Annotated in this window: 37 protein-coding genes and 2 pseudogenes; 27 read left to right on the forward strand and 12 right to left on the reverse strand. The window is 71.8% G+C overall.

Annotated elements, in window-relative coordinates; all coding sequences use genetic code 11:
- Positions 1–545: IS3 family transposase (locus tag DRV96_RS13595; RefSeq protein ID WP_119292035.1), on the forward strand; the 545-nt coding region annotated here is incomplete at its 5' end.
- A gap of 242 nt (positions 546–787) precedes the next feature.
- Here DRV96_RS13595 and DRV96_RS13600 read toward each other — a convergent pair.
- The 3 genes and pseudogenes from DRV96_RS13600 to DRV96_RS13610 form a co-directional block, all read right to left on the reverse strand.
- A pseudogene (locus DRV96_RS13600) lies at positions 788–982 on the reverse strand (transposase); the annotation flags it as partial.
- A gap of 145 nt (positions 983–1,127) precedes the next feature.
- Complete coding sequence (locus DRV96_RS13605) at positions 1,128–2,273, reverse strand: mandelate racemase/muconate lactonizing enzyme family protein (protein ID WP_119292038.1); 1,146 nt, start codon at positions 2,271–2,273, stop codon at positions 1,128–1,130.
- A gap of 40 nt (positions 2,274–2,313) precedes the next feature.
- On the reverse strand, positions 2,314–3,531 hold the full coding sequence (locus DRV96_RS13610) for an FAD-dependent oxidoreductase (protein WP_235823404.1): 1,218 nt from the start codon (positions 3,529–3,531) through the stop codon (positions 2,314–2,316).
- A 329-nt stretch (positions 3,532–3,860) separates the two neighbouring features.
- Here DRV96_RS13610 and DRV96_RS13615 point away from each other — a divergent pair, with 329 nt between their 5' ends.
- Genes DRV96_RS13615 through DRV96_RS13625 form a run of 3 tightly spaced genes read left to right on the forward strand, consistent with a single transcriptional unit; the run spans position 3,861 to position 6,740 of the window.
- Positions 3,861–4,589 carry a GntR family transcriptional regulator gene (locus DRV96_RS13615; protein WP_162911059.1) on the forward strand — a complete coding sequence of 243 codons (729 nt, stop codon included), beginning with the start codon at positions 3,861–3,863 and terminating at the stop codon, positions 4,587–4,589.
- A gap of 11 nt (positions 4,590–4,600) precedes the next feature.
- Complete coding sequence (locus DRV96_RS13620; protein WP_119292042.1) at positions 4,601–5,581, forward strand: Bug family tripartite tricarboxylate transporter substrate binding protein; 981 nt, start codon at positions 4,601–4,603, stop codon at positions 5,579–5,581.
- A gap of 34 nt (positions 5,582–5,615) precedes the next feature.
- Positions 5,616–6,740: a mandelate racemase/muconate lactonizing enzyme family protein gene (locus tag DRV96_RS13625; RefSeq protein WP_119292098.1), complete on the forward strand. Its 1,125-nt coding sequence runs from the start codon at positions 5,616–5,618 to the stop codon at positions 6,738–6,740.
- A gap of 65 nt (positions 6,741–6,805) precedes the next feature.
- Here DRV96_RS13625 and DRV96_RS18125 read toward each other — a convergent pair whose 3' ends face one another.
- Entirely contained in the window at positions 6,806–7,021 is a 216-nt protein-coding gene (locus DRV96_RS18125; RefSeq protein ID WP_162911060.1) for a hypothetical protein, read from the reverse strand.
- On the opposite strand from DRV96_RS18125, the pseudogene DRV96_RS13630 reads away from it, so the two are divergent.
- From DRV96_RS13630 to DRV96_RS13640, 3 genes and pseudogenes are all read left to right on the forward strand, one after another.
- Positions 7,020–7,205, forward strand: a pseudogene (locus DRV96_RS13630) (IS110 family transposase); the annotation flags it as partial. The gene DRV96_RS18125 and the pseudogene DRV96_RS13630 sit on opposite strands and share 2 nt — an antisense overlap.
- A 245-nt stretch (positions 7,206–7,450) precedes the next feature.
- Positions 7,451–7,777, forward strand: coding sequence for a hypothetical protein (locus tag DRV96_RS13635; protein WP_119292044.1), 327 nt, complete (start codon positions 7,451–7,453; stop codon positions 7,775–7,777).
- Between the two features lie 90 nt (positions 7,778–7,867).
- Positions 7,868–8,257: a 4a-hydroxytetrahydrobiopterin dehydratase gene (locus DRV96_RS13640; RefSeq protein ID WP_119292046.1), complete on the forward strand. Its 390-nt coding sequence runs from the start codon at positions 7,868–7,870 to the stop codon at positions 8,255–8,257.
- Here the strand turns inward: DRV96_RS13640 and DRV96_RS13645 are convergent.
- Together DRV96_RS13645 and DRV96_RS13650 are read right to left on the reverse strand one after the other, a co-directional pair.
- Complete coding sequence (locus tag DRV96_RS13645; protein WP_119292048.1) at positions 8,244–8,744, reverse strand: disulfide bond formation protein B; 501 nt, start codon at positions 8,742–8,744, stop codon at positions 8,244–8,246. The genes DRV96_RS13640 and DRV96_RS13645 overlap by 14 nt on opposite strands.
- Positions 8,741–9,199, reverse strand: a complete 459-nt coding sequence (locus DRV96_RS13650) for a RidA family protein (protein WP_119292050.1) — start codon at positions 9,197–9,199, stop codon at positions 8,741–8,743. The genes DRV96_RS13645 and DRV96_RS13650 overlap by 4 nt, the downstream gene beginning before the upstream one ends.
- Positions 9,200–9,383: 184 nt before the next feature.
- On the opposite strand from DRV96_RS13650, the gene DRV96_RS13655 reads away from it, so the two are divergent.
- The 6 genes from DRV96_RS13655 to DRV96_RS13680 all read left to right on the forward strand — a co-directional run bounded on the left by DRV96_RS13655 (position 9,384) and on the right by DRV96_RS13680 (position 21,606).
- Positions 9,384–11,780 (forward strand): DNA internalization-related competence protein ComEC/Rec2, encoded by a 2,397-nt coding sequence (locus DRV96_RS13655; RefSeq protein WP_119292052.1) that lies wholly within the window; start codon positions 9,384–9,386, stop codon positions 11,778–11,780.
- 117 nt (positions 11,781–11,897) lie between these two features.
- Complete coding sequence (locus DRV96_RS13660) at positions 11,898–15,446, forward strand: transglutaminase family protein (protein ID WP_119292054.1); 3,549 nt, start codon at positions 11,898–11,900, stop codon at positions 15,444–15,446.
- 116 nt (positions 15,447–15,562) lie between these two features.
- Positions 15,563–18,172: a circularly permuted type 2 ATP-grasp protein gene (locus DRV96_RS13665; protein WP_119292056.1), complete on the forward strand. Its 2,610-nt coding sequence runs from the start codon at positions 15,563–15,565 to the stop codon at positions 18,170–18,172.
- 16 nt (positions 18,173–18,188) lie between these two features.
- Entirely contained in the window at positions 18,189–19,178 is a 990-nt protein-coding gene (locus tag DRV96_RS13670) for a transglutaminase family protein (RefSeq protein WP_419187056.1), read from the forward strand.
- Positions 19,179–19,205: 27 nt separating this feature from the next.
- Positions 19,206–20,642: a circularly permuted type 2 ATP-grasp protein gene (locus tag DRV96_RS13675; RefSeq protein ID WP_119292058.1), complete on the forward strand. Its 1,437-nt coding sequence runs from the start codon at positions 19,206–19,208 to the stop codon at positions 20,640–20,642.
- Position 20,643: 1 nt separating this feature from the next.
- Positions 20,644–21,606, forward strand: coding sequence for an alpha-E domain-containing protein (locus DRV96_RS13680; RefSeq protein ID WP_119292060.1), 963 nt, complete (start codon positions 20,644–20,646; stop codon positions 21,604–21,606).
- A 25-nt stretch (positions 21,607–21,631) separates the two neighbouring features.
- Here the strand turns inward: DRV96_RS13680 and DRV96_RS13685 are convergent, their stop codons facing one another.
- From DRV96_RS13685 to DRV96_RS13695, 3 genes are all read right to left on the reverse strand, one after another.
- Positions 21,632–23,884, reverse strand: coding sequence for a sensor histidine kinase (locus tag DRV96_RS13685; protein ID WP_119292062.1), 2,253 nt, complete (start codon positions 23,882–23,884; stop codon positions 21,632–21,634).
- 12 nt (positions 23,885–23,896) lie between these two features.
- On the reverse strand, positions 23,897–24,631 hold the full coding sequence (locus DRV96_RS13690; protein ID WP_119292065.1) for a LuxR C-terminal-related transcriptional regulator: 735 nt from the start codon (positions 24,629–24,631) through the stop codon (positions 23,897–23,899).
- Between the two features lie 143 nt (positions 24,632–24,774).
- Positions 24,775–25,752, reverse strand: coding sequence for an NADPH:quinone oxidoreductase family protein (locus DRV96_RS13695; RefSeq protein ID WP_119292067.1), 978 nt, complete (start codon positions 25,750–25,752; stop codon positions 24,775–24,777).
- A gap of 95 nt (positions 25,753–25,847) precedes the next feature.
- On the opposite strand from DRV96_RS13695, the gene surE reads away from it, so the two are divergent.
- From surE to rlmD, 5 genes are read left to right on the forward strand one after another with little or no spacing between them, the layout of a single operon-like run.
- Positions 25,848–26,597: a 5'/3'-nucleotidase SurE gene (gene surE, locus DRV96_RS13700; protein WP_119292069.1), complete on the forward strand. Its 750-nt coding sequence runs from the start codon at positions 25,848–25,850 to the stop codon at positions 26,595–26,597.
- On the forward strand, positions 26,594–27,394 hold the full coding sequence (locus DRV96_RS13705; protein WP_210757050.1) for a protein-L-isoaspartate(D-aspartate) O-methyltransferase: 801 nt from the start codon (positions 26,594–26,596) through the stop codon (positions 27,392–27,394). The genes surE and DRV96_RS13705 overlap by 4 nt, the downstream gene beginning before the upstream one ends.
- Before the next feature lie 32 nt (positions 27,395–27,426).
- Positions 27,427–28,359, forward strand: a complete 933-nt coding sequence (locus tag DRV96_RS13710; RefSeq protein ID WP_210757051.1) for a peptidoglycan DD-metalloendopeptidase family protein — start codon at positions 27,427–27,429, stop codon at positions 28,357–28,359.
- Between the two features lie 37 nt (positions 28,360–28,396).
- Positions 28,397–28,660: a DUF3253 domain-containing protein gene (locus DRV96_RS13715; RefSeq protein WP_119292072.1), complete on the forward strand. Its 264-nt coding sequence runs from the start codon at positions 28,397–28,399 to the stop codon at positions 28,658–28,660.
- Positions 28,657–30,018 carry a 23S rRNA (uracil(1939)-C(5))-methyltransferase RlmD gene (gene rlmD, locus DRV96_RS13720; RefSeq protein WP_119292074.1) on the forward strand — a complete coding sequence of 454 codons (1,362 nt, stop codon included), beginning with the start codon at positions 28,657–28,659 and terminating at the stop codon, positions 30,016–30,018. Before DRV96_RS13715 ends, rlmD begins: the two co-directional genes overlap by 4 nt.
- 48 nt (positions 30,019–30,066) lie before the next feature.
- Here rlmD and DRV96_RS13725 read toward each other — a convergent pair whose 3' ends face one another.
- Positions 30,067–30,771 carry a Bax inhibitor-1/YccA family protein gene (locus DRV96_RS13725; protein ID WP_119292076.1) on the reverse strand — a complete coding sequence of 235 codons (705 nt, stop codon included), beginning with the start codon at positions 30,769–30,771 and terminating at the stop codon, positions 30,067–30,069.
- A gap of 209 nt (positions 30,772–30,980) precedes the next feature.
- Here DRV96_RS13725 and DRV96_RS13730 point away from each other — a divergent pair, with 209 nt between their 5' ends.
- The 5 genes from DRV96_RS13730 to DRV96_RS13750 all read left to right on the forward strand — a co-directional run bounded on the left by DRV96_RS13730 (position 30,981) and on the right by DRV96_RS13750 (position 37,017).
- Positions 30,981–31,385 carry a GlcG/HbpS family heme-binding protein gene (locus tag DRV96_RS13730; protein ID WP_119292078.1) on the forward strand — a complete coding sequence of 135 codons (405 nt, stop codon included), beginning with the start codon at positions 30,981–30,983 and terminating at the stop codon, positions 31,383–31,385.
- Positions 31,386–31,559: 174 nt separating this feature from the next.
- On the forward strand, positions 31,560–32,711 hold the full coding sequence (gene carA / locus DRV96_RS13735) for a glutamine-hydrolyzing carbamoyl-phosphate synthase small subunit (protein ID WP_119292080.1): 1,152 nt from the start codon (positions 31,560–31,562) through the stop codon (positions 32,709–32,711).
- A gap of 1 nt (position 32,712) precedes the next feature.
- A complete protein-coding gene (carB, locus tag DRV96_RS13740; RefSeq protein ID WP_119292082.1) occupies positions 32,713–35,982 on the forward strand; it encodes a carbamoyl-phosphate synthase large subunit in 3,270 nt (1,089 codons plus the stop codon).
- Positions 35,983–36,086: 104 nt separating this feature from the next.
- On the forward strand, positions 36,087–36,563 hold the full coding sequence (greA, locus tag DRV96_RS13745; RefSeq protein ID WP_119292084.1) for a transcription elongation factor GreA: 477 nt from the start codon (positions 36,087–36,089) through the stop codon (positions 36,561–36,563).
- A gap of 13 nt (positions 36,564–36,576) precedes the next feature.
- Positions 36,577–37,017 carry a DUF4149 domain-containing protein gene (locus DRV96_RS13750; protein ID WP_119292086.1) on the forward strand — a complete coding sequence of 147 codons (441 nt, stop codon included), beginning with the start codon at positions 36,577–36,579 and terminating at the stop codon, positions 37,015–37,017.
- A 73-nt stretch (positions 37,018–37,090) separates the two neighbouring features.
- Here the strand turns inward: DRV96_RS13750 and DRV96_RS13755 are convergent, their stop codons facing one another.
- Complete coding sequence (locus tag DRV96_RS13755) at positions 37,091–37,564, reverse strand: YhbY family RNA-binding protein (protein WP_119292088.1); 474 nt, start codon at positions 37,562–37,564, stop codon at positions 37,091–37,093.
- 20 nt (positions 37,565–37,584) lie between these two features.
- Here DRV96_RS13755 and DRV96_RS13760 point away from each other — a divergent pair, with 20 nt between their 5' ends.
- The 4 genes from DRV96_RS13760 (at position 37,585) to glmM (ending at position 42,680) form a co-directional block, all read left to right on the forward strand.
- A complete protein-coding gene (locus DRV96_RS13760) occupies positions 37,585–38,283 on the forward strand; it encodes an RlmE family RNA methyltransferase (RefSeq protein WP_119292090.1) in 699 nt (232 codons plus the stop codon).
- A 145-nt stretch (positions 38,284–38,428) separates the two neighbouring features.
- Complete coding sequence (gene ftsH, locus DRV96_RS13765) at positions 38,429–40,333, forward strand: ATP-dependent zinc metalloprotease FtsH (RefSeq protein WP_119292092.1); 1,905 nt, start codon at positions 38,429–38,431, stop codon at positions 40,331–40,333.
- Positions 40,334–40,406: 73 nt separating this feature from the next.
- Positions 40,407–41,276 (forward strand): dihydropteroate synthase, encoded by an 870-nt coding sequence (folP, locus tag DRV96_RS13770; protein WP_119292094.1) that lies wholly within the window; start codon positions 40,407–40,409, stop codon positions 41,274–41,276.
- Between the two features lie 57 nt (positions 41,277–41,333).
- Positions 41,334–42,680 carry a phosphoglucosamine mutase gene (glmM, locus tag DRV96_RS13775; protein ID WP_119292096.1) on the forward strand — a complete coding sequence of 449 codons (1,347 nt, stop codon included), beginning with the start codon at positions 41,334–41,336 and terminating at the stop codon, positions 42,678–42,680.
- Positions 42,681–42,786: 106 nt separating this feature from the next.
- On the opposite strand, the gene DRV96_RS13780 is transcribed toward glmM, so the two are convergent.
- A partial coding sequence (locus DRV96_RS13780; protein ID WP_210757052.1) for a transposase occupies positions 42,787–43,394 on the reverse strand: 608 nt, incomplete at its 5' end.

The raw sequence follows: 43,394 nt of genomic DNA on the forward strand, positions 1-43,394 counted from the left end.
AGCTGTGGGTGGCGGACTTCACCTACGTCTCGACCTGGCAGGGCTTCGTGTACGTGGCCTTCATCATCGACGTGTTCGCGCGCTACATCGTGGGCTGGCGGGTCAGCAGTTCGATGCAGACCGACTTTGTGCTCGATGCGCTGGAGCAGGCGCTGTACGCGCGCCAGCCCTGGCGTCACGGCGGGCTGACCCACCACAGCGACCGCGGCTCGCAGTACGTCTCGATCCGCTACAGCGAGCGGCTGGCCGAGGCCGGCATCGAGCCTTCTGTAGGCAGCACCGGCGACAGCTACGACAACGCGTTGGCCGAGACCATCAACGGGCTGTACAAGGCCGAGATCATCCACCGACGCGGGCCGCGGAAGACGCGCGAGGCGGTCGAGCTGGCCACGCTGGAGTGGGTGTCGTGGTTCAACAACCAGCGGCTGCTGGAGCCCATCGGCTACATCCCGCCGGCCGAGGCCGAGGCGAACTACTGGCGCCAGCAGGCGCAGGCCTCATCGACAACGACGGCTGCCAAAGAGGTAGCCCTGCAGGAGGGTTGAACCATGAGTACATGGCCCAACCGGGAGGCCTCCGGCGGCCCCTGCGGGGGGCTGGAAGACAGAGAATCCAAAAGCCCAAGCAGCCAACTTGACCGTCAGACCAGCCGGGTCTGACTCAAGCCAACAGGCCTCCTCGAAACCCGGTGCGGTTCATCTCGGTGGCTCCTTCGGTTGCTTGCGAGGCAACCCGCATGCTCTCGCATGCGGGTCGAAGGAGCCGCCACCTCAGCTCACGCGTTCAACAGACTTTGGGACATCGCCGGCTTGGTACCAGGTGCCGTCAGCTTGCCGGCAGCTGACGCCTTCACCCAGTTGCGCAGCGTCTGCTCGACCAAGCCCAGCTCCTTGGCTGCCACCACGATGCCCATCGACTGGGCGTGCTTGACGGCCTGTTCCTTGAACTCGGCCGTGTACTCCTGCTTCAGTATCTTCTTCACTTCTCGTCCTTTAGGTCTCAATGTCAGCCATCGACCCTTGGAAGACGAAAAACGGCGGGCAGCTCACTCCCGCGAACCCTGCGCAAGGCTCTTGTCGCGGGCACTGAGGCGTGGCCCGGCTGCCCCCAGCTGTCCCTGGCTGCCGTCACCCGGCCGCTGGCGTGGCGTCGAAATCCAGGTCCACGCCCAGGCCGGGCCGATCGGCCAGCACCAGCTCGCCACCGACCCGCTCGAACGGCAGTGCAGCCACTTCGTCGAACAGCAGTTGGTGGACCATGTGGTACTCCACCGATTCCGCGTTCGCCGTGGCCGCGGCAACGTGGGCATTGGCCACCAGGCACACCAGCGACGACGCGGCGTGGAACGACACGCTGCGGTGGAACGCATCGGCCAGGTCGGCCACCCGCAGCGCGGCGCTGATGCCACCGCACAGGATGACGTCGGCGTGAACGACATGCACACCGGCCAGCACCAGCTCGCGGAACTGGTCCATGCCGTAAGCGAACTCGTTGCCGGCGATGGGCACCGCGCCGCGCGCGCACAGCTGACGGAGTCCCTCCAGGTCGCCCGGCAGGACGGGCGCTTCGAGGAAGTGGATGTCGAACCGCTCCAGCTGCCGCGACATCCGCAGTGCCTCGTGGGCCGTGTAGGTGTACAAGGCATCGACCATCAGACGCACGCCCGGGCCGATGGCTTCGCGCACGGCCCGCACGCGGTCAACGTCTTGGGCGATCGGCAACCCGCCGATCTTCATCTTCACCGCCGTGAAGCCCTGCCTGACGTAGCCGAGCATCTCGGCCGCGAGGTCGTCAGGCGACTTGTCCGGACCGTACAGGCCGCCACTGGCGTACACGGGCACGCGATGGCGGGCGCCGCCCAGCAGCCGGTACACGGGCAGGTTCAGGACCCGTCCGGCCAGATCCCACAGCGCGGTGTCCAGCGCGCTGATGGCCGCAAAGGCGGTTCCGCCGCGGCATGCGACCACCGTGCCCTCGACCCATTCGTGCCAGAGCTGGCGGATCGACAGCGGGCAGCGGCCGATCACGCGTGGGGCGAGGTCGCGCTCGATGATGGCAACGACGGCGTCGGTGGTGCCGCCGTCGCAGTAGGCCTCGCCGATGCCGCGAAGTCCGCTGTCCAGCAGCAGCTCGACCAGCACCACACGCTTTTCGTTCCAAAGCGTGCGTGGATTCCACGCGGGCCGCTCGCTGCGGCGGACGACGACCCGTGTGCGCACGGCGCTGACCGTGCCATGCCGGCCCTCATCTGGGAACGGTGCCACTGGCGGCATGCGCGTGTGGGTTCTGCGTTGGCTTCGGGGGCAGCGCCAATCAGCCCAGCTGCGCGCCCAGGCGGTTGAGCTGTTGCCGGATCTCCCGCCCGGACAGGGCGCGGGCGGGTGTGTTCTCCTCCAGGCTCAAGGATGCCGCGAGCCCGATGGCCTGGCCATAGGGAAAACATTGCTCCGTCAGGCGCGCCGAGGCCATGGCCTCGTGCTCGGCCGACAGGCAACGCCCGGCAACCAGCAGCCGCTCGCCGACCACCGGGACGAAGCATTCGTAGGGGATCTCGTAGAAGTCGTCGTGGGTCCACACCAGCTTGGGCCTGGCGCCCGAGTGCAGCTCGATGGGCCACGGCGATCGGGCGATGCCGCATGCGTTCTTGACGGCACCTGCAACGTCCGCATTGGTGAGCGTGGCCACGCCCCTGATCTGGCGCGACTGCCGGATGCCGACCTGAACCCCCGTGTCGTTGACCACCGCGTTCTCGCAGCCGCTCAGGTGCCGGCGTATGAACCGGGCATAGGCCTGGACCTGGCGGCGGCCCTCCTGCTCGGCCTCGGTGAGATCGCGCGCCGACAGCGGCGACCGCTCCCGGCCGTCGCGACCGACGACACGTGTCGCATTGCACAGCAACTCGCCTTGCCGCGGCGTCGGAAACAGGAAGATTTCGCGCCGCGGCAGAGGATCGGGGTGGCCGTCGTCCGCACCGATCAGGTCCGCAATGTCGGCGCCAAGGATCGAGTCGGGCCCGTGGGCGGCCAGGAAGCGCGCGACGTCGACGCCCATCATCCTGAACATCATCGTCGGGTTCTGGACCTTGCGCTCGTCCCCGAACCTCGTGTCCAGCCCCGCCATGGCAACGACATCGGCGTCGCCGCTCGCGTCGATCACGAACCGGGCACGGACATCGACCTTGCCCTGCTTGGTGTAGAGCCTTGCACCTTCCAGACACTCGCCCTGGTGCCAGACGTCGGTCACCAGCGCGTGCAGCAGCACCTCGACGCCGGCGTCGGCCAGCAGGCCGTCGGCCACCTGTCGCCACGCGAGGGGGTCGTGCACCCGAGTAAAGGTCTGGCCGTAGCGCACCGGCGGCCCCAGGCCGCCGAGGCCTTCCATTCGCTCGATGAACTCGTCGACTAAGCCGTGAACGAGCTTTTCCGGCGCGGCGTCCTCGCGCTCATGTGCCGCGTACAGGCCACAGATGGTGCCCGACAGCCCGGCCACGGCGCCGCCACCGCAGAAGCCGTAGCGCTCGACGAGCAGCACCCGGTGGCCACGACGCGCCGCCGTGACCGATGCCGCCACGCCGGCAGCGCCCCCCCGACGACCAGGATGTCGGTGTCAAGCTGCGTGATGGCTCGGTGGTCCTGGGGCAGGTTCGACGGGTTGTCGGCGGCGGAAGTCTTCACGGGAAACTCCTGATGCGGTCCTGCAACATGGCCTTGGTTCCATAACATGCTATCGTTAGAATGTTAAGCAATCCTCGAAGCCACGCCGCAATGTCCCGCCCAGCCGCCGAGTTGCCGAACGAGCACGCCGTCCCCAGGGCTGGCGGCCGCGTCCGAGCCCCCATGCGGCGGGACTCGCGCACCCCGATGACAACACCCCGTGATGCTGGGGCCCCGCTGTACCAGCAGATCCACAAGCTGCTGCTGGGCAGGTTGGAAGCAGGCCGCTGGCAGGTCGGCGACAAGCTGCCGGCCATTCCCGAGCTGGCCGAGGAATTCTCGGCTTCGGTGGTGACCATCCGTCAGTCGTTGGCGCTGCTGGAGGTCGACGGCATCGTGCGGCGCCAGAGGGGCGTCGGCACGACCGTGGTTCGCGACCTCACCCGGTTGCGCTGGGTGTCCCTGCCGGTCACGCTCAAGCAGTTGATCGAGACGCTCAAAACGGTGCAGCCCCGCGTGTTGAACCTGCGCCGTGGCGCCTCGCTGCCGGAGGTGCCGATCGGCGTGGACGAGCGCGCGTCGGCGTCGTATGTGCGCATGCGCCGGCTGCACCATGTGGGCGACAGCCCGTACTGCCTGATCGACTTGGCGCTGGACGAACGCCTCTACCGCCAGGCGGCCCGGCAGTACGAACGCTTGCCGGTGCTGTCCATCATGAGCGAGCAGGGTGCTCTCAAGGGTGTGGCCGCCCGCCAGCAGCTGACGATCCGCGTCGCCGAGGTCGACGAAGCCCGGCACCTGCGCATCGAGCCCGGCGCCGCAGTGGCAGAAGTGCGCCGCACGATCGTGGACCGCGACGGTGTGGTGACCTACGCGGCTGTCGTGCTGTACCCGTCGCGTGTCGTCAGGCTTGACATGAACCTCTTGACCGACTGAAGGAGACCCCCATGGATCGACGTCGTGCATTGAAATCCGCCGCTGCCGGTGCGGCCGCCTGTGCAGCGCCCTGGCTGGCCCGGGCGCAGTCCTGGCCCAGCAAGCCCGTCACCTGGGTCTATCCCTATGCGGCAGGTGGCGGTGCCGACCCGCTGGCGCGCGCACTGGCGGCCATCGTCGGCCCGCGGCTTGGCCAGCAGATCGTGGTCGACAACCGCACCGGCGCGGCCGGAATGATCGGCGCGACGGCCGTGGCCCGCGCACCAGCCGATGGCTACACCTTTCTCTTTTGCGTTTCGAGCGAGATTGCCATCAACCAGTGGCTGTACAAGAACATGACCTACGACCCCGAGGTCGATCTGGTTCCCGTGTGCCGGCTGACGACACTGCCTTTCGCGCTGGTGTCGTCCCTGGCCTCCAGGCTGGGCTCGGTGGCCGAGGTCGTGGCGGCCGCAAAGGCCAGCCCGGACAAGCTCACGTTCGGCCACCCCGGCAGTGGCACCCTGCAACACATTGCGGGCGAGTTGCTGCAGCGTGCGGCGGGCATCCGGTTCACCCAGGTGCCCTACAAGGGTATCGCCGCGGTCACCACCGACGTGCTGGGAGGCCACGTCGACCTCGCCCTGGTCGGGCTGTCGACAGCATTGCCGCATGTCCGAGCCGCCCGCATGCACGGGCTGGGGCTGTCGTCTGCGGCGCCTGTGCCCGGCGTGCCTGAGCTGGCCCCGCTGGCACGGCAGGATCCGTTCCGCTCATTCGACGTTCTGCAATGGTTCGGCATGATGGCGCCCAAGGGCACGCCGCCGCCGATCGTCGAGCGCATGCAGGCCGAGTTGTCTGACGCCCTGAGGCTGCCTGCGATGGCCGCGCAGCTGGCCAGCCAGGGCTTGACAAGCGCGTTCCTTCCGGCCGGCGAGTTCGGCGCGTTCATCGCAGGCGAGCGGGCGAAGTACGAGCGCGTGATCAAGGAGGCCAACATCACGACGGGCTGACGGGCACGGCGTGCACGGCTTGCCGAAGGAGACGATGCCGGTGCGCATCGACAGGCTCGAGTGCTGGGTTTTGCGGGTTCCGGTGCCGCAACCCGTGGTGACCTCCTTCGGGGTCATGGACAGCCGGCCGGCGCTTTTCCTGCGCGTCAGCGCGACGGACGGTGCGTGGGGCTGGGGGGAGGTCTTCTGCAACTTTCCCCAGGTCGGTGCCGAGCATCGCGCCCGTCTCATACACAGCGTGTTTCGGCCGCTGCTGGCTGGTCGCGACAGCGATGAGCCTGCGCAGCTGTGGGCGGCGCTTGAGCAGCAGACCCGGCGCCTCGCGCTCCAGTGCGGCGAACCCGGCCCCTTTGGCCAGATCATCAGCGCCATCGACCAGGCCCTGTGGGACATGGCGGCACGTCGCGCGGGCCAGCCGCTGTGGCGGCTGCTGGCGCGCCCCGGGGCCACAGGACGCGTCCGCGTCTACGCGAGCGGGATCGGGCCCGAGCAGGTCGGCGAATTGGCATCCTGTGCGCGCCGATGTGGGCACACGGCGTTCAAGTTCAAGGTCGGCTTCGGCCCGCAGGTGGATCAGCGGAACTTTGCCGAGATCCGCGCCACGCTGGGGATGAACGCGACCGTCATGGTGGATGCCAACCAGGCCTGGGAGCCAGACGATGCGGCGCGGCAAGTCGATGGGCTGGCACCTTTCAATCCATACTGGGTCGAAGAGCCGATAGCTGCCGATGAGCCGGCGGCCGACTGGCTGGCCCTGGCGCGACGATGCGGCGTGCCGCTGGCGGCGGGAGAGAACTTGCGTGGCCGAGCGGCTTTCCGAGACGTGCTGTCAGCCGGTTACCTGTCCTTCGTGCAACCCGACGTTGCCAAGTGGGGTGGCATCTCCATTGGCCGCGAGATCGCCGAACAGGCACAGGACCTCGGGGTCACCTTCTGCCCGCACTGGCTGGGCGGCGGCATCGGTCTTGCGGCGTCTTTGCACTTGCGCGCGGCCATGGGTGAAGGCGGCTTCGCCGAGGTCGACGTCAATCCGAATCCGCTGCGCGACGAGGTGTGCCCAGTCGATGTGAATGACGGCTGGGTCACCCTTGCGACGCAACCGGGGCTTGGTGTCGAGCCGGATCTGCGTCGGCTTGCACGCTTTCTTCAGGCACAGTGAAGCTCTGAGCATCCCAGGCCCATGCCCGCGCCCGGCGTTCGCGAAGAAACGATGGTGCTGCTGCGCTACAAGGCGAACGGCAGCGCGGAGATGACCGATACGTCATTGGTGCGAGCCTGCGGCGTTGTCGGACGCCGTGGTGCGAGCCCGTCTCTGAGCATGGTCCGCAGGTCGTCGGCGACAGTGGTGAGCGGCGAGAGCCGCATCCCGTTTAAGAGATCGAGTCGTGATCGACGCCTTGCATGGCGCTGCCGTTCATCGACGATGGTGAGGTACGGCATGGCAATGCGCAAGCGAGAAGACGAGGTGCTCCCCAACGCCGCGGGCATCGACATCGGGGCGTCCAGCCACTGGGTGGCGGTGCCGCGACAGTTGGCCGAGGCTGCCGGCTGCGATCCGGTGCGCGAGGTCGGGGCGATGACGGCGGACTTGGAAGCGCTGGCGGCTTGGCTGGTGAGTCACGGGCGCGCCTACGGTGTCGCGGTGGCGAACCTGCCCGGCGGGCGCGGCGACGGGCAGCCGATCACGACGCTGATCGACCTCGAGGCGGGCACGCAGCCGGTGCACTACTTCGCCGGTGCCGCCGACACGACGCTGCTGCTGGCCGGCAGCGGCGGCTGCGGGCTGCTCGCGCGCGCGGGCGACCTGCGCGCGCGCCAGCGCGCCAGCGCGGCGGCAAGGCGTTCCTGAGCGTCGAGGCGGGCGAGAGCGTGCTGGCGCCGGCCGTCGTCGCCCCGACGCACGACAAGGTGGCGTGCGTCGCGGCCGACGGGCGGCTGCTCGTCTTCGGCCTCGACGAGCTGAAGCTGCAGCCCAACGGCGGGCGCGGACTGACGCTGATGGACGTCGATGCGAAGACGCCGCTGCTATCGGTGACGACGCTTGGTGATGCGCTGACACTGCACGGCCGCGGCCGTGGGGATAAGGCGAAGGACGCGGTGCTGCGCGCCGCGGCCCTTGCAGCCTATGTCGGGCGGCGTGCACGCAAAGGGCGCAAGGTCGAGGGCTTCAGGCAGATCGAGCGTCTGACGGGCTGATCGCGTCGTGCGCGCGACCGTGACCGCACCGCGACGAGGGAGTCGGCTGCCGCCAGATACTCGGGTCCCCCGAGGCTACGGAGCACTGGCATGGCACAGTGGCGCAAGAAGACGCCCGACGAGGTCTACACCGCCGAGGAGATCGCCGCGCGGCTCGCCGACGAGCTGCCGACCTGGACCTACGAGGACGGCTGGATCCGGCGCAAGTACCGCACCAGCGGCTGGAAGGGCACGCTGATGGTCGTCAACGCGATCGGCCACCTCGCCGAGGCGGCCTGGCACCACCCCGACCTGACGGTGTCGTACGCGTTCGTCAACGTCAAGCTGATGAACCACGCCGCCAAGGGCGTGACCGACAAGGACTTCGAGCTCGCGCGCAAGATCGAGGAGGTCATCATGTGGCGGCCGGGTGCGCAGCCCGGCTCGGCGCTCGAGGGCACCCCCGACGACCCGCGCTTCAAGTACCTCAAGTACGACTGAGCGCCGGGGCCCGACGGTTCGGCGCCCGCAGCAGCGCGAGCGCGCCCACCGCGATCGCCGCGTACAGCGCGAGGCTGTAGAACTCGTACGGCACGCCCCACAGGTCGACGGCGGCGTCGATGCAGCTCGCGCGCGCCTGGAACACGTCGGGCAGCCAGGCGTCGAGCCGCAGCGCCGCGATGAAGCGCTCGGGGAACGTGAACGCGCACGACTCGGTTTTCGCCGCGACCCGGTTCTGGTACAGCGCGGCGGCCACGCCCGACAGCGCGAGCGCGAGCGCCAGCGTCGCTGCGACGATGCGGCCCGCCGCACCTCGCCACAGCAGCCCGAGCCCGCACGCCGCCGCGATCGCGACGAAGATCAGCCGCTGCAGCACGCACCACGGGCACGGCTGCATGTCGTAGACGTGCTGGCTGACGAGCGCGGCCGCCACGGCGCCGGTGGCGAGCAGCGCCCCGGCCGCGAACGTGCGCGTCGCGGCGCTCACCGCACCTGCGCGATCAGCTCGATCTCGACGCAGGCCCCAAGCGGCAGCTGCGCGACGCCGAACGCGCTGCGCGCGTGCGCGCCGGCGTCGCCGAAGACCTGGCCGATCAGCTCGGAGCAGCCGTTGGTCACGAGGTGCTGCTCAATGTAGGTCGGCGTGCTGTTGACGAGGCTGAGTACCTTGACGATGCGCACGACGCGTTCGAGGTCGCCGTCGACGGCGGCCGCCAGCGTGCCCAGCAGGTCGATCGCCACCGCACGCGCGGCGGCCTTGCCTTCGTCGGTCGTCATCGTCAGCCCGAGCTGGCCGACCCACGGCTTGCCGTCCTTCTTCGCGATGTGGCCCGACAGGAACACGAGGTCGCCGCTTCGCACGAACGGCACGTAGGCGGCGGCGGGCACCGCCACCGGCGGCAGCGTGATGCCCAGCGACTGCAGGCGGGCGTGGACGGACATGGCGGTGTCTCTCGACGGGCGATGCGGGGCACGCATCGTACACGCGGCACCGTGGCGCGGCGCCGCGGCGGCCGATGCCGGTCGGTCGCGGCGGCGCGGCCGAGGCGGCGGCACCCCCGAGGTGGCGCCGCTCCCCACTTCGGATGGATGGGTGGCGCGCGCACCGGCGGCCTAGCGTCGGCGCATGCGCGATCGCAGTTTCGCCGGCTTTCGGCTGCTCGGGCTGGGCGTGGCCTGGCTGGCCGGCACCGGCGCGCAGCTCGCGCGCGCCGAGGTGTGTCCTGCCGGGTGGGCGCTGCCGTTCGGCCTCGCGTGTCTGGGTGCGGCGATCCTGCTGCGACGGCACGCGGTCCCGTGCCTGCTGCTCGTGGCCGCCGCGGCGTTCGGCCTGGTCGAGGCGCGCGCCGCATGGCGCCTCGCCGAGGCGCTGCCGCCCGCGCTCGACGGGGCCGACGTCGAACTCGTCGGCACCGTCGCGAGCCTGCCGCGGCAGATCAGCGGCGGCGTGCGCTTCACGTTCGAGGTCGAGGAGGCGCGCTGGCGCGGGGAGCCGGTCGCGGTGCCGCGGCGCGTGTCGCTCGGCTGGTACCGGGGCTGGCACGACGCCGCGCTGCTGGCCGGGCCGCCGCTGGATGTGCAGGCCGGCCAGCGCTGGCGCCTGACCGCGCGGCTGCGGCCGCCGCACGGGCACCGCAACCCGCATGGCTTCGACCACGAGCTGTGGCTGTTCGAGCGCGGCATCCGCGCCAGCGGCTACGTGCGCGCGGCGGCCGGCATCGCAGCGCCGCGGCTGCTCGCGGTCGACGCGGCGCACCCGGTCGAGCGCGCGCGCCAGCGCGTGCGCGACGCGATCGCGGCGCGCGTGGCCGACCCCGGCGCGGCCGGCGTGCTCGCCGGGCTCGCGGTCGGCGACCAGAGCGCGATCGAGCGCAGCGACTGGGATCTGTTCCGTGCGTCGGGAACCGCCCATCTGGTCGCGATCAGCGGCTTGCACGTGACGATGTTCGCATGGGCGGCCGGCGGCCTGACCGGCTGGGCGTGGCGGCGCAGCGCGCTGCTGCCGCTGTGGCTGCCGGCGCCCGCCGCCGCGCGCTGGGGCGGCGTGCTGGCCGCCGCCGCGTATGCCGTGTTCGCCGGCTGGGGCGTGCCGGCGCAGCGCACCGTGTGGATGCTGGCGGCTGCTGCGGCCGTCGCGAGCCTGGGGTTGAACTGGCCGTGGCCGCTCGTGCTGCTGGCGGCGGCCGTGGCCGTCAGCGTGGCCGATCCGTGGGCCTTGCTGGAGCCGGGCTTCTGGCTGTCGTTCGTCGCCGTCGCGCTGCTGATCGGCTCCGAGCCGGCGCGCCGCGCGGCGGCCACGCAGTCCGCGCCGTCGTGGCCCGCGCGCGCGGCGCGCACCGTGCACGGTGCGCTGCGCACGCAGGCCGTCGCCACCGTCGGTCTGGCGCCGCTGACGCTGGTGCTGTTCCAGCAGGTCTCGCTCGTGGGCTTCGTCGCCAACCTGCTCGCGATTCCGCTCGTCACGCTGGTCGTCACGCCGCTCGCGCTGGCGGGCATCGTCGCACCGCCGCTGTGGGACGCCGCGGCGGCAGCCGTGGCCCTGTGGACGGCGTTGCTGGCCGCGCTGACCGCGGGGTCGTGGGCGGTGTGGACCGCGCCCGTCGCGCCGTGGTGGGTGCAGGCCGGCGGGCTGCTCGCGGCCTGGCTCGCGGTGGCGCCGCTGCCCGCGCGCGTGCGCCTGCTCGCACTGCCGCTGGCGTTGCCGCTGCTGTGGCCGGCGGTCGAACGCCCCCCGCACGGCGGCTTCGACCTGCTCGCCGCCGACGTCGGCCAGGGCAGCGCGGTGCTCGTCGTCACGCATCGGCACGCACTGCTGTACGACGCCGGGCCGCAGTACAGCCGCGACAGCGACGCGGGCCAGCGCGTACTCGTGCCGCTGCTGCACGCGCTCGGCGTGCGCCGGCTCGATGCGCTCGTGCTCAGCCACCGCGACAGCGACCACGTCGGCGGCGCCGCGGCGGTGGTCGCGGCGCTTCCGGTGGACCGCATCGACAGTTCGCTGCCGGCCGGTCACCCGCTGCGTGCGGTGCCAGTGCCGCAGCGGCGCTGCGAGGCCGGCCAGCGCTGGCAGTGGGACGGCGTCACGTTCGAGGTGCTGCATCCCCCGGCCGAGGACCACGACAGGGCGCTGCGGCCCAACGCGCTGAGCTGCGTGCTGCGCGTCGTCGACGCGGGCGGGCGCCGCGTGCTGCTGGCCGGCGACATCGAGGCGGCACAGGAGGCGGCGCTGGTGCAGCGGCACGGCGCCGCGCTGCGCAGCGACGTGCTGCTCGTGCCGCATCACGGCAGCCGCACGTCGTCGAGCGCCGACTTTCTCGATGCGGTGTCGCCGCGCGTGGCCGTCGTGCAGGCGGGCTTTGCCAACCGCTTCGGTCATCCGGCAGCCGATGTGCTCGAGCGCTACGCCGAGCGCGGCATCGACGTCGTGCGCAGCGACCGCTGCGGGGCCTGGCACTGGCCGGCCGCGGCCGCACCGACCTGCGAGCGCGAGCGCCGCCGGCGATACTGGCATCACCGCTTCTGACTCCGACGCCCGACGCGCACGTGCCGTGCACCGCGCCGGTGCGCGACGCACCGCACCGAACCGGTGCCCGTGGTCTGGAAGTTGCATGCCGCCCACGCGGACACAGGGAGAGATCGGGTGGCCATCCACGTCGCACTGAACCACGTCACGCACTACCGCTACGACCGTCTCGTCGGCCTGTCGCCGCAGATCGTGCGGCTGCGGCCGGCGCCGCACAGCCGCACGCCGATCCTCAGCTACTCGATGCGCGTCGAGCCGGCCGAGCACTTCGTCAACTGGCAGCAGGACCCGTTCGCGAACTACCTCGCGCGGCTGGTGTTCCCCGGCAAGACGACCGAGCTGAAGATCACCGTCGATCTCGTCGCCGAGATGGCGGTCTACAACCCGTTCGACTTCTTCCTCGAGCCCGACGCCGAGCACTTTCCGTTCGAGTACGAGCCCGGGCTGAAGCACGACCTGCTGCCGTACCTGGCCAAGCTGCCGCTGACGCCGCGTTTCGAGGCCTTCCTGAACACGGTGTCGCGCGAGCGGCGTCGCACGGTGGACTTCATCGTCGACCTCAACCGGCGCCTGCAGCGCGAGATCGCGTACCTGGTCCGGCTCGAGCCGGGCGTGCAGACGCCCGAGGAGACGCTCGAGAAGGCCTGCGGCTCGTGTCGCGACACCGGCTGGCTGCTCGTGCAGCTGCTGCGCCACCTCGGGCTCGCGGCGCGCTTCGTCTCGGGCTACCTGATCCAGCTCAAGCCCGACGTCAAGGCCATCGACGGGCCGAGCGGCGCCGAGGCCGACTTCACCGACCTGCACGCCTGGTGCGAGGTCTACCTGCCCGGCGCCGGCTGGATCGGGCTCGACCCGACCTCGGGGCTGCTCGCCGGCGAGGGACACATCCCGGTCGCGTGCACGCCCGAGCCGTCGAGCGCGGCGCCGATCACCGGCGCGCACGACGAGGCCGAGGTCGAGTTCAGCCACCACATGGCGATCACGCGCATCTTCGAATCGCCGCGCGTGACCAAGCCGTACACCGACGAACAGTGGCAGGCGATCCTGAACCTCGGTCACGACGTCGACGCCCACCTGCGGCAGCAGGACGTGCGGCTGACGATGGGCGGCGAGCCGACGTTCGTCTCGGTCGACGACCGCGACGGCGCCGAGTGGAACACCGACGCGCTCGGGCCCACGAAGCGCGGCGTCGCGCAGGGCCTCGTGCACAAGCTGCGCGCCAAGTACGGCGCCGGCGGCTTCCTGCACTTCGGCCAGGGCAAGTGGTACCCCGGCGAGCAGCTGCCGCGCTGGGCGCTGACGGTGGCCTGGCGCGCCGACGGCGAGCCGTGCTGGCACGACCCGAGCCTGTTCGCCGACGAGCGCGAACCGCACCACTACACCGACGCCGATGCGAAGCGCTTCATCGAGACGCTCACGCGCCGGCTCGGCCTCGACCCGACGTACGTCGTGCCCGGCTACGAGGACACCTGGTACTACCTGTGGCGCGAGCGCCGGCTGCCGGTCAACGTCGACCCGTTCGACAGCAAGCTCGACGACGAGCTCGAGCGCGCGCGGCTGCGCCGCGTGTTCGACCAGGGGCTGGCCCACGTCGTCGGCTACGTGCTGCCGCTCAAGCGCGAGTGGCAGGTCGGCACTTCCGGCCCGAAGTGGATCACCGGCCGCTGGTTCGTACGCGACGAGCGGTTGTACCTGATCCCCGGCGACTCGCCGATGGGCTACCGCCTGCCGCTCGACTCGCTGCCCTGGGTCAAGGCCAGCGAGTACCCGTTCCACCTGGAGCACGATCCGTTCGCGCCGCGCGGCGCGCTGCCGGGGGCCGCGTTGCTGCGCGCGCAGGCCGGCGGCCCCGGCTACGACGCGCACCAGGTCGGCCGCGGCTACGCCGAAGGCGGCGCGGTGGCGCTGCAGGGCCAGCCGTGGCCGGCGCTCGGCGAGGGCGTGGCGGGCGGCGAGCCAGGCGGCGGCTGGCCGGTGGCCGCCGGGCCGCACACGCCGGTGGCGCCGCACCCGCGCGGCACCGACGCGTTCCCGCAGCGCGGCGAGAGCGCATCGTGGATCGTGCGCACCGCGCTGTGCGTCGAGGTGCGCGACCCGCAGCGCATGAACGGCCCGAAGGCCGAGGCGCAGCACGGCGGCAAGAGCGGCGTGCTCTACGTCTTCATGCCGCCGCTGGCCCACCTCGAGGACTACCTCGCGCTGCTCGCCGCCGTCGAGGCCACCGCGGCCGACCTCGGCATGAAGATCGTGCTCGAGGGCTACCCGCCGCCGCGCGACCCGCGCCTGAAGATGCTGCAGGTCACGCCCGATCCGGGCGTGATCGAGGTCAACATCCACCCGGCGTCGAGCTGGGACGAGCTCGTCGACCACACCGAGTTCCTCTACGAGGCGGCGCACCAGACCAGGCTCAGCACCGAGAAGTTCATGCTCGACGGCCGCCACACCGGCACCGGCGGCGGCAACCACTTCGTGCTCGGCGGCGCGACGCCCACCGACAGCCCGTTCCTGCGCCGGCCCGACCTGCTCGCGAGCCTGCTGACCTTCTGGCACAACCACCCGAGCCTGAGCTACCTGTTCTCGGGCCTGTTCATCGGGCCGACGAGCCAGAGCCCGCGCATCGACGAGGCGCGCGACGACCAGGTCTACGAGGTCGAGATCGCGCTGCAGGAGATCGAGCGCCAGCTCGGCGTGCACGGCCAGGCCGGGGGAGGGGCCCCGGACTCGTACCCCGTCCCGCCGTGGCTGATCGACCGCACGCTGCGCAACCTGCTGATCGACGTCAGCGGCAACACGCACCGCGCCGAGTTCTGCATCGACAAGCTCTACTCGCCCGACAGCCCGAGCGGGCGGCTGGGCCTGCTCGAGCTGCGCGCGTTCGAGATGCCGCCGCACGCGCGCATGAGCCTCGTGCAGCAGCTGCTGCTGCGCGCACTCGTCGCGTGGTTCTGGCGCGAGCCGTACCGCACCGCCGGCGCGCAGCGGCTCACGCGCTGGGGCACCGGGCTGCACGACCGCTTCTTGCTGCCGACGTTCGTCAAGATGGACTTCGACGACGTGCTCGCCGAGCTCGCGCAGGCCGGCTTCGCGTTCGACGCGCAGTGGTTCGCACCGCACTTCGAGTTCCGCTTCCCGCTGATCGGCGAGGTCGCGGTGGCCGGCCTCGAGCTGGTGCTGCGCCACGCGCTCGAGCCGTGGCACGTGATGGGCGAGGAGGGCGCGATCGGCGGCACGGTGCGCTACGTCGACTCCTCGCTCGAGCGGCTCGAAGTGAAGGTCACCGGGCTGAACGACAACCGCCACGTCGTCACCGTCAACGGCCGCGCGCTGCCGCTGCAGCCCACCGGGCGCGTCGGCGAGTTCGTCTGCGGCGTGCGCTACCGCGCGTGGCAGCCGCCGTCGGCGCTGCACCCGACGATTGGCGTGCACGCGCCGCTGACCTTCGACGTCGTCGACAACTGGCTGCAGCGCTCGCTCGGCGGCTGCCGCTACCACGTCGCGCACCCGGGCGGGCGCAACTATGACACCTTCCCGGTCAACGCCTACGAGGCCGAGAGCCGGCGGCTGGCGCGGTTCTTCAGGTTCGGCCACACGCCGGGCACGATGAAGGTCGCGCCGGCGCAGCCGAGCCGGGAATTCCCGTTCACGCTCGACCTGCGGCTCGGGTAAGGTCGGTGCGATGACCCCGTCCGAGCGAGCCGACGCGTGAGCGGCCACCGTCCGTCGTGGGGGCCTTGCGGCCGCGTCCTGTCGGCGCGCCGACGCGCGCGTCGGCGTCACGCCGCATGAATGCGCTGAGTCCATCGACGTCCGAGGCCGCGCCCCCGACGGGTGGGCCGACCCTGACGGCGCTGCTGCGCGAGCCGGTTGCGGCCGATCCCGCGCGCGCGTCGCGGCACGACGAGCTGCACGATGCGCACGGCCGACCGCGCGCGAGCTGGGAGCGCTTCTTCGACTGGCTGCCGGCCGACCCGACGGCCGCGCGTGCCGAACTCGACGCCCGCGCCGCGCAGCTCGCGCGCCAGATCCGTGCCGACGGCATCACGCACAACGTCTACGGCGCCGACGCCGGCGGGCGCGGGCCGGCGCGGCCGTGGCCGCTCGAGGTGCTGCCGCTGATCGTCGAGCCCGACGACTGGGCCGTGATCGAGCGCGGCGTCGTGCAGCGCGCGCGGCTGCTCAACGCGATGATGGCCGACCTGTACGGCGCGCAGCGGCTGCTGCACGACGCGCTGCTGCCGGCGGCGCTGCTGTTCCGCCACCCAGGCTACCTGCGTCCGCTGCACGGTGTCGTGCCGCCGGGCGGGCTGTTCCTGCACATCGTCGCGTTCGACCTCGCGCGCGGGCCCGACGGGCACTGGTGGGTCGTCGCGCAGCGCTGCGAGAACCCGTCGGGGCTCGGCTACGTGCTGCACAACCGGCTGACGGTGTCGCGGCTGTTCCCCGAGGCGTTTCGCGAGCTGCGCGTGCAGCACATCGCGTCGAGCTACCGGCGGCTGCTCGACACCGTCGAGGCGCAGGCGGCGCAGGTCGCCGGCGGCGAGTCGCCGCGGCTGGCGCTGCTGACCTCGGGGCCGTACAGCGAGACGTACTTCGAGCACGCGTACCTCGCGCGTTACCTCGGCGTGCCGCTGGTCGAGGGCGGCGACCTGACGGTGCGCGACGACCGCGTCTACCTGAAGACGGTCGAGGGGCTCAAGCCGGTGCATGCGCTGCTGCGGCGGCTCGACGACCAGTGGTGCGACCCGCTCGAGCTCCGCGCCGACTCGACGCTGGGCGTGCCCGCGCTGCTGCAGGCGGTGCGCGTCGGGCGCGTCGTCGTCGCCAACGCGCTGGGCAGCGCGTGCCTCGAGACGCCGGCACTCCAAGGCTTCCTGCCGGCGATCTCGCGTGCGCTGCTCGGGGAGGAGCTCGCGATGCCGTCGCTGCCGACCTGGTGGTGCGGCGAGCCCGCGGCGTGGCAGGCGGTGCGCGGCGCGCTCGACGACAAGGTCGTGCGCCACACGTTCCCGCGCCGCCCCGGCGCGCCGGCGTCGGGGGCGCCGACGATCGAGGCGATCGAGGCCGATCCCGACGCGTGGACGGTGCAGGGCCGGCTCGCGTTCTCGTGCGCGCCGCTGTGGCGCGACGGGGCGATCCACACGCGCCCGGCGGGGCTGCGCGTCTACGCAATCGCCGATGGCCACGGCCGCTGGCACGCGCTGCCCGGCGGCATGACGCGCGTGGCCGCCGGCGTGCCGACGACGGTGTCGATGCAGCGCGGCGGCACGAGCATGGACACCTGGGTGCTGACCGACGGGCCGGTCGACCTGTTCTCGATGCTGCCGCAGCGGCTGGGCATCGACGACATCCTCGCGCGGCGCCGGCCGGTGGCCAGCCGCACCGCGGAGAACCTGTTCTGGCTCGGCCGCTACACCGAGCGCACCGAGCAGCTCGTGCGGCTGGCGCGCGCGACGCTGACGCTGATCGACAGCGACACCGATGCGCCGCCTGCGCTGCTCGACGCCGTCTCGGTGCTCGCGCGCGACAGCGGGCTGGCGCCGGCCGAGGTGCCGGGGCTCGCGCGTGCGCCGGCGGTGTTCGAGCGCAGCGTGCTGGCCGCGCTGACCGACACCTCGGGTGCCTTCAGCATCGGCTTCAACCTGGCTGCGCTCGCGCGCGCGGCGGGCAGCCTGCGCGAGCGGCTGTCGACCGAGCACTGGGGGCTGGTGCAGGCGATGGGCGAGGACTTCCACGCCGCGTTCGCGCCGCCGCCGTCGCACACGCGCGGTGTCGACGCGTTGCTCGCGCCGCCGCTGCCGAGCGCGGCCACCGCGCTGCCGGCGCTCGACCGGCTCGCGGTGCAGCTGGCGGCGGTGACCGGCGCGCAGAGCGACCGCATGACGCGCGACCACGGCTGGCGGCTGCTGACGGTCGGGCGCTTCATCGAGCGCGTCGTCGGCCTCGCGCAGTCGTTCGCGACGCTGCTCGACCTCGCCGCGCTCGACAGCGAAGCCGGGCTCGAGCTCGCGCTCGAGCTGTTCGACAGCACGATCACCTACCGCGCGCGCTACCAGCGCCACCAGGACCTCCTCGCGGTGGTCGACACGCTCGTGCTCGACGAGGCGAACCCGCGCGCGTTCGCCGGCATGCTGCGCCGGTTGCGCATCGAGCTGCGCAAGCTGCCGGGTCCCGACGCGCTGCTTGACGCGTGGGTCGCGCGGCTGCCCGCCGAAGGCGCCGGGCTGTCGATCGACGAGTTGCGCAGTCTGCACGGCGACGCCAGCGAGGCGGCGCTGCGCTGGCGCCTGCGGGCGCTCGCGCACCAGCTGGCGCAGGCCGGGCGGCGGCTGTCGGACGACCTGGGCAGCCACTACTTCGCGCACGCCGGCACCGACGTGCCGCGCCGGGTGTGAGGCGGCGCCTGCGGGGGTGCGCGTGAGCGAGCGCTCGAACGTGCCGGCGGTGCTCGACGTCGAGCACGAGACGGTCTACCGCTACAGCGCACCGGTCGACTGGGCGCATCACCAGGCCTTCCTGCGCCCGCGCGAGGACCGCGGGCAGCAGCTGCTGCACTTCGCGCTCGACATCACGCCGCCACCGCTGCGCCTGACCGAGGAGCTCGACCGCTTCGGCAACACGCGCCACAGCTTCACCGCCGCCGGTGCGCACCGCGAGCTGCGTGTGCGGGCGGCGAGCCGCGTGCGTGTCGAGCCGCCAGCGGCGATGCCGCCCGAGGACACGCCGCCGTGGGAGCGGCTGCGCGAGCGCCTGACCTACCGCGCCGGCTGCCGCTTCGAGGCGGCCACCGAGTTCGCCGTGCCGTCGCCGTACGTGCCGCGCTTCGAGCCGCTGCGCGCCTACGCGCTGCGCTCGTTCGCGCCGCAGCGCCCCGCGGCGGCGGCGGCGATCGAGCTGATGCAGCGTCTGCACGCCGACTTCGCCTACGTCAGCGCGAGCACGACGGTCGACACGCCGCTGGAGGCGGTGTGGCAGTCGCGCCGCGGCGTGTGCCAGGACTTCGCGCACCTGCTGATCGGCGCGCTGCGCATGCTCGGCCTGGCGGCGCGCTACGTCAGCGGCTACCTGCTGACGCAGCCCCCGCCGGGGCAGGCGCCGCTGGTGGGCGCCGATGCGTCGCACGCGTGGGTCGCGCTGTGGTGCCCGCGCGGCGACGGCACCGGTGACGGCACCGGTGACGGCGATGGCGACTGGCTCGAACTGGACCCGACCAACGCCTGCCTACCGGCGAGCGATCACGTGCGCGTCGCGATCGGTCGCGACTACGGCGACGTCACGCCGCTGCGCGGCGTAATCCGTGGCGGCGGCACCCACCAGCTCGCGGTGCACGTGACGACACGGCGCGTCGCCGACGACGCCGCGCCGCCCGTCGCGCCAAAGTGGGGCACGCAAGTTGCTTGAGCTGTGGGAAGTAGGGAGCCCCAGGCGATGAGACCCGGTTTCGACGAGATGTACACCGCCGACGGCGCGGTGCGCGACCACTACCGCGCCTACGAGCGCTGGCTGCGCGACCAGCCGCACGACGCGATGATGGCGCGCCGCGCCGAGGCCGAGATGATCTTCCGCCGCGTCGGCATCACGTTCGCGGTCTACGGCGCGAAGGACGAGGACGGCGCCGGGACCGAGCGGCTGATCCCGTTCGACCTGATCCCGCGCATCATCCCGGCGGCCGAGTGGCGCGAGCTCGAGCGCGGGCTGCGCCAGCGCGTGACGGCGCTCAACCGCTTCATCCACGACGTCTACCACGGCCAGGAGATCCTCAAGGCCGGCGTCGTGCCGGCCGAGCAGGTGCTCCACAACGCGCAGTTCCGCCGCGAGATGATGGGTGTCGACGTGCCCGGCGGCGTGTATTCGCACATCGCCGGCATCGACATCGTGCGCGCGGCCAACGCCGACGGCAGCGGCACGTACTACGTGCTCGAGGACAACCTGCGCGTGCCCAGCGGCGTGAGCTACATGCTCGAGGACCGCAAGATGATGATGCGGCTGTTCCCCGAGCTGTTCGCGCGCCACCGCGTCGCGCCGGTCGCGCACTACCCGGACCTGCTGCTCGAGACGCTGCGCGCGGTGGCGCCGGCCGGCATCAACGAGCCGACCGTCGTCGTGCTGACGCCGGGCATGTACAACAGCGCGTACTTCGAGCACGCGTTCCTCGCGCAGCAGATGGGCGTCGAGCTCGTCGAGGGGCAGGACCTGTTCGTGCGCGACGGCTTCGTCTACATGCGCACGACGCAGGGCCCGAAGCGCGTCGACGTGATCTACCGCCGCGTCGACGACGACTTCCTCGACCCGGCGGCGTTCCGCCCCGACAGCGCCCTCGGCTGCGCGGGGCTGCTCGACGTCTATCGCAAGGGCAACATCGCGCTGTGCAACGCGATCGGCACCGGCGTGGCCGACGACAAGTCGATCTACCCGTACGTGCCGAAGATGATCGAGTTCTACCTCGGCGAGAAGCCGATCCTGCAGAACGTGCCAACGTGGCTGTGCCGCGAGCCGCAGGACCTGCAGTACGTGCTCGGCCACTTGGGCGAGCTCGTCGTCAAGGAGGTGCACGGCGCCGGCGGCTACGGCATGCTCGTCGGTCCGGCGGCCACCGCGGCCGAGATCGCCGAGTTCCGCCAGGCACTCGAAGCGAACCCGTCCAACTACATCGCGCAGCCGACGCTGAGCCTGTCGACCTGCCCGACCTTCGTCGAGTCGGGCATCGCGCCGCGTCACATCGACCTGCGCCCGTTCGTGCTGTCGGGCAAGAGCGTGCAGATGGTGCCCGGCGGGCTGACGCGCGTCGCGCTGAAGGAGGGCTCGCTCGTCGTCAACTCGTCGCAGGGCGGCGGCACGAAGGACACCTGGGTGCTGGAGGACTGAGATGCTGTCGCGCACGGCCGATCACCTGTTCTGGATGGCGCGTTACATGGAAAGGGCGGAGAACACCGCCCGCATGCTCGACGTCAACTACCAGATGTCGCTGCTGCCGCAGTCGGCCGACAAGGCCGAGCAGGGGTGGCGTGGGCTGCTGAGCATCTCCGAGTTGACCGGAGGCTTCCGCGAGCGTTACGGCGAGGTCACGCCGCTGTCGGTGATGACGTTCATGGTCAGCGACGAGGCCAACCCGTCGAGCATCGTCTCGTGCCTGCGCGCGGCGCGCGAGAACGCGCGTGCGGTGCGCGGCACGCTGACGACCGAGGTCTGGGAGACGATGAACCAGACCTGGCTCGAGTTCAATCGCCTGCTGCGCACGACGAGCCTCGAGCGCGACCCGGGCACGATCTTCGAATGGGTCAAGTTCCGCTCGCACCTGACCCGCGGCACGCAGGTCGGCACGATGCTCATGGACGAGGCGCTGCACTTCGTGCGCATCGGCACCTTCCTCGAGCGCGCCGACAACACGGCGCGCCTGCTCGACGTGAAGTTCCAGGCGCGCGACAGCGAGTTCTTCGGCAGCGCCAACGGCAAGGAGGGTCCGGAGGTCGACTTCTACCACTGGAGCGCGATCCTGCGTTCGGTCTCCGGCTTCGAGGTCTACCGCAAGGTCTACCGCAACGTGATCCGGCCGGAGAAGGTCGCCGAGCTGCTGATTCTGCGCGCCGACATGCCGCGTTCGCTGGCCGCGTGCATGAACGAGGTCGTGACCAACCTGCGGCTGGTGGCCAACGCGCAGAGCCACGAGACGCTGCGCCGCGCCGGCCGCCTGCAGGCCGACCTGCGCTACGGGCGCATCGACGAGATCCTCGCCACCGGGCTGCACGCCTTCCTGACGCAGTTCCTCGACCGCGTCAACGACCTGGGCGCCGGCATCAGCCGCGACTTCCTCGTGCCCGTAGCGGCCTGAGCGCGGCGCGGCCGCGTACGGGCCGTCAGCCGGGTGGCTGCAGCGTCTGCAGCGGGACGTCGACGCGGCAGCAGATGCCGCTGGGCGCGAGCTGGCGCCACTGGATCTGCCCGCCGAGCTGCCGCACCCGCTTGCGCACGCTGGCCAGCCCGAGGCCGGGTGACCAGGCCGCCGGGTCGCCGCCGTCGCCGTCGTCGCTGACGAGCAGCGTCAGCCGCCCGCGCTCGACGCTGAGCTCGATCTCGACGCGCGACGCGTGCGCGTGCGCGATCACATTGGTGACCAGCTCGCGCAGCAGCCGCGTCAGTGCCGACCACTGCGCGACGCCGAGTTCGGGCTCGCAGTCGTACGAGACCGACCACGCGAGCTGGCAGTGCGCCATCTCGAGCCTCTGGCCGAGGTCGCTCTTCCATTCGGCGGCCGCCTCGCCCAGACGCCGGCTCGTCGCGGCGAGCCCGCGCGTGAGCGTCTTCAGGTCCTGCAGCGTGTGGCGCAGGTAGTCCTCCATCTGCGGCGTCGGCGCCTGGTACATCAGCGTCAGCAGGCGCGCGCCGATGTCGTCGTGCAGGTCCTGCGCGAGTCGGCTGCGCTCTTCGGTGCGTCCCTGCTCGACGGCGTCGCCGAAGCGCGTGGCGCGCCGCAACTGCTCGACGGCGCGGTCGGCCAGGCGCGCGTCGTCGCGCGTGAACAGCCGCCGGCCCTGCCGCGCGTAGCGCAGCACGAGGGCCCGCGGCGCCGCAGCGTCGCCGTCGTGCGCCGGCAGCGGCACGACCAGCGTCGAGCCGGCGCCGAACACACGCGCGCGCCGCGGCGCGTGCCGTGCGGCGGCGATCTCGCGCGGCTCGAAGACCTCGGCGAGCAGGGCGCGCAGTGCGGCCGCGCCGTGACGCGGGTCGTGCTGCGTGTCGTGCGTGGCGCTGAGCAGGTGGTCGAGCAGGCGCTCGGCATCGGGCGCGCGCAACCCGGCCAGCGGTGCATTCACCCACGGTCGCACGATTGCCAGCGCGCCGACCGACAGCACCACCGCGGTGCCCAGCGCCGCCGCGTTCGACAGACCGAGCGCGCCGGCGCACAGGCCGTGCAGCGCGACGGCCACCGTCGTCGTGACGGCGACCAGCGCGGCTTCGCGCCACGCCGGGTGCATCGCGGGCAGCCGCGGCAGCGCGATCAGCAGCACGGCGACGAACGCGTGCCACGCCGGCACCGCCACGCTGACGAGCGTGGCTGCGGGCGCGCCGGCGGGCGGAACCGCCAGCGAGACCGCGCTCAGCAGCGCGAAGCTCGCGACGGCCAGCACGGTGAAGCGCTGCAGCACCGACGCCAGCGGGTGCGGGGTGCGTGCAGCGCTCGACCCGAGCAGCGCGACGGCTGCGACGCCCAGTCCGAGCATCGCCACCTGCGTCCAGGCCCACGCGCCGGGCAGCGCGCCGGCCGCCGCCAGCGCCGACAGCACGCCGGCGACCAACCATGCGCCCGCGACGATGACACCGGCGTGCCGGTGCGGATGGGGATGCACGGCGGCGGCATGCACGGCAGCCGCCGCGGTGAGCAGGTCCAGCGCCGTGTGCCAGGCGCCGAGCGTTGCGCCGAGGCCCAGGGCCGTTGCGGGGCCCGGCACGCTCGCGACCGCCAGACCGGCGAGGTGCAGCGCCTGCGCCCCCGCGAGCACGACGTACGGCGCCAGCCGCAGCGCAACGCCGCGGGCCAGCGGGCGCCGCAGCGCGGCCGCTGCGCCGGCCAGCGCCAGCAGCACCGCGAGCAAGCCCAGTGACCAGAACGCCAGCCCCAGCCCGGCGGCGCCGCGCGCGGTGACCGTGGTCGCGATCGCGGCGCCGTCGGCGAACTGCAGCGTCACCGTTGCGGTGGCGACGGCGTCGCGCCAGCGCCGATGCTGCTCGAGCAGTCGCTGTCGCGTCGCGCCGTCGGGGACCCAGCGCACGTCGTGCTGCAGCAGCAGCGCATCGACCGCCACCACGCGGCCGTCGCGGCCGACGATCCCGACGATCGCCTGGCCGGCGCGCGCCGCCAGCGCCGGGTCGGCCGCGGCGTGCAGCACGAGCGCGCCATCCTCACTGGCGCGCCAGTCGGCGGCCACCCAGGCATCGTCGCCGAGCGCTCGGGCGACCAGCAGCAACGCGAGCGCCAGCGCCAGCGCGATCAGCGCCAGCAGGCGCCACCGCCGGCCGTCCCAGCGCAAGATGCGGCGTGGCGGCGCGTCGGCAGCCGTCGGCGCGACGGCCTCGGGCGCAGCGGCGGGGGGATGCAGGCGAGCGGCCATCGCCGCGGCGGGTCAGACGAGACCGTGCTTGGTCGCGAGCACGGCGGCTTCGGCGCGGCTGGAGACGTCGAGCTTGCGGTAGATCGACTTGATGTGGTCGTTGACGGTGAACCACTTGATGCCCATCAGGCTCGCGATCTCCTTGATCGTGAAGCCCTTGCTCAAGTAGGTCAGCACCTCGGTCTCGCGCGGCGTGAGCCGCTCGTGCTCGGGCAGTGCCTCGAGCGGCACCGGGCGGCTGACGGGGCCCGACGCCACCGTGAGGCCCGCGGCGGCGGTGCTCGCGCCGTCGGCCGCGCCGGCGCGGAAGTGCATCAGCAGCCGGCGCGCGATCGCCGGCGACAGCGGGGGCTGGCCGCGCACGATCTTCTGCAGTTCCTCGACGAGCACCTCGAATCGGTCTTCCTTCAGCAGGTAGCCGTCGGCGCCGCACTGCAGCGCCGGGAACAGGTGGTCGTCGTCGGAGTACAGCGTCGTGACGATCTTGGTCGCCGGGTAGTGGCGCAGCGCCGACAGCAGGTCGAGGCCGTTGCCGTCGGGCAGCTCGAGGTCGACGAAGATCAGCTTGAACGGATCGGCGCCGTGCAGCCCGTCGCCGCCGCCGGCGAGCTGCACGTGGTGCCGCGCGGCTTCGAGGTCGCCCGCCTCGGTGATCGCCATCGTGTCGCTGAAACTCTCGCGCACGACGCGTGCGAGGAAGCCGCGCGCGACCGGGTTGTCTTCGACGATCAGGACCTTGACGGCCATGCGGCGTCCCCTCCGGAGCCCCGTCTCGCCGCGTCGTGCGGCCCCAACGGACGGGTGCTCAGTCTGCGCGACGCACTTTAGCGCACGCATCCCCCTTCGGAGCGTGCGCGGCGCGCGACCGACGGCGCTGGCGGCCGCTGCGGTCAGTCGTTGACGAGCAGCAGCTTGCCGCGCACGTCGCGTGCCGCCATGCGTGCGTAAGCCTGCGGCAGCGCCGACATCGGCAGGCGGCTGTCGATCACCGGCCGGATGCGGCCTTGCGCATACCACTGCGCCAGCTCGCGCAGTTCCTGCGCGAAGGCCTGCGGCTCGCGTCGCACGAAGTCGCCCCAGAACACACCGACCAGCGACGCGCCCTTGAGCAGCGCGAGGTTCCACGGCAGCGCGGGGATCGTACCGGCCGCGAAGCCGACGACGAGGTAGCGCCCACGCCAGGCGAGCGAGCGGAACGCCGGGTCGGCCAGCTCGCCGCCGACCGGGTCATAGACGACGTCGACGCCGCGGCCGCCAGTGATCTCCTTGACGCGCTCGCGCAGGTTCTCGCGGCCGTAGGCGATCGTTTCGTCGGCGCCGAGCTCGCGGCAGCGCGCACACTTGTCGTCGGTCGACGCGGCCGCGATCACGCGTGCGCCCACCGCCTTGGCGATCTGCAGCGCGGCGGTGCCGACGCCGCCGGCGGCGCCTAGCACGAGCACCGTCTCACCGGGTTTGAGCTGCGCGCGGTCGAGCAACGCGTGGTGCGAGGTGCCGTACGTGAACGCGAACGCCGCGCCGTGCTCGACCTCGAAGCCCGGTGGCAGCGGGATCAGCTGCGACGCGTCGACGCAGGCGTGCGTCGCGAAGCCGCCGCTGTTGCCGATCACCGCGACGGCGGTGCCGGGCGCGACGTTCGTGACGCCGTCGCCGACGGCCTCGACGTGGCCGGCGAACTCGCTGCCGGGCACGAAGGGCAGCGGCGGCTTGAACTGGTACTTGCCCTCGACGACGAGCAGGTCGGGGAAGTTCAGGCTCGCCGCGCGGATCGCGATGCGCACCTGCCCGGGCTGCGGTTGCGGCGTCGGCAGCTCGCGCCACTTCAGCGCGCCGACGCCGTCGAGCGATTCACACAGCCAGGCCTTCATCGTCGGTCTCCTCGGTGTTCTTTCGGGTGCGCGGATGATAGGCAGCCCACGCCCGTGCGCCGTCGCCTGCGCGACGCCTCCTACAATGCGCGACGATGCGCATCCTCATTGCCAACGACGACGGCTACCTCGCGCCCGGTCTGGCCGCCCTCGTCGAGGCGGTGCGCGGACTCGGCGAGATCGACATCGTCGCCCCCGAGCAAAACGCCAGCGGCACGTCGAACGCGCTGACGCTCAACCGCCCGCTGAGCGTGTTCCACGCCGCCAACGGCGCGCAGGTCGTCAACGGCACGCCGTCGGACTGCGTGCACGTCGCGTTGACGGGGCTGCTGCCGCACCGCCCCGACCTCGTGCTGTCGGGCATCAACAACGGCGCCAACATGGGCGACGACACGCTGTACTCGGGCACCGTCGCGGCGGCGATGGAAGGGTATCTCTTCGGCATCCCGGCGATCGCGTTCTCGCTCGTCGAGAAGGGCTGGAAGCATCTGGACGCGGCCGCGCGCGTCGCGCGCCAGGTCGTCGAGCAGGTGCTCGCCACCCCGCCGGCCGGCCCGTGGCTGCTCAACGTCAACATCCCGGCGCGCGCCGACGCCGACCGCCTGCCGCGCCAGATCACGCGGCTGGGCCGCCGTCACGCCAGCGAGCCGGTGATCCGGCAGGTGAACCCGCGCGGCGAAACGATCTACTGGATCGGCCCGGCCGGCGACGCACGCGAAGGCGGCGAGGGCACCGACTTCTTCGCCGTTGCGAGCGGGCGCGTGTCGGTCACGCCGCTGCAGGTCGACCTGACCGACCACGCGGCGCTGCCCGGCTGGCGCACGCTGCTCGAGGCGGCGCGGTGAGCGGCCGCCCGCCGCGCTTTCCGCTGTCGCTCGAGCGCGTGGCCCCCGCATCGGCGGCGCCGGTCGCGCACCGGCCCCAACGTCTGTTGGCCGAGGCGAGCAAGGACGCTCGCCGCCAGCGCTCGCCGAGCGGCGTCGGGTTGGACTCGGCCGGCGTGCGCGCGCGGATGGTGCAGCGGCTGCAGGCCGGCGGCGTGCGCCACGCCGCGGTGCTGCAGGCCTTTGCCGAGGTGCCGCGCCACCACTTCGTCGACAGCGCGCTGGTGCCGCAGGCGTACGAAGACACCGCGCTGCCGATCGGCCACGGCCAGACGATCTCGAAGCCGTCGGTGATCGCGCGCATGCTCGAACTGCTGCTCGAGGGCCGGCCGGCCGGCGCGACGGCGCCGCTCGGGCGCACGCTCGAGATCGGCACCGGCTGCGGCTACCAGGCCGCGCTGCTCGCGCGGCTGGCGCGCCACGTCGTGTCGGTCGAGCGGCTGCGGCCGCTGCACGAACTCGCGCGCGAGCGTCTGGCGGCGTGGCCGCGCGCGAACCTGCGCCTCGTCTGGGGTGACGGCATGCTCGGCCACGCGCCGAACGCGCCGTACGACAGCATCATCGCCGCCGCGGGCGGTGACGACCTGCCGAGCGCATGGCTCGATCAGCTCGCCGTCGGCGGGCGGCTCGTCGCGCCGGTGCGTGCCGCCGACGGGCGCGGGCAGACGCTCGTCGTCGTCGAGCGCCATGCCACGGGGCTGCAACGTCGCCTTCACGAGGCGGTGCAGTTCGTCCCCCTAAAATCCGGCGTCGCCTGAATGCTCGACGCGCTGGTCAACGCACTCGGATGATGGATCTCTCGCGCAGCGGTGGGCGACTGGCCGCCGTCACGATCGTCGCGGCGCTGCTGACGGCCTGTGCCGCACCGCGGCCGGCGCCGGTGGAATCGCGCTCGCCGGTGCTGCGGCCCGAGCTGCCCGCCGCACCTTCGACGCAAACGCCGATGGTTGCCGCGCCGCAGGCCAAGCCCGGCGAATACGTCGTCAAGCCGGGCGACACGCTGATCCGCATCGGGCTCGAGACGGGCCAGAACTGGCGCGACATCGTGCGCTGGAACAACCTCGAGAACCCGAACGTGATCGAGGTCGGGCAGGTGCTGCGCGTCGTCCCGCCTCCCGGCGAGGCGACGGTGGCGCCAGTGCGCCCGGCTGCCGGCGTCGCCGAGGTGCGCCCGATCGAGCCGCGCGCGGCCGCCCCGGCGTCGTCGCCGGCGGCAGCCACGGCCGTCACGCAGCCGGTCGGCCCGTCGCCGGCCGCGCCGGTGGCCGCAGTGCCGGCGCCCAACACGGCCGCGCCGGCGGCGCCCACCGCCGCCGCACCCGCGCCGGCACCGGCAGCCGCGCGCGACACCGACGAGGACATTGCATGGGGCTGGCCGGCCGCGGGCCCGGTCGTCACGGCGTTCGACGAGACGCGCAACAAGGGCATCGCGATCACCGGCCGCGCCGGTGACCCCGTGCTCGCAGCGGCCGACGGCCGCGTCGTCTACGCCGGTGCGGGCCTGCGCGGCTACGGCAACCTCGTGATCGTCAAGCACAACAACACCTACCTCAGCGCCTACGCGCACAACCAGACCCTGCTGGTCAAGGAAGACCAGGCGGTGCGGCGCGGCCAGAAGATCGCCGAGATGGGGTCGACCGACGCCGACCGCGTGCAGCTGCACTTCGAGATCCGGCGCCAGGGTCGCCCGGTCGATCCGGCGCGGCTGCTGCCGCCGCGCTGAACGCGACGTGACCCCGGCGCCGCCACCGGCGGACGATGTGGCGTGTGCGATCGAGCGCGCGCTGCTCGACCTGTTCGCGCGCCGCAACCCCGGCGCGAGCGTGTGCCCGTCCGAGGTGGCGCGCCTGCTGTGGCCGGCCGCCTGGCGCGAGCACATGAGCGACGTGCGCGCCGTCGCGCGTGCGCTCGCGGCGCAGGGCCGCGTCACCGTCACGCAGCGCGGTCGGGTGCTCGACCCGCAGGCACCGTGGCGCGGCCCGGTGCGGCTGGCGCGGGGCGGCCGGGATAATCGCGTCGCATGACAGCCGAGGACGAGTGGCTGCGCGTCGAGTCGCTCGACCTCGACGCGCAGGGGGTGGCGCACGATGCGCAGGGCAAGGTGGTCTTCATCGAGGGGGCGCTGCCCGGCGAGTGCGTGCAGGTGCACGTGACGCGCCGCAAGGCGCAGTGGGAGCAGGCGGTGGTAACCGCGGTGCGCGACGAGAGCGCGCAGCGCGTGCGCCCGGCGTGCGCGCACTTCGGGCTGCACGCCGGCGCCTGCGGCGGCTGCAAGATGCAGCACCTGCACCCGTCGGCGCAGGTCGCCGTCAAGCAGCGCGTGCTCGAGGACCAGCTGTGGCACCTCGGCAAGGTGCGGCCCGAGCGCGTGCTGCGCCCGATCGAGGGCCCGGCCTGGGGCTACCGCTACCGCGCGCGGCTGTCGGTGCGCCACGTGCCGAAGAAGGGCGGCGTGCTCGTCGGCTTCCACGAGCGCAAGTCGAGCTACGTCGCCGACATGACGCAGTGCCCCGTGCTGCCGCCCGCGGTCGGCGCGCTGCTCGTGCCGCTGCGCGCGCTGGTGGCGTCGATGGACGCGCGCGACCGCCTGCCGCAGATCGAGCTCGCGGTCGGCGAGGCCCCCGGCGGCACGGTCGTGGCACTCGTGCTGCGCCACCTCGAGCCGCTGTCGGCGAGCGACCTCGCGCGCCTGCGCGACTTCGCGCGCGCGCACGGCGTGCAGTGGTGGCTGCAGCCCAAGGGCCCCGACTCGGTGCACCGGCTCGACGAGGGCGGCGCCGAGCTCGCCTACACGCTGCCCGAGTTCGGCCTCGTGATGCCGTTTCGGCCGACCGACTTCACGCAGGTCAACCACGCGATCAACCGCGTGCTGGTGCACCGCGCGGTGCGCCTGCTCGATGCGCAGCCGGGCGAGCGCGTGATCGACTGGTTCTGCGGGCTGGGCAACTTCACGCTGCCGCTGGCCAGGCGCGCGGGCGAGGTGCTCGGCGTCGAGGGCAGCGAGGCGCTGGTGCAGCGCGCGCGCGACAACGCGCAGCGCAACGGCCTCGCGGAGCGCACACGCTTCGAAGCGCGCAACCTGTTCGAGCTCGACGCCGACGCGCTGCTCGCCCTTGGGCCCGCCGAGCGCTGGCTCGTCGACCCGCCGCGCGAAGGCGCGTTCGCGCTCGTCAAGGCGCTCGTCCATCTGTCACAGCGTGCGCCGGCGGGCTGGGCGCCGCCGCGGCGCATCGTCTACGTCAGCTGCAACCCGGCGACGCTCGCGCGCGACGCCGGACTGCTCGTGCACCACGGCGGCTGGCGCTGCAGCGCGGCGGGCGCGGTCAACATGTTCCCGCACACGGCGCACGTCGAATCGATCGCCGTGTTCGAGCGCCCGTGAAAACGACAACGGGGCCCGAGGGCCCCGTTGTCACGGTGCGAAGCGCGCTTATTCGCGGTCGCCGCCGAACACGCCGAGCAGCATCAGCAGACTCTGGAACACGTTGTACAGGCTCAGGTACAGGCCCAGCGTCGCGCTGATGTAGTTCGTCTCGCCGCCGTCGACGATGCGCTTCATGTCGTAGAGCATGAAGGCCGAGAAGATGCCGATCGCGAGCACCGCCAGCGTGATCATCAGCGCGCTGGACTGGAAGAAAATGTTCGCGATGCCGGCCACCAGCAGCATGATCGCGCCGACGAACAGGAACTTGCCCAGGTTCGTCAGGTCGCGCTTGATCGTCGTCGCGAGCGCGCCCATGCCGAGGAAGATCGCCGCGGTGCCGCCGAACGCGTACATGATCAGCGACGCGCCGTTGCTCATGCCGAGCACGACGCCGACGATGCGCGACAGCATCAGCCCCATGAAGAACGTGAAGCCGAGCAGCAGCAGTACGCCGGTCGACGAGTTCTTGAACTTCTCGATCGCGAACATGAAGCCGAACGCGCCGGCCAGGAACACGATCGCGCTCATCCCGACGCCCATGCGCGAGACGATGCCGGTGCTCACGCCGATCCAGGCGCCCAGCACCGTGGGCACCATCGACAGCGCCAGCAGCCAGTACGTGTTGCGCAGCACGCGGTTGCGCTCGACGGCCAAGGCACTGCTGGCGGCGCCGCCGTAGCCGGTGTAGACGGGTTGGATCTTCTCGTTCATGGGACCTCCGTGACGCAGGGGGTTGGACGACAGCCCGCTGTGACTGCGCGGCGCATTCTAAGTTCGCGACTCCCGTGCCGGGGTTTGCCCGGCGACCGGATGGCCGCGCGCCGGCCGGCGCCTGCGAGGTGTGACTTGCACTACAGTGCGGGCCGCGATGGCCGGCCCGTCGCCACCCGCCCCCCCACCCAGCACCCGTTCGCCCCACGATGAAGACCAAACCCTGCATGACCCTCGACGACGTCCGCTCGATCGCCGCTGCCGCCGAGGCCGAGGCGCAGCGCCACGGCTGGGCGGTGACGATCGCGGTCGTCGACGATGGCGGCCACCTGCTGTGGTTGCAGCGCCTCGACGGTGCGGCGCCGATCTCGGCGCAGATCGCCCCGGCCAAGGCGCGTACCGCGGCGCTCGGCCGGCGCGAGAGCAAGGTCTACGAGGACATGATCAACCAGGGCCGCACGTCGTTCCTGAGCGCGCCGGGGCTCGACGGCCTGCTCGAGGGCGGTGTGCCGATCGTCGTCGACGGGCAGTGCGTCGGCGCGGTCGGCGTCAGCGGCGTCAAGTCGAGCGAGGACGCGCAGATCGCGCGCGCCGGCATCGCGGCGCTGGGCTGAGCGGGCCGGCGGCGGCCGGCCCGGCTACAATGCGCGCACTTTGCGCCATCCGACGCGCGCCGCGTCCGCAGCACCCCCTCCCGGCCTGAATTCCCGACCCGTGCGGGGTCTCCGCGCGGGCTGCTGCGCGGGTGCGACGCGCGCGGCGGAGGCGTTCCACGTCGGAGTCCTGTCTTGCTGCCCGTCCTGCCTCCCGCTCTCCTCGCACTCGCAGACGGCACGGTCTTCCAGGGCACCTCGATCGGCGCCGAAGGCGCCACGGTCGGCGAGGTGGTGTTCAACACCGCGCTCACCGGCTACCAGGAAATCCTCACCGACCCGAGCTACTGCCGGCAGATCGTCACGCTGACGTATCCGCACATCGGCAACACCGGCGTCAACGAAGAGGACGTCGAGGCGTCGAAGGTCCATGCCGCCGGCCTGATCGTCAAAGACCTGGCGCTGCGTGCGTCGAACTTCCGCCAGACGGCCACGCTCGACGCCTATCTGCGTCGCGAAGGCACGGTGGCGATCGCCGGCATCGACACGCGGCGGCTGACGCGCATCCTGCGCACCGGCGGCGCGCAAAACGGCTGCATCCTCGCGCTGCCGGCCGGCACCGCGGTGACGCCGGCGCACGCCGAGCAGGCCATCGCGGCGGCGCGCGGCGCGCCGAGCATGGCCGGGCAGGACCTCGCGCGGGTCGTCTCGGTGCGCGAGCCGTACGTGTGGACCGAGACCGAGTGGACGCTCGGCGCCGGCTACGGCCGCGTCGACGCGCCGCGGTGGCACGTCGTGGCCTACGACTTCGGCGTCAAGCGCAACATCCTGCGCATGCTCGCCAGCCGCGGCTGCCGCATCACCGTGGTGCCGGCGCAGACGCCGGCGGCCGACGTGCTCGCGATGAAGCCCGACGGCGTGTTCCTCAGCAACGGCCCGGGCGATCCCGAGCCGTGCGACTACGCGATCGCCGCGGCGCGCACGCTGATCGACGCCGGGCTGCCGACCTTCGGCATCTGCCTGGGCCACCAGATCATGGCGCTCGCCTCGGGCGCGAAGACCTTCAAGATGAAGTTCGGCCACCACGGCGCGAACCACCCGGTCAAGGACCTCGACAGCGGCCGCGTCAGCATCACGAGTCAGAACCACGGCTTCGCCGTCGACGACAAGACGCTGCCCTCGCACCTGCGCGCCACGCACGTGAGCCTGTTCGACGGCACGCTGCAGGGGTTGGCGCGCACCGACCGTCCGGCGTTCTGCTTCCAGGGCCACCCGGAGGCGAGCCCCGGGCCGCACGACATCGGCTACCTGTTCGACCGCTTCGTCAAGCTCATGGAGGCGCACTGAGATGCCGAAGCGCCAGGACATCCACAGCATCCTGATCATCGGCGCCGGCCCGATCGTCATCGGCCAGGCGTGCGAGTTCGACTACTCCGGCGCGCAGGCGTGCAAGGCGCTGCGCGAGGAGGGCTACCGCGTCGTCCTCGTCAACAGCAACCCGGCGACGATCATGACCGACCCGGGCATGGCCGACGCGACCTACATCGAGCCGATCACTTGGCAGGTGGTCGAGAAGATCATCGAGAAGGAGCGCCGCGAACACCCGCACGAGAAGATGGCGCTGCTGCCGACGATGGGCGGGCAGACGGCGCTGAACTGCGCGCTCGACCTGGACCGCCACGGCGTGCTCGCGAAGCACGGCGTCGAGATGATCGGTGCCAGCGAGCACGCGATCGAGAAGGCCGAGGATCGGCTGAAGTTCAAGGACGCGATGACGTCGATCGGGCTCGGCTCGGCCAAGAGCGGCATTGCGCACAGCTGGGAGCAGGCGCAGGCGGTGCGCGAGCGCATCGCCGCCGAGACCGGCGGTACGGGCTTCCCGGTCGTGATCCGCCCGAGCTTCACGCTCGGCGGCACCGGCGGCGGCATCGCCTACAACCCGCAGGAGTTCGAGGAGATCTGCAAGCGCGGGCTCGACCTCTCGCCCACCAACGAGCTGCTGATCGAGGAGTCGCTGATCGGTTGGAAGGAGTACGAGATGGAAGTCGTCCGCGACCGCGCGGACAACTGCATCATCGTCTGCTCGATCGAGAACCTCGACCCGATGGGCATCCACACCGGCGATTCGATCACGGTGGCGCCGGCGCAGACGCTGACCGACAAGGAATACCAGCTGATGCGCGACGCCAGCATCGCGATCCTGCGCGAGATCGGCGTCGACACCGGCGGCTCGAACGTGCAGTTCGCGATCGACCCGAAGACCGGGCGCATGATCGTCATCGAGATGAACCCGCGCGTGAGCCGCAGCTCGGCGCTGGCGTCGAAGGCCACGGGCTTTCCGATCGCGAAGATCGCCGCCAAGCTCGCGGTGGGCTACACGCTCGACGAGCTGAAGAACGACATCACCGGTGGCGCGACGCCGGCGAGCTTCGAGCCGACCATCGACTACGTCGTCACCAAGATCCCGCGCTTCGCGTTCGAGAAGTTCCGCGAGGCCGATGCGCACCTGACGACGCAGATGAAGTCGGTCGGCGAGGTGATGGCGATCGGCCGCACGTTCCAGGAGAGCTTCCAGAAGGCGCTGCGCGGACTCGAGACCGGCATCAGCGGGCTCGACGAGCGCAGCACCGACCGCGAGGAGATCGTCGAGGAGATCGGCGAGCCGGGGCCCGAGCGCATCCTCTACGTCGCCGACGCGTTCCGCGCCGGCATGACGCTGGCCGAGATCCACGACGAGACGGCGATCGACCCGTGGTTCCTCGCGCACATCGAGGACCTCGTGGCCACCGAGCGTCTGGTCGCGGCGCGCACGCTCGACAGCCTGAACGCTGCCGAGCTGCGCTGGCTCAAGGCCAAAGGGTTCTCCGACAAGCGGCTGGCGAAGCTCCTGGGCACCGACCAGCACGCGGTGCGCGCGCTGCGCCACGCGCTCGGCGTGCGCCCGGTCTACAAGCGCGTCGACACCTGCGCGGCCGAGTTCGCGACGCCCACGGCCTACCTGTACTCGACCTACGAGTCCGAAGGCGGCGAGTGCGAGGCCGACCCGACGCCGCGCAGGAAGATCATGGTGCTCGGCGGCGGGCCGAACCGCATCGGCCAGGGCATCGAGTTCGACTACTGCTGCGTGCACGCCGCGTTCGCGATGCGCGACGACGGGTTCGAGACCATCATGGTCAACTGCAACCCGGAGACGGTCTCGACCGACTACGACACCTCCGACCGCCTGTACTTCGAGCCGGTCACGCTCGAGGACGTGCTCGAGATCGTCGACAAGGAGAAGCCCGAGGGCGTGATCGTGCAGTACGGCGGGCAGACGCCGCTGAAGCTCGCGCTCGACCTCGAACGCGCCGGCGTGCCGATCGTCGGCACCAGCCCCGACAGCATCGACGTCGCCGAGGACCGCGAGCGCTTCCAGCAGCTGCTGCACCGGCTGGGCCTGAAGCAGCCGCCGAACCGCACCGCGCGCACCGAGGAGGCGGCGTTGGCGATGGCGCACGAGATCGGCTACCCGCTCGTCGTGCGTCCGAGCTACGTGCTCGGCGGCCGTGCGATGGAGATCGTGCACGGCGACAGGGACCTCGAGCGCTACATGCGCGAGGCGGTGCGCGTCAGCGAGAAGAGCCCGGTGCTGCTCGACCGCTTCCTCGAGGACGCCGTCGAGGTCGATGTCGACTGCATCGCCGACGCCAGCGGCGCGGTGCTGATCGGCGGCATCATGGAGCACGTCGAGGCCGCGGGCATCCACTCCGGCGACTCGGCCTGCTCGCTGCCGCCGTACACGCTGCCGAAGACGCTGCAGGACGAGCTGCGCCGGCAGACCGCGCTGATGGCGCGGGCGCTGAACGTCGTCGGGCTGATGAACGTGCAGTTCGCGATCCAGGGCGAGGGCGACGCGGCCGTCGTCTACGTCCTCGAGGTCAACCCGCGCGCGTCGCGCACGGTGCCGTTCGTCTCGAAGGCCACCGGCTTGCCGCTGGCCAAGATCGCCGCGCGCTGCATGGTCGGGCGCACGCTGGCGCAGCAGGGGGTGCGCGGCGAGGTCGTGCCGCACTACTTCAGCGTCAAGGAGGCGGTGTTCCCGTTCAACAAGTTCCCCGGCGTCGACCCCGTGCTCGGCCCGGAGATGCGCTCGACCGGCGAGGTGATGGGCGTGGGCGCCACGTTCGCCGAGGCGATGCTCAAGAGCCAGCTCGGCGCGGGCTCGCGGCTGCCCGAGGCCGGCACCGTCGTGATCACCGTCAAGGACGCCGACAAGGCGCGCGCGGTGGCCGTGGCGCGCGACCTGCACGCACTGGGCTTCAAGCTCGTCGCGACCAAGGGGACGGCGGCGGCGATCGCGGCCGCCGGGGTGCCGGTGAAGGTCGTCAACAAGGTCAAGGACGGCCGCCCGCACATCGCCGACATGGTCAAGGCCGGCGAGATCCAGCTCGTGTTCACGACGGTCGACGAGACGCGCACGGCGATCGCCGACTCGCGCTACATCCGCACCGCGGCGCTGGCCCACCGCGTCACCTACTACACGACGATGGCCGGCTGCGAGGCCGCCACCGAGGCGCTGAAGCACGACGCGGACCTCGTCGTGCGTTCGGTGCAGGAGCTGCACGCGGAACTGCACTAAACTCCAGGTCTCGAACACACCGCCGCCGGCGTTCTCGCGGACGCTGGCGGCGATTGCTTTTCCACCGTCCCGTTTCGCCCTTTTTTCTGCTTGCGATGCACGCCATGACGACGATTCCCCTCACCAAGCGCGGGGCCGAGAAGCTCAAGGACGAGCTGCAGCGGCTCAAGACGGTCGAGCGCCACGCCGTGATCCAGGCCATCGCCGAGGCGCGCGCGCAGGGTGACCTGTCGGAGAACGCCGAGTACGACGCCGCCAAGGACAAGCAGGGCTTCATCGAGGGCCGCATCAAGGAGCTCGAGGGCAAGCTCGCCGCCGCGCAGGTGATCGATCCGGCGACGCTCGACGCCGGCGGGCGCGTCGTCTTCGGCGCCACCGTCGACCTCGAGGACGAGGACAGCGGCGCGAGAGTGACGTACCAGATCGTCGGCGACGACGAGGCCGACCTCAAGCTCGGGCTGATCTCGATCAGCTCGCCGATTGCGCGCGCGCTGATCGGCAAGTCGGCCGGTGACGTCGCCGAGGTGCGCGCCCCGGGCGGCGTCAAGACGTACGAAATCGTCGGCGTGCGCTACGTCTGACGGCGGCGGCACGATGAACCGCGTGGAGCGCGCGCGCGCGCTGCTCGCCGGGCTGTGGGCCGGCGTGCTGCTCGCGGTGGCCGGCATCGCGACGCCGGCGCCGTTCGCGACGCTGGCCACTGCCGACGCCGGCCGCGTCGTGGCCCGTGTGCTCGCCAGCGAGGCCTACCTGAGCCTCGCGGCGGCCGTGGTGCTCTTCTTGCTCGAGCGCCGGCGCGCGCGCGACGGCGCGCCGGCGATGACGGTCGAGGTGATGCTGGTGCTGGGCGCGCTGTTGTGCACCGTGGCCGGCTACTTCGCGCTGCAGCCGATGATGGCGGCGGCGCGCGCCGGGCAGGGGCCGTGGTCGTTCGGCACGCTGCACGCCGTCTCGACCGTGTTCTTCGGCGTCAAGGCGCTGCTCGTGCTCGTGCTTGCGTGGCGGTGTACCGCAGCCGGCATCGCGCCGCGCTGAGGCCGCTGGCGCCGCGCGTGGTCCGGCCCGCGTGGCAACGCACCGTTCGCCGACGGGCGGCCGCGCGGGCGCGTCAGCCCGCGCCGGTCTTCTTGATGCTGGTGGCGCGCTTGCGCGCCTTCTTGACGAGTCCGCCCGCCGTCACGCGCTGGTTGCCGAGCAGGCGCACCTTCTTGACGACCGGCCGGTGGTTGCCGCTCTTGCTGAACTTGACGATCTTGACCACTTTCGGCGCCGGTGCACGGTCGTCGCGCTCGGCCTTGGGCTTGGGCGCCGGCGGGCGCCACAGCACCAGCAGCTTGCCGATGTGCTGCACCGGCGCCGCACTCAGCCGGTCGGCCAGCGTCGCGAGCACGGCCTCGCGCGCCTCGCGCTCGTCGCTGAAGACGCGCACCTTGATCAGACCGTGCGCGGCGAGCGCCGCGTCGGCTTCCTTCAGCACGGCGTCGGTCAGCCCGTCGGCGCCGACGGTCACGACGGGGTCGAGGTGATGGGCGGCGCTGCGGTGCTGCTTGCGCTCGGCGGGCGTCAGGGTCAGGGCGGGCATCGGCCTATTATCGATGCGCAATGAAGATCAAGACCAAGAGCAAGAAGGTCAACAAGGCGTGGCTCGCCGACCATGTCAACGACCCCTATGTGAAGCGGGCGCAGCAGGAGGGCTACCGCTCGCGCGCGGCGTACAAGCTCAAGGAGATCGACGAGGCGCTGGGGCTGGTGCGCCTCGGGCAGGTGGTGGTCGACCTGGGCAGCGCGCCGGGAGCCTGGAGCCAGTATCTGCGCCGGCGCTTCGCGCCGAAGGCCGCCGGCGCCGGCGGCGCGGCACCGGGCGCGCTGCAGGGCACGATCGTCGCGCTCGACGTGCTGCCGATGGAGCCGATCGAGGGTGTGACCTTCCTGCAGGGCGACTTCCGCGACGAGGCCGTCGTGGCGGCGCTCGACGAGACGCTGGCCGGCCGCGCGGTGGACCTCATCGTCTCCGACATGGCGCCGAACCTCTCGGGCATCGAGAGCGCCGATGCCGCGCGCATCGCGCACCTCGTCGAGCTCGCGCTCGAGTTCGCCCGGCGCCACCTCAAGCCCGACGGCGCCCTGGTGTGCAAGGTGTTCCACGGCAGCGGCTACAGCCAGCTCGTCGAGCAGTTCAAGAAGACGTTCCGCGTCGTCAAGCCGGTCAAGCCGAAGGCGTCGCGCGACCGCTCGGCGGAAACCTTTCTGGTCGGCCGGGGTCTGAGGGTCAGCGCGGGCAGCGTGGGCCCGAACGGTTGAATTCGGGTCCGTTTGCCCACCGATTGCCGGCATGTGCCGCCAGGCGGCGCGGGCATATTGAGTCCCATAGAATCGGCCGCAATTACAGTCCAGTTCTTGCACGGTTTTCTGCCGTTTTGGCGGCGGAGGTTTTCGAGGAGTCGCGGTGAACAATCAATGGCTGTCGAAGGTCGCGGTGTGGATGGTGATCGCGCTCGTGCTGTTCACCGTCTTCAAGCAGTTCGACCGCGGCGTCGCGCCGGGCGCGACGATCGGCTACTCGGACTTCCTCGAGGAGGTGCGCGCGGGGCGGATCAAGCACGTGACGCTGCAGGAGAGCACCAGCGGCACCGAGATCATCGCCACCACCAGTGACGACCGACGCATCCGCAGCACCGCGACGTACCTCGACCGCGGGCTGGTCGGCGACCTGATCGCCGCCAACGTGCGTTTCGACGTGCGCCCGCGCGAGGAGCCGTCGATCCTGATGAGCATCCTGCTCAGCTGGGGCCCGATGCTGCTGCTGATCGGCGTGTGGATCTATTTCATGCGCCAGATGCAGGGCGGCGGTAAGGGCGGCGCTTTCAGCTTCGGCAAGAGCAAGGCGCGCATGCTCGACGAGGCCAACAACACCACCACCTTCGCCGACGTCGCCGGCTGCGACGAGGCCAAGGAGGAGGTCAAGGAGCTCGTCGACTTCCTGAAGGACCCGCAGAAGTTCCAGAAGCTGGGTGGGCGTATCCCGCGCGGCGTGCTGCTCGTGGGCCCGCCAGGCACCGGCAAGACGTTGCTGGCCAAGGCCATCGCCGGCGAGGCCAAGGTGCCGTTCTTCAGCATCTCGGGCTCGGACTTCGTCGAGATGTTCGTCGGCGTCGGCGCGGCGCGCGTGCGCGACATGTTCGAGCAGGCGAAGAAGAGCGCGCCGTGCATCATCTTCATCGACGAGATCGACGCCGTGGGCCGGCACCGCGGCGCGGGCCTGGGCGGCGGCAACGACGAGCGCGAGCAGACGCTCAACCAGATGCTGGTCGAGATGGACGGCTTCGAGACCAACCTCGGCGTCATCGTGATGGCGGCCACCAACCGGCCCGACATCCTCGACCCGGCGCTGCTGCGCCCGGGCCGCTTCGACCGCCAGGTCTACGTCACGCTGCCCGACGTGCGCGGGCGCGAGCAGATCCTCAACGTGCACATGCGCAAGGTGCCGGTGGGCCAGGACGTCAAGCCCGACATCCTTGCGCGCGGCACGCCGGGCTTCTCGGGCGCGGACCTGGCCAACCTCGTCAACGAGGCGGCGCTGTTCGCCGCGCGCCGCAACGCGCGCGTCGTCGAGATGGTCGACTTCGAGAAGGCCAAGGACAAGATCCTGATGGGCCCCGAGCGCAAGAGCATGGTCATGCCCGAGGAGGAGCGTCGCAACACCGCCTACCACGAGGCCGGCCACGCGCTGGTGGCGCGCCTGCTGCCCAAGACCGACCCGGTGCACAAGGTCACGATCATCCCGCGCGGCCGCGCGCTCGGCGTGACGATGCAGCTGCCCGAGGGCGACCGCTACAGCATGGACAAGGAGCGCATCCTGTCGACGATCTCGGTGCTGTTCGGCGGCCGCATCGCCGAGGAGGTGTTCATGAACCAGATGACCACCGGCGCCAGCAACGACTTCGAGCGCGCGACGCAGCTCGCGCGCGACATGGTGATGCGCTACGGCATGAGCGACGAGCTCGGCCCGATGGTCTACGCCGAGAACGAGGGCGAGGTCTTCCTCGGTCGCAGCATCACGAAGCAGGTCCACATGTCCGAGGCGACGATGCAGAAGGTCGACCGCGAGGTGCGCCGCATCATCGACGAGCAGTATGCCGTCGCGCGCAAGCTGATCGAGGACCACAAGGACAAGATGCACGCGATGGCGCAGGCGCTGCTCGAATGGGAGACGATCGACGGCGACCAGATCGAGGACATCATGGAGGGCAAGCCGCCGCGCCCGCCGAAGGACTGGACGCCCTCGGCGCCGCGTGGCAGCGGCGGTGGCACGCCGCCGATCAGCGCCGACGGCGCGCCGGCAGCGGCGTGAACGTGACCGGCTGACGACGTTGCGACGGGGCTGCGGCCCCGTCGCCGTTTGCGACCCAAGTTTCCTTACTGACATGGCCTTCTGGCAGACCGCGCGCTTCGACGTCGACCTGTCGCGCCCGCGCGTGATGGGCATCGTCAACGTGACGCCCGATTCGTTTTCCGACGGGGGCCGTCACGCCGACGCGGCGGCCGCGTGCGCGCACTGCGAGCGCCTCGTCGCCGAGGGTGCCGACCTGCTCGACATTGGTGGCGAGTCGACGCGCCCGGGCGCCGTCACCCCGAGCGCCGACGAGGAGCTCGCGCGCGTGCTGCCCGTCGTGCGGCACGCCGTGACGCTGGGCGTGCCGGTGTCGGTCGACACCAGCGCGCCCGAGGTGATGCGCGCGGTGCTCGACGCCGGTGCCGACGTCGTCAACGACGTGCGCGCGCTCACACGCCCGGGGGCGCTGGCCGCGGTGGCCGCGCACCCGCGCGCCGGAGTGTGCCTGATGCACATGCGCGCCGAGCCGGCGACGATGCAGCAGCAGGCCGACTACCGCGACGTCGTCGCCGAAGTGGCCGCGTACCTGGCCGAACGGGTCGCGGCGGTGCAGGCGGCCGGCGTCGAGCGGCAGCGCATCGTCGTCGACCCCGGGATCGGCTTCGGCAAGAAGGTGGAACACAACCTCGCGCTGCTCGCGCGCCAGCGCGAACTGCTGGCGCTGGGCCTGCCGCTGCTGGTGGGATGGTCGCGCAAGTCGACGCTTGGCGCGGTGACGGGGCGCGGCGTCGGCGAGCGGCTGGCCGCCAGCGTCGCGGCCGCGCTGATGGCCGTCGAGCGCGGGGCGGCGATCGTGCGTGTGCACGATGTCGCAGCGACCGTCGATGCGTTGAAGGTCTGGACGGCGGTGGCGCGCAGCGGCAACCCGCACGGGCAGGGCGGGAGCACAATCGCGCGCTGACTCCGAGCCCCCAGCGCCCACGCGGCGGCCGACGCCGTACCAGCGCCCGCGACGACCATGAGCAGAACCTACTTCGGCACCGACGGCATCCGTGGCACCGTTGGCCGCGCGCCGATCACGCCCGACTTCATGCTCGCGCTCGGCCACGCGGTCGGCCGCGTGCTGCGGCGCAGCCTCGAGCGGCCGACGGTGCTGATCGGCAAGGACACGCGCATCTCGGGTTACATGATCGAGTCGGCGCTCGAGGCGGGGTTCGCCGCGGCCGGCGTCGACGTGCTGCTATCGGGCCCGCTGCCCACGCCCGGCGTCGCCTACCTGACGCGCGCGCTGCGCCTCGACCTCGGCGTCGTGATCAGCGCGAGCCACAACCCGTACCCCGACAACGGCGTCAAGTTCTTCTCGGCGCGCGGCGAGAAGCTGCCCGACGAGTGGGAGGCTGCCGTCGAGGCCGCGCTCGCCGAGCCGCCGCAGTGGGTCGATTCGGCCGGGCTCGGGCGGGCGCGGCGGCTCGACGACGCGCGCGGGCGCTACATCGAGTTCTGCAAGAGCACGGTGCCGCACAGCTTCTCGCTGCGTGGCATGAAGTTCGTCGTCGACGCGGCGCACGGTGCCGCGTACCACGTCGCCCCCGACGTGCTGCACGAGCTGGGGGCGCAGGTCGTCGCGATCGGCTGCAGCCCCGACGGCACCAACATCAACGACGGATTCGGCGCGACGGCGCCGCAGGCGCTGGTGGCCGCGGTCGCCGAACACGACGCGGACTACGGCATCGCGCTCGACGGCGACGCCGACCGCCTGCAGATCGTCGACCGGCGCGGGCGCCTGTTCAACGGCGACGAGCTGCTCTACGTGATGGCCACCGACCGCCTGGCGAAGGGCGAGCCGGTGCCCGGCGTCGTCGGCACGCTGATGACCAACCTCGGCGTCGAGCAGGCGCTCAAACGGCACGGCGTGCCGCTGGTGCGCGCCAAGGTTGGCGACCGCTACGTGCTCGAGGAGCTCGTCGCGCGCGGCTGGCAGCTCGGCGGCGAGGGCTCGGGCCACCTGATCGCGCTCGACCGCCACACGACCGGCGACGGCATCGTCAGCGCGCTGCAGGTGTTGCAGGCGGTGCGCCGTAACGGACACGACCTCGCCGGTCTGCTCGAAGGCGTCGAGCTGTACCCGCAGACGCTGATCAACGTGCGGGTGACCGAAGGCGGCGACTGGCGCCGCAACGCCGCGCTCGCAGCCGAACAGCAGGCGGTCGAACGCGAGCTCGGCTCGAGCGGGCGCGTGCTGATTCGGGCCTCGGGCACCGAGCCCGTGCTGCGCGTGATGGTCGAAGCGCGCGACCCGGGGCAGGCCGCCCGCTTCGCCCAAAGGCTCGCCGACGCGGCCGGGGCACTTGCAGCGGCGGCCTGAAAGCCGATTTGGCGCCCCGCCGGGGACGTAACCGCCGGCAGCGAGAGCGGGGCGTTGTCCCGTTCGCTGTTGAACCGTGACCGGTGACGGCCCCTCGGTGAACATGCTACGCGGCCTTGAAGACGGCGCCGTCGTCGCTTGCCGGACGACGGGCATCCAGGGCCTTGAGGAGGGTGCGCATCTGGCCACAGCCGCGCAGCTTGCGCATGCGCGTGGCCGCGTCGCTGAGCGCGCTGGCCACCCAGCGCAGCACCATCTGGCCGTCGCCCCAGCGCTTGACGTTGCGGCTGTAGTGCGCCACCGAGCCGTTCAGGTTCTCGATGGGGTTGGTCGTGCGCAGCGTGCGGTACAGCGCCCCGGTGATGCCCAGTGCCTGCACGGTCAGCGTCTCCTCCAGGCCCTCGCGCAGGCTGGCGGCCGCACCCGGGTGCCTGGCCTGCAGCGACGATGCCAGACGGCCGAGCTGCTTGCGCGCCAGATCGGCGTCCGAGGCCGACCAGGCGTCCTTGAGGGCCCGCTTGACGCCGGCGTGCAGCTCCCTGGGCAGGTGCTCCAGCACGTTGCGGCGCTTGTGCTCCTGGCAGCGCTGCACGAGCGCGCACGCGCCGAAGGTCTGCACGATGGCCTTGCGCAGCGCCTTGCCGCCGTCGATCACCCACAGCCGCATGCGCTGGGCATCCAGGCCGCGCTCGACCAGATCCGACAGCAGCGCGG

This window comes from Azohydromonas sediminis (genome assembly GCF_003574675.1).
In the GTDB taxonomy this organism is placed as follows: domain Bacteria; phylum Pseudomonadota; class Gammaproteobacteria; order Burkholderiales; family Burkholderiaceae_C; genus Calidifontimicrobium; species Calidifontimicrobium sediminis.

Bases quoted from the DNA above. Each gene is read 5' to 3' on its own strand.
- DRV96_RS13605 (WP_119292038.1), bottom strand. From the start codon at position 2,273: ATGCCGCCAGTGGCACCGTTCCCAGATGAGGGCCGGCATGGCACGGTC.
- DRV96_RS13615 (WP_162911059.1), top strand. From the start codon at position 3,861: ATGACAACACCCCGTGATGCTGGGGCCCCGCTGTACCAGCAGATCCAC.
- DRV96_RS13620 (WP_119292042.1), top strand. From the start codon at position 4,601: ATGGATCGACGTCGTGCATTGAAATCCGCCGCTGCCGGTGCGGCCGCC.
- DRV96_RS13625 (WP_119292098.1), top strand. From the start codon at position 5,616: ATGCCGGTGCGCATCGACAGGCTCGAGTGCTGGGTTTTGCGGGTTCCG.
- DRV96_RS18125 (WP_162911060.1), bottom strand. From the start codon at position 7,021: ATGCCGTACCTCACCATCGTCGATGAACGGCAGCGCCATGCAAGGCGT.
- DRV96_RS13640 (WP_119292046.1), top strand. From the start codon at position 7,868: ATGGCACAGTGGCGCAAGAAGACGCCCGACGAGGTCTACACCGCCGAG.
- DRV96_RS13650 (WP_119292050.1), bottom strand. From the start codon at position 9,199: ATGTCCGTCCACGCCCGCCTGCAGTCGCTGGGCATCACGCTGCCGCCG.
- DRV96_RS13655 (WP_119292052.1), top strand. From the start codon at position 9,384: ATGCGCGATCGCAGTTTCGCCGGCTTTCGGCTGCTCGGGCTGGGCGTG.
- DRV96_RS13665 (WP_119292056.1), top strand. From the start codon at position 15,563: ATGAATGCGCTGAGTCCATCGACGTCCGAGGCCGCGCCCCCGACGGGT.
- DRV96_RS13675 (WP_119292058.1), top strand. From the start codon at position 19,206: ATGAGACCCGGTTTCGACGAGATGTACACCGCCGACGGCGCGGTGCGC.
- DRV96_RS13680 (WP_119292060.1), top strand. From the start codon at position 20,644: ATGCTGTCGCGCACGGCCGATCACCTGTTCTGGATGGCGCGTTACATG.
- DRV96_RS13685 (WP_119292062.1), bottom strand. From the start codon at position 23,884: ATGGCCGCTCGCCTGCATCCCCCCGCCGCTGCGCCCGAGGCCGTCGCG.
- DRV96_RS13690 (WP_119292065.1), bottom strand. From the start codon at position 24,631: ATGGCCGTCAAGGTCCTGATCGTCGAAGACAACCCGGTCGCGCGCGGC.
- DRV96_RS13695 (WP_119292067.1), bottom strand. From the start codon at position 25,752: ATGAAGGCCTGGCTGTGTGAATCGCTCGACGGCGTCGGCGCGCTGAAG.
- surE (WP_119292069.1), top strand. From the start codon at position 25,848: ATGCGCATCCTCATTGCCAACGACGACGGCTACCTCGCGCCCGGTCTG.
- DRV96_RS13710 (WP_210757051.1), top strand. From the start codon at position 27,427: ATGGATCTCTCGCGCAGCGGTGGGCGACTGGCCGCCGTCACGATCGTC.
- rlmD (WP_119292074.1), top strand. From the start codon at position 28,657: ATGACAGCCGAGGACGAGTGGCTGCGCGTCGAGTCGCTCGACCTCGAC.
- DRV96_RS13725 (WP_119292076.1), bottom strand. From the start codon at position 30,771: ATGAACGAGAAGATCCAACCCGTCTACACCGGCTACGGCGGCGCCGCC.
- DRV96_RS13730 (WP_119292078.1), top strand. From the start codon at position 30,981: ATGAAGACCAAACCCTGCATGACCCTCGACGACGTCCGCTCGATCGCC.
- carB (WP_119292082.1), top strand. From the start codon at position 32,713: ATGCCGAAGCGCCAGGACATCCACAGCATCCTGATCATCGGCGCCGGC.
- greA (WP_119292084.1), top strand. From the start codon at position 36,087: ATGACGACGATTCCCCTCACCAAGCGCGGGGCCGAGAAGCTCAAGGAC.
- DRV96_RS13750 (WP_119292086.1), top strand. From the start codon at position 36,577: ATGAACCGCGTGGAGCGCGCGCGCGCGCTGCTCGCCGGGCTGTGGGCC.
- DRV96_RS13755 (WP_119292088.1), bottom strand. From the start codon at position 37,564: ATGCCCGCCCTGACCCTGACGCCCGCCGAGCGCAAGCAGCACCGCAGC.
- DRV96_RS13760 (WP_119292090.1), top strand. From the start codon at position 37,585: ATGAAGATCAAGACCAAGAGCAAGAAGGTCAACAAGGCGTGGCTCGCC.
- folP (WP_119292094.1), top strand. From the start codon at position 40,407: ATGGCCTTCTGGCAGACCGCGCGCTTCGACGTCGACCTGTCGCGCCCG.
- glmM (WP_119292096.1), top strand. From the start codon at position 41,334: ATGAGCAGAACCTACTTCGGCACCGACGGCATCCGTGGCACCGTTGGC.